Annotated in this window: 48 protein-coding genes and 1 pseudogene (2 of these 49 only partly in view); 28 read left to right on the top strand and 21 right to left on the bottom strand. The window is 37.6% G+C overall.

The genetic code is table 11. From position 1 onward, the window contains the following. On the top strand, nucleotides 1–1,461 hold the 3' portion of the coding sequence (locus tag ACZZZW_RS16890) for a glycoside hydrolase family 97 protein (RefSeq protein ID WP_463495138.1). The gene continues 489 nt to the left of window position 1, outside the view; the window shows 1,461 of its 1,950 coding nt (coding positions 490–1,950); its start codon lies beyond the left edge, outside the window; it ends in the stop codon at nucleotides 1,459–1,461. 228 nt (nucleotides 1,462–1,689) lie between these two features. Further along, the gene (locus ACZZZW_RS16885; protein WP_055913381.1) at nucleotides 1,690–2,289 is read left to right on the top strand and encodes an FMN-dependent NADH-azoreductase; all 600 of its coding nucleotides are present in this window, start codon (nucleotides 1,690–1,692) and stop codon (nucleotides 2,287–2,289) included. 93 nt (nucleotides 2,290–2,382) lie between these two features. On the opposite strand, the gene ACZZZW_RS16880 is transcribed toward ACZZZW_RS16885, so the two are convergent. After that, complete coding sequence (locus tag ACZZZW_RS16880) at nucleotides 2,383–2,745, bottom strand: response regulator transcription factor (protein WP_055913384.1); 363 nt, start codon at nucleotides 2,743–2,745, stop codon at nucleotides 2,383–2,385. 273 nt (nucleotides 2,746–3,018) lie between these two features. Here ACZZZW_RS16880 and ACZZZW_RS16875 point away from each other — a divergent pair, with 273 nt between their 5' ends. Further along, on the top strand, nucleotides 3,019–3,333 hold the full coding sequence (locus tag ACZZZW_RS16875; protein WP_055913387.1) for a hypothetical protein: 315 nt from the start codon (nucleotides 3,019–3,021) through the stop codon (nucleotides 3,331–3,333). A gap of 675 nt (nucleotides 3,334–4,008) precedes the next feature. On the opposite strand, the gene mnmA is transcribed toward ACZZZW_RS16875, so the two are convergent. Next, the gene (gene mnmA, locus ACZZZW_RS16870; protein ID WP_055913390.1) at nucleotides 4,009–5,100 is read right to left on the bottom strand and encodes a tRNA 2-thiouridine(34) synthase MnmA; all 1,092 of its coding nucleotides are present in this window, start codon (nucleotides 5,098–5,100) and stop codon (nucleotides 4,009–4,011) included. A 446-nt stretch (nucleotides 5,101–5,546) separates the two neighbouring features. Here mnmA and ACZZZW_RS16865 point away from each other — a divergent pair, with 446 nt between their 5' ends. The 5 genes from ACZZZW_RS16865 to arsB all read left to right on the top strand — a co-directional run bounded on the left by ACZZZW_RS16865 (nucleotide 5,547) and on the right by arsB (nucleotide 10,420). Then, a complete protein-coding gene (locus tag ACZZZW_RS16865; RefSeq protein ID WP_463495135.1) occupies nucleotides 5,547–7,832 on the top strand; it encodes a GH92 family glycosyl hydrolase in 2,286 nt (761 codons plus the stop codon). 148 nt (nucleotides 7,833–7,980) lie between these two features. Beyond that, nucleotides 7,981–8,310 (top strand): ArsR/SmtB family transcription factor, encoded by a 330-nt coding sequence (locus tag ACZZZW_RS16860; protein ID WP_055913393.1) that lies wholly within the window; start codon nucleotides 7,981–7,983, stop codon nucleotides 8,308–8,310. 37 nt (nucleotides 8,311–8,347) lie between these two features. Beyond that, nucleotides 8,348–8,914, top strand: coding sequence for a DUF6428 family protein (locus ACZZZW_RS16855; RefSeq protein ID WP_055913396.1), 567 nt, complete (start codon nucleotides 8,348–8,350; stop codon nucleotides 8,912–8,914). A 19-nt stretch (nucleotides 8,915–8,933) separates the two neighbouring features. After that, complete coding sequence (locus ACZZZW_RS16850) at nucleotides 8,934–9,353, top strand: arsenate reductase ArsC (protein ID WP_055913399.1); 420 nt, start codon at nucleotides 8,934–8,936, stop codon at nucleotides 9,351–9,353. 2 nt (nucleotides 9,354–9,355) lie between these two features. Continuing rightward, nucleotides 9,356–10,420 (top strand): ACR3 family arsenite efflux transporter, encoded by a 1,065-nt coding sequence (gene arsB, locus ACZZZW_RS16845; RefSeq protein WP_463495132.1) that lies wholly within the window; start codon nucleotides 9,356–9,358, stop codon nucleotides 10,418–10,420. 272 nt (nucleotides 10,421–10,692) lie between these two features. Here the strand turns inward: arsB and ACZZZW_RS16840 are convergent, their stop codons facing one another. From ACZZZW_RS16840 to ACZZZW_RS16830, 3 genes are all read right to left on the bottom strand, one after another. Beyond that, nucleotides 10,693–11,544: an SDR family NAD(P)-dependent oxidoreductase gene (locus ACZZZW_RS16840; RefSeq protein ID WP_055913405.1), complete on the bottom strand. Its 852-nt coding sequence runs from the start codon at nucleotides 11,542–11,544 to the stop codon at nucleotides 10,693–10,695. 98 nt (nucleotides 11,545–11,642) lie between these two features. Further along, nucleotides 11,643–12,476: an SDR family NAD(P)-dependent oxidoreductase gene (locus tag ACZZZW_RS16835; protein WP_369800208.1), complete on the bottom strand. Its 834-nt coding sequence runs from the start codon at nucleotides 12,474–12,476 to the stop codon at nucleotides 11,643–11,645. Nucleotides 12,477–12,565: 89 nt separating this feature from the next. Next, complete coding sequence (locus tag ACZZZW_RS16830) at nucleotides 12,566–13,477, bottom strand: helix-turn-helix domain-containing protein (protein WP_055913411.1); 912 nt, start codon at nucleotides 13,475–13,477, stop codon at nucleotides 12,566–12,568. Nucleotides 13,478–13,624: 147 nt separating this feature from the next. Here ACZZZW_RS16830 and ACZZZW_RS16825 point away from each other — a divergent pair, with 147 nt between their 5' ends. Genes ACZZZW_RS16825 through fabF form a run of 5 tightly spaced genes read left to right on the top strand, consistent with a single transcriptional unit; the run spans nucleotide 13,625 to nucleotide 17,012 of the window. Next, entirely contained in the window at nucleotides 13,625–14,212 is a 588-nt protein-coding gene (locus ACZZZW_RS16825; RefSeq protein WP_055913414.1) for a TetR/AcrR family transcriptional regulator, read from the top strand. Nucleotides 14,213–14,249: 37 nt separating this feature from the next. Next, nucleotides 14,250–14,735, top strand: coding sequence for a PaaI family thioesterase (locus ACZZZW_RS16820; protein ID WP_463495128.1), 486 nt, complete (start codon nucleotides 14,250–14,252; stop codon nucleotides 14,733–14,735). 12 nt (nucleotides 14,736–14,747) lie between these two features. Then, nucleotides 14,748–15,518, top strand: a complete 771-nt coding sequence (locus tag ACZZZW_RS16815; RefSeq protein WP_055913420.1) for an SDR family oxidoreductase — start codon at nucleotides 14,748–14,750, stop codon at nucleotides 15,516–15,518. Nucleotides 15,519–15,531: 13 nt separating this feature from the next. Then, the gene (locus tag ACZZZW_RS16810) at nucleotides 15,532–15,750 is read left to right on the top strand and encodes a DUF2798 domain-containing protein (protein WP_082458882.1); all 219 of its coding nucleotides are present in this window, start codon (nucleotides 15,532–15,534) and stop codon (nucleotides 15,748–15,750) included. Between the two features lie 11 nt (nucleotides 15,751–15,761). Next, the gene (gene fabF, locus ACZZZW_RS16805; protein ID WP_055913423.1) at nucleotides 15,762–17,012 is read left to right on the top strand and encodes a beta-ketoacyl-ACP synthase II; all 1,251 of its coding nucleotides are present in this window, start codon (nucleotides 15,762–15,764) and stop codon (nucleotides 17,010–17,012) included. 346 nt (nucleotides 17,013–17,358) lie between these two features. Here the strand turns inward: fabF and ACZZZW_RS16800 are convergent, their stop codons facing one another. Continuing rightward, nucleotides 17,359–18,009, bottom strand: coding sequence for a YceH family protein (locus tag ACZZZW_RS16800; RefSeq protein ID WP_463495125.1), 651 nt, complete (start codon nucleotides 18,007–18,009; stop codon nucleotides 17,359–17,361). 173 nt (nucleotides 18,010–18,182) lie between these two features. Between ACZZZW_RS16800 and ACZZZW_RS16795 the strand changes: the two genes are divergently transcribed. The 3 genes from ACZZZW_RS16795 to ACZZZW_RS16785 are packed head-to-tail and all read left to right on the top strand — an operon-like array spanning nucleotide 18,183 to nucleotide 21,912. Beyond that, nucleotides 18,183–18,806 carry a (2Fe-2S)-binding protein gene (locus tag ACZZZW_RS16795; RefSeq protein ID WP_055913429.1) on the top strand — a complete coding sequence of 208 codons (624 nt, stop codon included), beginning with the start codon at nucleotides 18,183–18,185 and terminating at the stop codon, nucleotides 18,804–18,806. Continuing rightward, nucleotides 18,803–19,786, top strand: coding sequence for an FAD binding domain-containing protein (locus tag ACZZZW_RS16790; RefSeq protein WP_463495123.1), 984 nt, complete (start codon nucleotides 18,803–18,805; stop codon nucleotides 19,784–19,786). The genes ACZZZW_RS16795 and ACZZZW_RS16790 overlap by 4 nt, the downstream gene beginning before the upstream one ends. A 2-nt stretch (nucleotides 19,787–19,788) precedes the next feature. After that, entirely contained in the window at nucleotides 19,789–21,912 is a 2,124-nt protein-coding gene (locus ACZZZW_RS16785; protein WP_463495121.1) for a xanthine dehydrogenase family protein molybdopterin-binding subunit, read from the top strand. A gap of 119 nt (nucleotides 21,913–22,031) precedes the next feature. Here the strand turns inward: ACZZZW_RS16785 and ACZZZW_RS16780 are convergent, their stop codons facing one another. Next, a complete protein-coding gene (locus tag ACZZZW_RS16780) occupies nucleotides 22,032–22,409 on the bottom strand; it encodes a hypothetical protein (RefSeq protein ID WP_463495119.1) in 378 nt (125 codons plus the stop codon). A gap of 79 nt (nucleotides 22,410–22,488) precedes the next feature. Here ACZZZW_RS16780 and ACZZZW_RS16775 point away from each other — a divergent pair, with 79 nt between their 5' ends. Next, entirely contained in the window at nucleotides 22,489–23,535 is a 1,047-nt protein-coding gene (locus ACZZZW_RS16775; RefSeq protein ID WP_463495118.1) for an NAD(P)-dependent alcohol dehydrogenase, read from the top strand. 834 nt (nucleotides 23,536–24,369) lie between these two features. Here the strand turns inward: ACZZZW_RS16775 and ACZZZW_RS16770 are convergent. From ACZZZW_RS16770 to ACZZZW_RS16755, 4 genes are all read right to left on the bottom strand, one after another. Then, nucleotides 24,370–25,983 carry a S8 family peptidase gene (locus ACZZZW_RS16770; RefSeq protein ID WP_463495116.1) on the bottom strand — a complete coding sequence of 538 codons (1,614 nt, stop codon included), beginning with the start codon at nucleotides 25,981–25,983 and terminating at the stop codon, nucleotides 24,370–24,372. A gap of 293 nt (nucleotides 25,984–26,276) precedes the next feature. Next, a complete protein-coding gene (locus tag ACZZZW_RS16765) occupies nucleotides 26,277–26,873 on the bottom strand; it encodes a DUF4142 domain-containing protein (protein ID WP_463495114.1) in 597 nt (198 codons plus the stop codon). A gap of 58 nt (nucleotides 26,874–26,931) precedes the next feature. Beyond that, nucleotides 26,932–27,378, bottom strand: coding sequence for a GNAT family N-acetyltransferase (locus ACZZZW_RS16760; RefSeq protein ID WP_463495112.1), 447 nt, complete (start codon nucleotides 27,376–27,378; stop codon nucleotides 26,932–26,934). A gap of 123 nt (nucleotides 27,379–27,501) precedes the next feature. Further along, the gene (locus ACZZZW_RS16755; protein WP_463495110.1) at nucleotides 27,502–27,993 is read right to left on the bottom strand and encodes a YajQ family cyclic di-GMP-binding protein; all 492 of its coding nucleotides are present in this window, start codon (nucleotides 27,991–27,993) and stop codon (nucleotides 27,502–27,504) included. A 76-nt stretch (nucleotides 27,994–28,069) separates the two neighbouring features. Here ACZZZW_RS16755 and ACZZZW_RS16750 point away from each other — a divergent pair, with 76 nt between their 5' ends. The 3 genes from ACZZZW_RS16750 (at nucleotide 28,070) to ACZZZW_RS16740 (ending at nucleotide 31,741) form a co-directional block, all read left to right on the top strand. After that, entirely contained in the window at nucleotides 28,070–28,699 is a 630-nt protein-coding gene (locus tag ACZZZW_RS16750; protein ID WP_463495108.1) for a hypothetical protein, read from the top strand. 100 nt (nucleotides 28,700–28,799) lie between these two features. Further along, on the top strand, nucleotides 28,800–30,860 hold the full coding sequence (ppk1, locus tag ACZZZW_RS16745) for a polyphosphate kinase 1 (protein ID WP_463495106.1): 2,061 nt from the start codon (nucleotides 28,800–28,802) through the stop codon (nucleotides 30,858–30,860). Next, the gene (locus tag ACZZZW_RS16740) at nucleotides 30,860–31,741 is read left to right on the top strand and encodes a Ppx/GppA phosphatase family protein (protein WP_463495104.1); all 882 of its coding nucleotides are present in this window, start codon (nucleotides 30,860–30,862) and stop codon (nucleotides 31,739–31,741) included. The genes ppk1 and ACZZZW_RS16740 overlap by 1 nt, the downstream gene beginning before the upstream one ends. 613 nt (nucleotides 31,742–32,354) lie before the next feature. Here the strand turns inward: ACZZZW_RS16740 and pgl are convergent. The 4 genes from pgl to ACZZZW_RS16720 form a co-directional block, all read right to left on the bottom strand. Then, complete coding sequence (gene pgl / locus ACZZZW_RS16735) at nucleotides 32,355–33,080, bottom strand: 6-phosphogluconolactonase (protein ID WP_463495102.1); 726 nt, start codon at nucleotides 33,078–33,080, stop codon at nucleotides 32,355–32,357. A gap of 65 nt (nucleotides 33,081–33,145) precedes the next feature. Further along, nucleotides 33,146–34,660, bottom strand: a complete 1,515-nt coding sequence (gene zwf, locus ACZZZW_RS16730) for a glucose-6-phosphate dehydrogenase (RefSeq protein WP_463495100.1) — start codon at nucleotides 34,658–34,660, stop codon at nucleotides 33,146–33,148. Between the two features lie 30 nt (nucleotides 34,661–34,690). Next, nucleotides 34,691–36,106 (bottom strand): NADP-dependent phosphogluconate dehydrogenase, encoded by a 1,416-nt coding sequence (gene gndA / locus ACZZZW_RS16725; RefSeq protein ID WP_055913471.1) that lies wholly within the window; start codon nucleotides 36,104–36,106, stop codon nucleotides 34,691–34,693. An 86-nt stretch (nucleotides 36,107–36,192) separates the two neighbouring features. Beyond that, entirely contained in the window at nucleotides 36,193–36,948 is a 756-nt protein-coding gene (locus ACZZZW_RS16720) for an ROK family protein (protein ID WP_055913474.1), read from the bottom strand. A 164-nt stretch (nucleotides 36,949–37,112) separates the two neighbouring features. On the opposite strand from ACZZZW_RS16720, the gene ACZZZW_RS16715 reads away from it, so the two are divergent. The 7 genes from ACZZZW_RS16715 to ACZZZW_RS16685 all read left to right on the top strand — a co-directional run bounded on the left by ACZZZW_RS16715 (nucleotide 37,113) and on the right by ACZZZW_RS16685 (nucleotide 48,421). Then, nucleotides 37,113–38,333 carry a sterol desaturase family protein gene (locus ACZZZW_RS16715; RefSeq protein ID WP_463495097.1) on the top strand — a complete coding sequence of 407 codons (1,221 nt, stop codon included), beginning with the start codon at nucleotides 37,113–37,115 and terminating at the stop codon, nucleotides 38,331–38,333. A 504-nt stretch (nucleotides 38,334–38,837) separates the two neighbouring features. Further along, on the top strand, nucleotides 38,838–42,155 hold the full coding sequence (locus ACZZZW_RS16710) for a SusC/RagA family TonB-linked outer membrane protein (RefSeq protein ID WP_463495095.1): 3,318 nt from the start codon (nucleotides 38,838–38,840) through the stop codon (nucleotides 42,153–42,155). A gap of 7 nt (nucleotides 42,156–42,162) precedes the next feature. Continuing rightward, entirely contained in the window at nucleotides 42,163–43,743 is a 1,581-nt protein-coding gene (locus ACZZZW_RS16705) for a SusD/RagB family nutrient-binding outer membrane lipoprotein (RefSeq protein WP_055913480.1), read from the top strand. 12 nt (nucleotides 43,744–43,755) lie between these two features. Further along, complete coding sequence (locus ACZZZW_RS16700) at nucleotides 43,756–45,291, top strand: DUF5689 domain-containing protein (RefSeq protein WP_463495093.1); 1,536 nt, start codon at nucleotides 43,756–43,758, stop codon at nucleotides 45,289–45,291. 80 nt (nucleotides 45,292–45,371) lie between these two features. After that, complete coding sequence (locus ACZZZW_RS16695; RefSeq protein WP_463495091.1) at nucleotides 45,372–46,781, top strand: calcineurin-like phosphoesterase C-terminal domain-containing protein; 1,410 nt, start codon at nucleotides 45,372–45,374, stop codon at nucleotides 46,779–46,781. A gap of 12 nt (nucleotides 46,782–46,793) precedes the next feature. Continuing rightward, nucleotides 46,794–47,693 (top strand): glycerophosphodiester phosphodiesterase family protein, encoded by a 900-nt coding sequence (locus ACZZZW_RS16690; protein ID WP_055913488.1) that lies wholly within the window; start codon nucleotides 46,794–46,796, stop codon nucleotides 47,691–47,693. 29 nt (nucleotides 47,694–47,722) lie between these two features. Further along, entirely contained in the window at nucleotides 47,723–48,421 is a 699-nt protein-coding gene (locus tag ACZZZW_RS16685) for a GDSL-type esterase/lipase family protein (RefSeq protein WP_055913490.1), read from the top strand. Nucleotides 48,422–48,468: 47 nt separating this feature from the next. On the opposite strand, the pseudogene bioD reads toward ACZZZW_RS16685, so the two are convergent. The 4 genes and pseudogenes from bioD to ACZZZW_RS16665 form a co-directional block, all read right to left on the bottom strand. Next, a pseudogene (gene bioD / locus ACZZZW_RS16680) lies at nucleotides 48,469–49,076 on the bottom strand (dethiobiotin synthase). Beyond that, the gene (locus ACZZZW_RS16675; RefSeq protein WP_463495088.1) at nucleotides 49,077–50,198 is read right to left on the bottom strand and encodes an aminotransferase class I/II-fold pyridoxal phosphate-dependent enzyme; all 1,122 of its coding nucleotides are present in this window, start codon (nucleotides 50,196–50,198) and stop codon (nucleotides 49,077–49,079) included. Between the two features lie 74 nt (nucleotides 50,199–50,272). After that, nucleotides 50,273–50,725, bottom strand: coding sequence for a hypothetical protein (locus ACZZZW_RS16670; protein WP_055913499.1), 453 nt, complete (start codon nucleotides 50,723–50,725; stop codon nucleotides 50,273–50,275). Between the two features lie 79 nt (nucleotides 50,726–50,804). Next, nucleotides 50,805–51,581, bottom strand: coding sequence for an XRE family transcriptional regulator (locus ACZZZW_RS16665; RefSeq protein ID WP_055913502.1), 777 nt, complete (start codon nucleotides 51,579–51,581; stop codon nucleotides 50,805–50,807). A gap of 133 nt (nucleotides 51,582–51,714) precedes the next feature. Here ACZZZW_RS16665 and ACZZZW_RS16660 point away from each other — a divergent pair, with 133 nt between their 5' ends. Beyond that, nucleotides 51,715–52,065, top strand: a complete 351-nt coding sequence (locus ACZZZW_RS16660; protein WP_463495085.1) for a GIY-YIG nuclease family protein — start codon at nucleotides 51,715–51,717, stop codon at nucleotides 52,063–52,065. Between the two features lie 196 nt (nucleotides 52,066–52,261). Here ACZZZW_RS16660 and ACZZZW_RS16655 read toward each other — a convergent pair whose 3' ends face one another. Together ACZZZW_RS16655 and ACZZZW_RS16650 are read right to left on the bottom strand one after the other, a co-directional pair. Beyond that, nucleotides 52,262–55,435 carry a TolB family protein gene (locus ACZZZW_RS16655; RefSeq protein ID WP_463495083.1) on the bottom strand — a complete coding sequence of 1,058 codons (3,174 nt, stop codon included), beginning with the start codon at nucleotides 55,433–55,435 and terminating at the stop codon, nucleotides 52,262–52,264. 176 nt (nucleotides 55,436–55,611) lie between these two features. Beyond that, nucleotides 55,612–57,671, bottom strand: the 3' portion of a protein-coding gene (locus ACZZZW_RS16650; RefSeq protein ID WP_463495081.1) for a transglycosylase domain-containing protein. It continues 391 nt past the right edge of the window; the window shows 2,060 of its 2,451 coding nt (coding positions 392–2,451); its start codon lies beyond the right edge, outside the window; its stop codon occupies nucleotides 55,612–55,614.

Here is a 57,671-nt window from a genome sequence, read left to right as displayed (position 1 = left end):
TACGAAATCCTTTACCGCCAAAACGAACTTGGTAAAGTAAATAAGGAAAAAATGAGTGTACTGCCGATCCTTTTTGATACCGGCAAGTATAAAGCATTGTTATCAGAAGCCGATTTATATGATTATCCATGCTTATTTGTTAAAGCTATTGATAATAAATCCATTGACGCAGTTTTTCCTAAAGTGCCACTTTCTTTTGGAGAAGATGGAGACAGAAGCAAGAAAATTTTAAAAGAGGCCGATTATATTGCAAAAACCTCAGGTAAAAGATCATTTCCGTGGCGTTTTTTAGTAATTACAGATAAAGATACCCAATTAGCAGCAAACCAGATGGTGTATAAACTCAGTACACCCAACCAGTTGAAGGATACAAAATGGATAAAACCCGGACAGGTAACTTGGGAGTGGTGGCACAATGCCTATGTTTATGGAGTAGATTTTAAATCAGGTTACAATCAGGATACGTATAAATATTACATCGATTTTGCCTCGAAATTTGGCATTCCATATATTATCATGGATGAAGGATGGGCAAAAACAACCTTAAATCCCTTTGAGCCAAATCCAACAATTAACCTACAGGAGCTGATTGCTTATGGTAAGCAAAAAAATGTAAAAATTGTACTTTGGTTTACCTGGCTGGCTGTAGAAAATAACTTTAACATTTTCGAAACTTTGGATAAATGGGGAATTGCAGGGGTAAAGATCGATTTTATGGATAGGAGCGATCAGTGGATGGTTAATTACTACACCAGGGTTGCAAAAGAAGCAGCAAAACACCATATTCTGGTCGATTTTCACGGCGCATTTAAACCGGCTGGTTTGGAAGTTGCCTATCCGAATGTACTTTCTTACGAAGGGGTTATTGGAATGGAGCAAAATATTGGCGGCGGATTAGCTACCCCAAATAATAACTTATTTCTTCCTTTTCTACGTAATGCAGTTGGCCCTATGGATTATACACCTGGAGCAATGCGTTCGGCGCACAAGCAAGATCATAAACCAAGTTGGGTAAATACCATGAGCATTGGTACAAGGGTACATCAGCTGGCCATGTATATTGTTTTTGAAAGCGGTTTTCAGATGCTTGCAGATAATCCGTTCAATTATTTAAGAGAGCCAGAAACCACTTCTTTTATTACCAGTGTTCCGGTAACCTGGGATGAAACTAAAATTTTGGATGCCAGTGTTGGCGAATACATTGTTACGGCAAAAAGAAAGGGCGAAAAATGGTTTATTGGTGCCATGGGTAACGATCAAAAACATGATTTAAAGGTTGATGCAAGTTTTTTAAAAGCAAATACAATTTATCAGATCACGCTGATTAAGGATGGTATCAATGCCGATTTCCAGGCGATGGATTTTAAGCGAATTGTTAAACCGATTAGAGCCGGAGAAACAATTGATATCAATATGGTTAAAGATGGTGGTTTTGTTGCTGTAATAGAAGCGTTGAAATAACATAATCGATATTTTCTTCTTGCCGTCGTTCTCGCGTATGCGTAAATCTTAATGTATGGAAGCTTTAAGATTGCCCATTTTGGAGAGTGACGGTTGTACATATTATCTCGATCAATTTTAAAAGATAAAAATTTCAACTATACCAAAGGATAGTGCTATCCTTTGGTATAGTAATAGCTTTTTGATATTTCCTATCCATAGTTTTGCCAGACAAAAAAAGGCAAAAAAATGAAAATATTACATCTTATATCGAGCCCAAGGGGCGGAGCATCTTTCAGTATTAAATTGGGAAATGCAATAGTCGAAAAATTACAGGCCGCAAATCCTGGCAGCACGGTAACCGTACATGATTTAACCAATACACCGTTTCCACATTTGGAAGAAGTGCACATCAATTCTTTTTTTACTCCGGTAGAGCACCATACACCAGAGTTTACACAAGCCATAAAACATTCTAATGAGGCCATTGCCGAACTTAAAGATGCTGATGTGATTGTTATCGGTGCGCCACTGTACAATTTTGGCATTCCATCTACTTTAAAATCATGGATCGATCACATTGCACGCGCTGGGCACACTTTCCGTTACTCAGAAAACGGACCAGAAGGCTTGGTGAAAAACAAAAAAGTATATCTGGCAATCTCTTCCGGTGGTGTATATTCAGAAGGACCAATGAAACCTTATGATTTTACAGAATCTTATCTTAAATCGGTATTGGGTTTTATGGGTATGACTGATATTACAACCTATAGGGCCGAGGGGGTAAGTATTCCAGACCTAAAAGATAAAGCTTTGGATAAAGCAATTGAAAGCATCTCATTTAATTAATTTTTAAGTTAAATTGTCATTAGTTCATCGGTAGTTGGTAAATCTTAAATGATTAGCCATAAATGAAGTGAACTAATGACTTTTATTCTTAAACTAAGCCGCTAGATATTTCTCTATCCGGCTCGCAAAATCATTAAGGTCAAATGGTTTATTGATGAAATCTTCTGCATCACATTTAGCTTTCACAGCATTTAAGTGGTTATTAGCCGACATCATCATAACAGGGATATCATGTGTTCTAATGTTCCGTTTCAAAGTATTGCAAATGTCAAGTCCATTTCCATCAGGTAGCATAATATCCAAAATCACCATGTCTGGTATCTGTTTATCCATCTGAAGCCAAAATTCATTTGTATTTGGACAGGTTCTTACTTCATAAAGTTCTTCAATTAGTAAGAATTCGATAATCTCCCTGATATTTGGATTATCTTCCACAACATAGATGCACTTTTTCATAAGCTCTACTTTTATATTAGGATAACTTATCTTACTATCAGATGTTTATAATATTTATGCACATATTTAAAGTTATCAACTTCCCTATAATTATTGTCACACTTATGGCATAGTTTAAATTTTACTAAAAAAATGCATTAAAAATTTTAATTACTAATATTTTTAGCATAAATTTGTTTGAAGAGCATGATACCTTAATAAAGAGTCGGCAGACATTTTTAGTTTAATAACAGATTAAATGCTTTTTAAACCGTTGCTTGCTAATATATTTTTATGACAGTTACCGTTTTACCTATATTCGAAACTGATTTTAGACCAGACGCATCTTTGGGCAAAATTATGAATGAGCGACTGAGGATTGCTGCGGCAGATCTTCAGGATATTCATTTGCAACATTTAAACGCCATAGGGCAGCGCAAAGATGATTTGGTTGTGTATATCAGTTATAATCCTAAGTATACCATAAGGTGGCGCGTGGTAAATGATGTGCCAGAAGAAATCGAGAATTTTGTAGCACAGATCTGTGGTAATTTAGGCTACCTCCAATGGAAAACAGCTTCAATTAATATATTTAAAGGGAGTGAATAATTTTTTTGTAGTTATCGTCACCCTGAATTTATTTCAGGGTCTGTGAGGTAGAGCCACAATTATAATCTGCCGATTATTTTAATTTTTACTTATCAAATAGAATCGGAAAAGATGCTGAAATAAATTCAGCAAGACGGTTCTTTATGTGATACTTTATTTTTCGCTCGTCACCCTGAATTTATTTCAGGGTCTGAGAGGTATAGCTACAGTTATAATCGACCGATTATTTCAATTTTAACTTATCAAACATGATCGAAAAAGATGCTGAAATAAATTCAGCAGGACGGTTCTTTATGAGATACTTAATTTTTCGCTCGTCACCCTAAATTTATTTCAGGGTCTGTAAGGTATAGCTACAATTATATTCGGCCGATTATTTTAATTTTTACTTATCAAACATGATCGAAAAAGATGCTGAAATAAATTCAGCAGGACGGTTTCTCTTGTGATACTATATTTTTCGCTCGTCACCCTGATTTTATTTTAGGGTCTGTTAGGTATAGTCACAACTGTACTCGACCGATTATTTTAATATTAACTTATCATATATAATCAAAAAAGATGCTGAAATGAATTCAGCAGGACGGTTTCTTTATGAGATACTTTATTTTTCGCTCGTCACCCTGAATTTAATTCAAAATCAATCTTCCTAGAATAACTCCTAATTAAAATTAATTAAACTAAGAAACCTCCGCCCAATAAATCATTTCCTTCATAAAATACAGCCGATTGACCAGGAGCAATTGCAGAAACGTTGTGATCAAACACAACCCGCATTTTATCTTTTTCCTGCACAATGGTACTTAGCATACCTGCATCTTTATAACGGATTTTAGTAATTACATCATTCATCGGTTCTTCAATACTTGCGTATTTTACGAGGTTTACATTACGAACCATTGCTTCCCTGCGTTCCAGCTCCTCAGCTTTACCTAATACTACCGTATTGCTTTCTGGCAAAATTTGAGTTACGAACATAGGCTCGCCAAAAGCAACGCCCAAACCTTTACGTTGGCCAATGGTATAAAAAGGATAACCTTTGTGTTGCCCAACAATCATCCCATTGCTTAAAATGAAATTTCCACCGGCAACCCTATCTTCAAGATCTTCTACTTTGTGTTTTAAAAAAGCTCTGTAATCATTATCCGGCACGAAACAGATTTCGTAACTCTCCGATTTTTTGGCCAGTTCTTCCTGACCCATATCTAAAGCCATTTGCCTGATGTCAGATTTAGCAAAACTGCCCAATGGGAATTTTGTGCGCGAAAGGTTTTCCTGAGAAACACCCCACAATACATAAGATTGATCCTTGTTTTCGTCTTTACCTTTCGAAATTACATAACGGCCACTATCTTGCTGGCGGATATTGGCATAATGCCCGGTTGCAATAAATTCGCAATCCAGTTTATTGGCACGTTTTAATAGAGCTTCCCATTTAATGTGGGTGTTGCATAATACGCAAGGATTTGGTGTTCTTCCCGCCAGGTATTCATCCACGAAATTATCAATCACGTAATCGCCAAACTCATCGCGAATATCCAGTATATAATGTGGAAAGCCATAGTTTACGGCAAGCGTACGGGCATCATTAATACTATCCAATGAGCAACAACCAGTTTCCTTGCTGCTACCACCAGAACTCGCATAATCCCAGGTTTTCATAGTTAATCCAATAACCTCATAACCCTGCTCATGCAACATTACAGCCGCTACCGAACTATCAACCCCGCCACTCATGGCAACCAGAATTCTACCGTGTTTACTCATCTTAAAATTATTGGTTGCAAAAATAAGGTTTATTTAGCTGAAATTATTTAAAGGAAGTCAGTTACTTGTAAAAAGCGGTAGCTAAATTGTATGAGCTTATCACTTAGATGTTTTAAGGTGACTTAGGTGGTCAATAATATTTGAAAATGATTGGTTCTGTGTTAATGGCTGCCCGTAGTTTTGCTATCACTGCAAGTCCTCACGCGATGAAAATCGGGTTGCGGGCTTTCCGTTTCATCAGATTTATTAACAAAGTCTGTCGTTTAAGCACATAAACCTCGCAGGTTTCGAAACCTGCGAGGTTTAAATCACAATAAATTGTATCTTCATGCTCCTATATTGTATTTTTTGTTTTACTTAAACGTTTTAGTCTCATATTTTATTGACATTTGGAGTTTAATTAATACCTTAGAATTTTCAAACAAAACAAGCTAATTTTTAAAAATATGTTTAAAAAAGTTATCCTGCCTTGTCTTTTGCTTTCATCCATAATGGCATCGGCACAGCAGAATTTGGTACAGTATGTAAAACCAATAATCGGTACATCAAAAATGGGGCATACTTATCCGGGTGCCACAGTTCCATTCGGTTCGGTACAGTTAAGTCCTGAAACAGATACCTTATCTTATGAAGTAAATGGAAAATACAATGGTGATGTTTATAAATACTGTGCTGGTTATAAATACGAAGATAAAACCATTACGGGCTTTAGCCATACACATTTCAGTGGCACCGGGCACTCAGATTTAGGCGATTTCCTAATTATGCCTACACAAGGCAAACTTCAGTTAAATCCGGGTACGGCTTCAGATCCTAAAGGTGGCTATCGCTCAGCATTTTCGCATGCCAATGAAGTTGCAGAGGCCGGTTACTATAAAGTAAAACTGGATGATGATAACATAACAGCAGAATTAACCTCAACCACGAGGGTAGGGATGCACCAATATACTTTTCCTAAATCAGATCAATCGCACATTATACTCGATCTGATGGCTGGCATTTACAATTATGAAGAAAAAACCGTGTGGACTTACGTTCGTGTGGTGAACGATACCTTGATTACAGGTTACCGCCAAACCAATGGTTGGGCCAGAACCAGAACCGTTTATTTTGCGATGAGTTTTTCTAAACCTTTTAAAAGCTACGGAAGAAAAAGCTATGATGCAAAACAAGCCTACAGAGGCTTTTGGGGTAAATTTAACCAGGAACAAAACTTCCCGGAAATTGCAGGCAAAAAGTTAAAAATGTTCTTCGATTTCGATACCCAGGAAGGGGAGAAGATTAAAATTAAATTTGCTTTATCTCCGGTTAGTCAGGAAAATGCTTTGCAGAACATGCGTGCAGAAATTTCGGGCTGGGATTTCGAAAAAGTAAAAGCTCAGGCGCAGGCTACCTGGAACAAAGAACTTAATAAAATTCAGGTAACTACATCAAACGATAATAAAGTAAATTTTTATACCGCTTTATATCATGCTTTCATTAACCCAACTACTTATACCGATATTAACGGAGAATATAAAGGTTTAGATCAGGGTGTACACAAAGCTGATGGTTTTACCAATTACACTACATTTTCACTTTGGGACACTTATAGGGCCTTACACCCATTTTTTAACATTGTACAACCTGGTCGTAGCAACGATATGGTAAAATCGATGTTAGCGCATTACGATCAAAGTAGTTTGCATATGTTGCCAATCTGGTCGCATTATGCCAACGATAACTGGTGTATGAGCGGTTACCACAGTGTTTCGGTAATTTCTGATGCCATTATAAAAGGTACTTACAACGGAGATGCAAATAAAGCGTTGGATGCCTGTGTTGCAACGGCTAAACACCGCGATTATGAAGGTATTGGTTATTACATGGATAAAGGTTATATCCCGGCAGAAAAATCGGGAATTTCAGTTTCCAATAACTTAGAATATTCGTACGATGACTGGTCTATTGCGCAATTGGCGAAAAAATTAAACCGTATGGACATTTACAACGAGTTTATCAAGCGTTCTAACAACTGGAAAAATAACTACGATAGTGCTTCCGGTTTTATGCGTCCGAAGTTGGCTGATGGAACTTTTAAAAAGGAATTTGATCCAAAAGATACAGAAGGACAGGGTTTTATTGAAGGTAATAGCTGGAATTATAGTTTTTTTGTGCCACAGGATCCTGCTTCGCTGATTGAAATGATGGGGGGTAAAAAGAAATTTGCAACACGATTAGATACCTTGTTTACCATGCATTTACCTGATGAGTTTTTTGCACATACAGAAGACATCACCCGCGAAGGTATTATTGGTGGCTATGTGCATGGCAACGAACCAGCACATCACATTGCATACCTTTACAACTGGACCGATCAGCCATGGAAAACACAAGCACAGATCCGCCATATATTAAATATGCAATATAAACCTACCGCTGATGGTTTGGGTGGAAATGATGATTGCGGACAAATGAGTGCCTGGTATATGTTTTCTTCATTAGGTTTTTATCCGGTATCACCTGGTTCTGATGTTTACTCTTTAGGCAGTCCGTTGGTTAATAACGCTATCATCAATTTAGAAAACGGAAAAACCTTTACGGTTGAAACGATTAAACAAAGCGATAAAAATGTTTACGTAGAAAAGGTTTTATTGAACGGCAAAGAAATTACCGATCATAAAATTAAACATTCAGACATTACCAACGGTGGAAAGCTTACCTTTTACATGAGCGCAAAACCAAAGAAATAATTTTCTTCATCCCTATATAAGTTGAACCGTTGACTAATTTTAGTTAACGGTTTTTTTTAGCTTTTGAGATTCCTCATTTGGCTATGATTTATGATTGAAATAAATTTTGATTTCTGATTCTTCTATCGTAATATTGCGATATAAAATTATGGGACTTACCAAAGCAGAAATCTTCACTGAAGAGCAGAACCAGATGGCAGCGTTGTTAAAAGCAATGGCTCATCCGGCGCGGATTGCGATTCTTCAACGCATCCTTAAATCAAATACCTGTATTTGTGGCGATTTGGTTGAGGAATTAGGTTTAGCTCAGGCCACCATTTCTCAGCATTTAAAAGAACTTAAAAATGCTGGTATAATTCAAGGCACTATAGAAGGTGTGAGTATTTGCTATTGTATAGCACCTAAAACCTGGAAGTTACTAGAAACACAGCTAGGCAATTTCTTTGCCTCATATAAAGGCGGGCAAAACTGCTGTTAAAATTTTTTACATAAATCAATCGTTAAATTGCAATATTATGATTAATACATTTTCTATTGAATGGAGCAGCTTTAAGGCTCACCTTCAACAACATCCCGAATTAACCTTACAGTTTCAATATGCTCCGGGTAAATGGGTAAATGCCAATTATCACATCACCGAAATTAAACAAGCGCCCATCGTTTCAGTAGATTGTGGAGGCGTGATGAACGCCTGGACGGAAATTATTGTACAATTATGGGAACCTGCCGAGGAAGAAAAGGATAGGGCTATGGAGGTGAAAAAAGCATTGTCCATTATCAATCTTGTAGAAAGTAAACTTCCACTAAACCCGAATGGAATTGTAAAAATTGAATTTGGTAATTCTGCGTTCGATACGAGACAAATGTTTCCGGGGGAATTTAATATTGAGGGAGAAAATCTGGTTATAGACCTAACACCCGATGCTACCCAATGTAAAGCCATTAACCGGGGCGGGAGTTGTGGTACCACCGAAACTGGCGAAGAATGCTGCACACCAGCCCAGCCAGAAAAGAAAGAAATAAAACTTGTTAACCTTACAGCAGGCCAAAATAGTTGTAGCCCTGGAAGTGGCTGCTGTTAATCATTAAAAATTTACAGTCATGAAGAATATATTGGTGCTTTGTACCGGAAATAGTTGCAGAAGTCAACTTGCAGAAGGTTATTTAAAATTTTTCACACAAAATAAAGCTAAAATTTACAGTGCTGGTATTGAAGTACACGGCGTAAACCCCAGGGCAATAAAAATAATGGCGGAAGATGGAATCGATATTTCCAGCCAAACATCAAACAATATTGAAGAATATTTTGATGTTCCTTTTGATTATGTGATTACGGTTTGCGATCATGCGAAAGAAAGTTGTCCGTATTTCCCAACTCAGGCCATAAAATTGCACCATAATTTTCCCGATCCGGCTAAAGCGGTAGGTACTGAGGCAGAAATTATGGCACAATTCAGAAGCACAAGAGACATGGTTAAAGCTTACATGGAGGATTTTGTAAACGAAAACTTAAAAGGATAAAGATGTCGGCAAATAATTGTGCGCCTGTAGTTAAACGAAAACAGCTCAGTTTTTTAGACCGGTATTTAACGATCTGGATTTTTTTTTCGATGCTTTTAGGCGTATCGCTAGGCTATTTATTTCCTTCTTCTGCGGTATTCATCAATTCATTTTCCAGTGGAAATACCAACATTCCCCTGGCAATTGGATTAATACTGATGATGTATCCGCCCTTGGCAAAAGTAAATTATGAAAACTTGGGGGAAGTATTTAAAAATACCAAGGTTTTGGGGGCTTCGCTGGTTTTAAATTGGATTGTTGGCCCATTTTTAATGTTTTTCCTGGCGATTATCTTTTTACATGGTTATCCTGAATACATGGTCGGTTTAATTATGATCGGTTTAGCCAGGTGTATTGCCATGGTGGTGGTGTGGAACGATCTTGCCGACGGAAACCGTGAATATGCTGCTGGTTTGATTGCCCTGAACAGTATTTTTCAGGTATTGCTTTACAGTGTGTTCGCCTATTTCTTTATTACCATTTTGCCACCTTTATTTGGTTTAAAAGGCTTGGTTGTATCCATTTCTATTGTAGAGATTGCTAAAAGTGTAGGGATTTACCTGGGCATTCCATTTTTAACGGGCATTTTAAGTCAAAAAATACTGATTAAATGGAAAGGCGAAAAGTGGTTTCGCACAATTTTCATCCCAATGATTTCTCCGATAACCTTAATCGCGCTGTTATTTACCATTGTGGTGATGTTCAGTTTAAAAGGAGAATTAATTGTGCAGATCCCAATGGATGTGCTGAGAGTTGCCTTACCATTGGTAATCTATTTTGTGGTAATGTTTGTGATCAGCTTCTTTGCCGGCAAATATTTTGGTGCAGATTACAGCAAAAGTACCGCTATTGCTTTTACCGCTACCGGCAACAACTTCGAATTGGCCATCGCAGTGGCCATTGGTGTATTCGGCATTCATTCGGGTCAGGCATTTGCTGGTGTAATCGGTCCGTTGGTAGAGGTACCAGCATTAATTGCGCTGGTTAGTTTGGCGAAATGGTTACGGAGGAGATATTTTGATGTGTAAGATCGAGTAGAAAAGTCGTCACTGCGATTCACAAAACAATCTTAAAGCGGATGCAAAAAAGCGATCGTTTAAGATTGCTTCGTCGGCTGAAAAAGCCTTCTCGCAATGACGATTCATTTTGACCGCCACTGCGATTCACGAAGCAATCTTAAAGCGGATGCAAAAAAGCGATCGTTTAAGATTGCTTCGTCGGCTGAAAAAAGCCTTCTCGCAATGAAGATTTATTTTTGTCAATTGATTTTAGATAATTCTATCCATAATTAAATTAAATACTAAGCACCAACCTCTTCAAAATTCGTGGCGGTTGCCAAAAACTTCCAATTGGCCATATCTCTTTGTACATCAGTAATTTTTGCATCAGCTACCTGATAAGCATCTGGGCCTAGGAACAAATGTAGTGGTGGGTTTTCACTTTTTGCAGCTTCAATAATTACTTCAACTGCTTTTGCAGGATCACCTGGTTGTTGGTTATTGATGTCGTTCTGGTGCGCTGCCTGCGAATCGCGTACTTCTTTATAAGCATCGATAGGAGAACTTGGAACAGCTAATGAGCCTTCTGTAAGAAATGCAGTTCTAAAATAACCAGGTTCTACAACAGTAGCCTTTATTCCTAGTGACTTTACTTCAGCTGCCAATGATTCGGTAAAGCCTACTACTGCAAATTTTGTAGCACAATAGATTCCAAAACCAGGGAAGTTGCCTGAAAAGCCACCAATAGAGGAAATATTAAAAATGTGACCAGATTGTTGTTTCCGCAATTGAGGAAGTACCTTTCTGATTACATTTAACGAACCGAAAACATTCACATCGAAATTTTGGCGTGATTCCTGATCGCTTAATTCTTCTAAAGCACCAAGCATTCCGTAACCTGCATTGTTTACCACTACATCTACTTGGCCGAATTTGCTAATTGTTTGACTTACCGCTGCTTCTACACTGCTCTCATCAATAAGATCAACTGTTAAGGGTAAGAAGTTTTCGTGTTCACCAACCGCTTTTATTAAATCATTTAGATTTCTTGAGGTGGCGGCAACGTTATTGCCATTGTTTAATAATGTTTTTACTAATGTTAATCCCAGACCTTTGGACGCGCCTGTTACAAACCAAACTTTTTGATTTTCCATGTTATTATTTTTATAAGTAAAATGATTGAATGGCAGGCAGTCGCGGATAATTTCCTGACTGCCGCCTTTTTTGATTGCTAATGTTAATATAGCATAGGTTAGTTGTCGAAATCTGTCGAAATCGTAATCGCTTTCCAGTCTTTAAATTGCTTTTGAAGTGCTTCCAGCTTACCATTAGCTCTTTGGAAAGCATCATTGCCAAGCAGGAGGTGAACTGGCGGATTTGGCATACTTGCCAAAGAGATCATAGCTGCAGCAGCTTTCTCAGGATCTCCAACCTGTTGTCCATCCATATTTAAATACTTTGCATGTATTGCCCTTACTTCTTCGTAATCTGCTATAGGGTTAGTTGCCAGTATCAGTGAATCAGCAGTTAAGAAACTGGTTCTGAATGCTCCTGGAGCAACCACAGTTACTTTTACGCCAAATTCTTTTAAATCTTCGGCCGATACTTCTGATAATGCGATTACTGCAGATTTAGTAGCTGCATACACTGCCCATCCTGTTGCCCCGGCGATACCGGCAATTGATGCAATATTGATGATGTGCCCCGCACGTTGTGCCCTTAAATAAGGTGTAGCTTTTCTGATTACATTTAATGTTCCGAAAACATTTACATCGAAACTGTTGCGTGTTTCTTCATCACTCAACTCTTCAATGCTACCTCCAATGCCGTAACCTGCATTATTGATCACAACATCAATTCTTTCAAATTTTGCAATGGTAGCTTTAATTGCTTCTTCAACACTTTTTTCATCGGCCAGGTTAACCGCCAGCGGAAGAAATTTTGCGGCTTCACCGGTTACTGCTTTCTTAAGTTCATCAATATTCCTTGAAGTAGCCGCAACATATTGACCAGCCTTAAGCAATTGATGAACTAAACTTAATCCTAAGCCTTTTGAAGCTCCGGTAATAAACCAAACTTTTTTCATGCCCATAGTTTTATCCTTTTTTGTTAAGACAAAATTACAGTAGAAATTACTTCAGCTTATTACGTTAATCAAACTGATGATTACGAAATTCAAACAATTCGATAAGAAGTAGGGGTATGTTTGGTTAGTTTTTTGAAAAAGTTGTTAAAATGAGTAGGCTCTTCAAATCCAAGGCAGTACCCAATTTCTGATATATTCCAATCCGTGTGTTTTAAAAGTGCTTTTGCCTCACTCAATAAACGTTCGGTAATATAATGTGTGGTGGTTTTGCCAGTTGTTTCTTTTATTGCGCGGTTTAAGTGGTTTACATGTACCGAGAGTTGTGTTGCGTAATCTTTAGCAGAGCGCATGGTAAACCTTTGCGTAGTGGTTTCTATAGGGAACTGGCGTTCCAATAACTCCGTAAAAACAGAGGTAATCCGAGCGTTGGCATCAGTATGTTTAAATAAATTTTCTGATGGTTCTGTTTTTAATGCGAAGTGAGTAATTTCTGTTATGTAATTGCGGAGCAAATCATATTTATAAATATAATCGGTATTAATTTCCTCAAACATTTTCGCGAAAATAGCTTCTATCTGTTTGTCTTGCTGAACATTAAGAATGTAAGCGGGTTTTCCACCTGGTGTAAACATAGGTAAATCGCCGATGTTGCCTCTAATTTTTTCTTTAAAAAAAGCCTCTGTAAAAATGCAGAAATAACCCGTTACCTCGCTTTGTTTGCCACTGGCAAGTTCCCAGGTGTATGGCACAAGCGGATTGAAAAAAATTAAGGCAGTTCCATCAATCTCAATACTTTTATCTGCATAATGATACACATTATGTCCGCGGGTTAAGCATATTTTATAATAATCCCTTCGGTTGTAACTCATTGGTTTGTGGTCATCCCTCAAGCAGTCTTCCAGCTTAAAAACATTAAAATGGCCTACGCCATTTTGAAGGTTGTCTGGTAAGAAACTAAATTTATTCTGATAAAAATCTTCAATGGTTTCTGGCTTGTTCATAAAGCAAAGTTACAAAATTCAAACTTAATTCAAATATTAGCTTTTTTAAGCATTATTCATGGTATCGCAAAAGGAGATTGCCATGATAAATAAATTTGTTTTTAATATACCGATTGGTATATATTTGCATCGTCAATTTAAAAGAACATGAGCAAAGCAGAAAAGACAAGAAATTTCATCGTAGAGAAAACAGCACCCATTTTTAATAAAAAAGGTTACGCAGGTACTTCTTTAAATGACATTACTGCCGCTACAGGTTTAACCAAAGGAAGCATTTATGGCAACTTTGCAAACAAAGATGAGGTGGCACTGGCCGCTTTTGATTATAACTTAAATAACGTTTCATCCATAATAGATGCTGAAATGAACCGGCAGGTAAGTGTTAAAGATAAGCTGCTGGTATATATTAATGTTTATCAAAAATTTATCGATGGTTCAGTTGCAGAAGGGGGTTGCCCTGTTTTAAATACTGCTGTTGATGCGGATGACACCCACCCTGAATTGCGTGGAAAAGTTTTGAAAGCGGTTATTGGATGGAAGAATAAAATTGCCAAACTGGTTGAAGATGGAATTGCAAATAAGGAGTTCCGCGCAGATAATAACCCTGAACAGATTGCTTTAACCGTTATTGCCATTGTTGAGGGAGGCATTATGATTTCCAAACTCACCGCTAATACCAATTATTGGAGCCTTATCATGGACTCCCTAAAAAAATATATAGATAGCCTAGGCTAAAAAATTTTAATTAAAAATATACCGATTGGTATTTTATATGAGCAGAACCAGAACAATAACCTGGCACGACCCGATGGAAGGTGCGAAGGAGGCCATGCAGATGGATGGCATCGATTATCTGCAGGCAATGAGCGATGAGAAGTTTTCAATGCCACCGCTTTTGCATACGCTTGATTTTACTGTAACCTTAATTGAAAAGGGAAATGTGGTTTTCGAGTTTGTGCCTCAGGAATTTCATTATAACCCAATTGGAACCGTTCATGGAGGCGTAATCAGTGCAATTTTAGATTCTGCTATGGGTTGCTCTGTGCATTCACTATTGCCTGCCGGAAAAGGCTATACCACTTTAGAACTGAAAGTCAATTTTTTGAAAGCGATTACCATTAAAACGGGAAAGCTAAAAACCATGGATAAGGTAATTAACCTGGGCGGGCGTACCGCTTTGGTAGAGGCTCAGCTCGTGGATGAAAATAATACCATTTATGCTCACGCGGTGAGCACTTGTTTAATCTTAAATTTTTAAAAAATAATATAAATGAAAACTTCAAAAAATACCGTTTTATTAATCGGTGGAACAGCTGGTATCGGCTTGGAAATTGCAAAACAATTAACTGCATTGGATAACCATGTAATTATAACCGGCAGAAATCAGGAAAGGTTAACTGCAGCAGCAGCTTCATTGCAAAATGTAACTACCATACTATCTGATGTAAGTAAAGCTGAAGATGTTGACCATTTGGTGAATACAATTAAAGAAGATTTTCCTCAACTGAATATCGTAATCAATAATGCTGGTAGAGCAATACTGTACGATTTAGCCGATCACAATCAGGATGCTTTTGCAAATGCAGAAGATGAAATGTTAACCAATTACCTGTCTATCATCAGAATAAATCAAAAGTTATTACCTATTTTAAAGAAACAGGCAGCATCGGCAATTGTAAATGTATCATCAGTTGTGGCTTATGTGCCAGGGGTTACTTTGCCAACTTATGCCGCTAGCAAAGCAGCACTACATTCATACAGCACTTCCTTAAGATTAAGTTTGTCAGAAACAGCGGTTAAAGTTTTCGAATTAATGCCTCCACTGGTAGATACCGAATTTTCGAAAGAAATTGGTGGACATAACGGCATCAAACCTGCTGTTGTTGCGGATGAATTTTTAGCTGCATTAGCCAACGATGAATTCGAAATCAGGGTGGGAGATACTGCAAAGATTTATGAATTATTCAGACAATCGCCTGATGATGCTTTAAACCTGTTGAACGCAAATAGACAGGCCTGGATCGATTCTGTAGAAAATTAATCACTTGGCAGGAATGAAAAAGAAGGTGGCATTTGCATTTATTATGGCGGTTTTTACTACAGGAATAGTTACTTTCGCGGCGATAAGTGTTAATCTTGGATTTACATCGGCTTTTATGAGGGTTTGGTTAAAATCGTGGGGCATTTCTTATATCGTGGCCATTCCTGCCATATTAATTATTTCCCCACGCGTACAATCATTGGTCGATTATTTATTCAGGAATGTTGACTAAAAATTATTAAAATGAATAGAGTAGTAGTAACAGGTTTGGGCGCTATAACCCCTTTAGGCAATAGTGTAGAAACGTTTTGGCAACAAATATTAGCCGGAAAAAGTGGCATTGGCCCGATTACAAAATTTGATTCGAGTAAGTTTAAAACGCAGTTTGCTGGTGAAGTGAAGGGTTTCGATCCTGAAAAATACCTGGAGAAAAAAGAAATCAAAAAGTACGATCTTTTTACGCAGTATGCAATTGGCTCAACCGATCAGGCGATTGCAGATGCAGGATTGGATTTTAGTACAATGAGTAATGATGAACTTGCTGAAGTTGGGGTAATTTGGGCCACTGGTAATGGTGGTATTGGTACTTTTGAGGCGCAATTGGAAGAGTTTCATGCAGGAGACGGAACGCCAAGGTTCAATCCATATTTTATTCCTAAAATGATTGTAGATATCGCAGCAGGGGCCATTTCTATCCGTCATAAGTTGCGTGGCCCTAATTATTGTACCGTATCTGCATGTGCATCATCAAATACAGCTATTATTAATGCTTTTGATACCATTCGATTAGGTAAAGCAAGTGTAATGATTGCCGGTGGCTCAGAAGCTGCATTAACGAAATCATCAGTAGGAGGTTTTAATGCAGCGCAGGCATTGTCTAAAAATAATGAAGATCCACAAGGTGCATCCAAACCTTTTGATAAGGATAGGGATGGTTTTGTGATGAGTGAAGGTGCAGGTGCCCTTATTTTAGAGGAGCTAGACCATGCATTGGCTCGTGGTGCGCACATTTATGCAGAGATTATTGGTGGTGGAATGGCTGCTGATGCTTATCATTTAACCGGCACACCTCCTGATGGAATAGGTGCTGCTTTAGGGATGACAAAAGCTTTAAAAGATGCAGGAATTACGGCTGATAAAATTGATTACATCAATGCACATGCTACTTCAACTGGTTTGGGTGATTTAAGTGAATTACAGGCAATTAATACAGTTTTTAATGGATTGCCAGTTGTAATTGGTGCAACAAAATCGATGACAGGTCACCTGCTTGGTGCGGCCGGAGCAGTGGAAAGTGTAATTAGTGTTTTATCCATTAGGGATAATGTTATTCCGCCAACAATTAATACCAAAAATTTAGATGAAAGTATCCCTAAAGGATTGAATATTGTGTTGGGAGAACCGATTGAAAAAGAAATAAATTATGTTTTGAACAACACATTCGGTTTCGGTGGACATACGGCCAGTACGATTTTTAAAAAGTACGAGGCTTAATTGATTTGTTGTTCCTAGTTGTTTAATTAGGGACTTATAAAGTGTTTGGTTAATCACCAAGCACTTTTTTTGTTTTAGATTTGTTTTGAGTCGATGCGTCATTTTCAACTTGATTGGGAATTGTAATGCAACAAGCTTTAAGATTACCACCTGCGTAAGAATGACGATCACTAAAAAATTTTATACTGTTCTCGGCGTCTCGCTAAGACGCTAATAATTTTCTTCCACGGAAACAAAGAAGCACTGAAATGTAATATAATAGCCTTCAACTACGCTCAGACTGATAATCGCTTAAGGTTATCCCAATGGGTTAAAAACAATGAACCATTGTTAGTGAACAAATGAACTACTTATCCATCAGTAAATTAACCAGTTCTTTTAATTCCTCTAATTCAAGTTCCAGCTTTTCTATCCTGTTTTCCAGTTCAGTTGAATCAAAGGTTGCGGGTGCAGTTACATCAGTTTCTGGCTCAGTAGTGGTTTCGGCCTGCTCACCCAATAGATGAATAAAACGGGCTTCCTTTTGTCCGGCTTTTTTAGCCAGTTGCTTTACAAAGGCAGGTTCCTCATCGGCTAATTTTTGAAGTTGTTCCAGAACTTCTTCAATGCTTTCAAATTCATACAACCTTCCTGAGTTGCTGTTAATTTCGCCTGGCGTTAGCGGTCCACGTAAAAGTAATAAACAGATAATGGCCAATTCGGAAGGCACTAAAGGATATGCTATTGCAAGATTATGCTTGTATTTAGTTGCCCTGCTCGAGCCGCCTGTAGCAGTGGATATTAAGCCTTTTATTTTAAGTTGGTTCAGGGTTAAGGAAATGGTTTCTTCATCGTAATTTACCACTGGATTTCGTGAGCTTTTTTGGTTACAGGCAGCCGTTAAACTATTTAAAGTCATTGGGTAATAGTCGGGCGTAGTTCTGCTTTTTTCTATTAACGCACCTAAAACACGTTGCTCTTCTGCTGATAAATCGGGTAGTGGTTTTACATTGTCCATTTTATAAAAGTATACATTGGTTGAAGATTTTAAAAATTATTTTGCTAATGGTTTACGCTTAATGAGTTATATGAAAATATTACTGAATAGAACAATTCTAAATTTCTGATTTACTAAAATTTGAGGTTTAGAATTGCGAACTTAGAAAAAATCCCTTATCTAAATATTAAATTATGAAATCTTCTGATCAGAAACCAAATCAGGGCGATAGCAGACGCGATTTCCTTAAGAAAAGCTCTGTGATCACTGCGATTGCTTTAACACCTGGCGTTGCAGTAAAGGCTGCAGAAAACAATGCTGATGAACGTTTTGCCGAGCTGTTTGAGAAAATTCCCCTAAACCTTACGGTTAATAATAAAGCCTATAAAACCTCGGTAGAGCCAAGGGTAACGCTTTTGGATTACCTGCGTGAAGAATTGCACCTCACGGGAACTAAAAAGGGCTGCGACCATGGGCAGTGCGGTGCTTGTACCGTTCATGTTGATGGGCAAAGGGTAAATTCGTGCCTCAGTTTGGCCGTAATGAATGAAGGCAAAAAGATTACTACAATAGAAGGTTTGGCAAATGGGGATACCTTGCATCCTATGCAGGCTGCCTTTATTAAACACGATGGTTTTCAATGCGGATACTGTACGCCGGGGCAAATTATGTCGGCGGTGGCCTGTGTACGCGAAGGGCATACCAATTCGAGAGCAGAAATAAGTGAATATATGAGTGGAAATATCTGTAGGTGTGGAGCTTACCCAAACATTGTTGATGCAATAGTTGAAGTTAAGGAAGGAGGAGCAACAGTATGATCAATTTTCAATACTTACGAACAACCACGGCAAAATCTGCAATTGCTTTATTGGGAAAGGATAAAAATGCAAAGTTCCTGGCCGGTGGTACAAACCTTATCGATTTAATGAAAAGAGGGGTTTCGGCACCCGAAAAGCTTATTGATATTAACCACGTTCCGCTGAAACAGATTGAACAGGTAGGAACTAAAATCCATATAGGTGCTTTGGCATCAAACACAGCCGTGGCAGATAGCGCATTGATTAAAGAAAAGCTTCCTTTACTTTCTTGGGCCTTACAGGCAGGTGCATCTGCACAATTGCGAAATGTAGCTACTGTTGGTGGTAACATGATGCAGCGTACCCGTTGCGGCTATTTTTATGATACTGAAATGCCTTGCAATAAACGCCAGCCAGGTACAGGTTGTGGAGCCATGGAAGGTTTTAATCGCATGCATGCAATTTTCGGAACTTCAGCACAGTGTATTGCCGTTCATCCTAGCGATATGTGCGTGGCTTTAATTGCTTTAGATGCCGAAGTTGTGCTGGCTAACAGTAAAGGAGAACGTAAAATTTTATTTAAAGATTTTCATCGCTTACCCGGAGATATGCCCCAGTTAGACAATAACTTAAAGGCAGATGAAATGATTATCAGATTGGAGATTCCGACAAATAATCTTGCTAAAAACTACCATTATCTTAAAGTCAGAGATCGTGCATCTTATGCCTTTGCACTGGTATCAGTAGCTGCAGCATTCGAAATTAACAATAATAAAATTACCGATGTACGCTTGGCTATGGGAGGTGTAGCACATAAACCCTGGCGCTTAACGGCATCCGAGAGTTTTTTAAAAGGAAAGGAAGCTACCCAATCCAATTTTGAACAGGCTGCTCAGTTGGCCATGAAAGATGCCAAAGGATTTGGCGGAAACGATTTCAAACTTAAACTTGCACCAAATACAATTATCGAGGCCTTAAATCTTGCAAAATCGAAAGCTTAGTTATGGAAAAGAGAATTTTAAAAGACGATAACGACCGTGTAGATGGCTTTTTAAAAGTTACCGGACAAGCTAAATATTTTGCCGAATATGAACTGCCCGGCCTAACATATGGTGTTTTGGTTACAAGTACCATAACCAAGGGTAAAATTACGGCATTGGATACCAAAGCAGCAGAAAAAGCCCCGGGTGTTATTTCCGTGGTTTCGCACCTTAACAAACCATCTGCAGCTGCTTACGAGCAGGAGGGCGGACCACAGATGAAGATTTTTTATACAGATAGAATCTTTTATAACGGCCAGCCGATTGCCATTGTAGTGGCCAATACCTTCGAAAGGGCAACTTATGCGGCTTCGCTGGTTAAAGCAACGTATGCAAAGGAAGAATTTAATACCGATTTCGAAAAGGCTTTAAAAGATCCGAAAGCGAAAAAATTTCAAGGTCAGGCTGATTACAAGCGCGGTATCGAAAACGCTTATAAAACGGCAGAAGTAAAGGTAGAAGAAAGATATTTTTTACCCATTGAAACACATAACCCAATGGAGCTCCATGGCATCATTGCCGATTGGCGGCCAAATAACCAATTAACCGTTTATGCTAAAACACAGGGGGTAAAAGCTACTCAGGGCACAATAGCCAATGTTTTTAAAATCCCGATGGAAAATATCCAGGTCAACTCAGAATTTGTGGGCGGTGGCTTTGGTATGGCATTGCGTACCTGGCCATTGGAAATTGCAACTGTAATGGCTTCGAAACACATTGGTAAGCCAGTAAAGCTTGTGGTTACAAGGATGCAGATGTTTACAATGGTTGGTAACCGGCCAGCTGCAATACAAACCATTGGTTTAGGTGCAAATAAAGATGGTAAACTAACCGGCATTACCCACAGGGCATATGGCGAAACATCCAGCTATGAGAATTTTACTGAAGGAGTGGTAAACATGGCCAAGTTTATGTACCAGTGTGATAATGTAAATACATCTTATGCCATTGTACCGGTTGATCTTGGTGTACCGATCTGGATGCGCGGACCGGGCGAAGCAACGGGGGCATTTGCTCTCGAAAGTGCAATTGATGAAATGGCACACGCTTTGGATATGGATCCATTGGATTTCAGAATAAAAAATGATCCGGAAACCGATCAGCAAAAAAACAAACCTTTTTCGAGTAAGAATATCAAAGAAGCTTATAAAATTGGTGCTGATAAAATAGGATGGAACAATAGAAAAAATAAGCCGGGAAGTTTAACTGAAGGGCCATGGCAAACGGGTTATGGAGTAAGTGTGGGTGTATTTAATGCGAATAGAGGTAAGGCCAGTGTTAAAGGGATTTTGAAAGCAGATGGCTCTTTACTGTTGCAAAGTGCAACAAGTGATATTGGGCCTGGTACAGGTACTGGTATGACTTTAATTGCAAATAAAGTGATGAACATCCCGGTAAATAAAATCACTTTCGAACTTGGCGACTCATCATTGCCGCCTGCACCAAGCCAGGGTGGTTCGGCAACACTTTCTACCGTTGGTTCGGCTGTAAACGATGTTTGCGTGGCTTTAAAATCAGCGGTTGCAGAGTTAGCAGCAAATTCAAATATGGATGCTACAGCTAATTTTGTTGATGTACTGAAAAAAAATAACCTTCCTCAGATAGAGGTAACCAAAGAAAGCCAGGGAGGAAAGGAGCGCGACAATTACTCAATGTATTCTTTTTCAATTCATTTTGTTCAGGTTAAAGTGCATTCGCTTACAGGTGTGGTTAAAGTAAGTAAAATTGTTTCAGTGGGCGATTCTGGTACAATCGTTAGTCCTAAAACGGCCCGCAGTCAAATGCTGGGTGGTGCTGTTGGGGGTATTGGAATGGCTTTAACTGAAGAATCGATTGTTGATCACCGCTATGGAAGATACATTAATAATAACTTCGCCGATTACCATGTTCCGGTAAATGCTGATGTGCCAGAAATCGATGTTAATTTTATCAATAAGCCCGATCCATACATCAACCCAATGGGTGCAAAAGGTATGGGCGAAATTGCTTTAATCGGCTTTTCTGCCGCAGTAGCAAATGCAGTTTTTAATGCAACAGGGAAAAGAATCAGAACTTTACCAATTACACCAGATAAGATATTAGCGTAGTTTATTTAGTTACCGGTATATTATTAAGAAGCAAATTTTTATTGCCTTACTATTGGTAATACCTGGAAAAGATTGCTCTTTGCCCCAGGAAATGATGTTTATGATGCTATTAAATTGATTTAATTAAAAGCAGGGGCGTGATTAGTGAATGCACAGGCGATAATATAAAAAGCAGGGGCGTTATTATTAAAAGCGGGGGCATCATTATAAAAAGCGGGGGCATCATTATAAAAAGCGGGGGCATCATTATAAAAAGCGGGGGCGTCATTATAAAAAGCGGGGGCGTCATTATAAAAAGCGGGGGCATCATTATAAAAAGCGGGGGCATCAATATAAAAAGCGGGGGCATCAATATAAAAAGCGGGGGCATCAATATAAAAAGCGGGGGCATCAATATAAAAAGCGGGGGCATCAATATAAAAAGCGGGGGCATTAATATAAAAAGCGGGGGCAGTAAAATAGAATCCATAGCGGTATTTATAGATTAATTGCAACAAAATGGCACCTGCTGAAATGAACCGGCTATGACGAAGCCTAAATGTTAATCTCCTAGATTTGGGCAAAATTTAAGATATTATGATAGCTGCAAAAGGATATGCTGTTCACAGCAAAACTGATAAATTGGCTCCATGGAATTTCGAAAGAAGGAATGTTGGGCCGAAAGATGTATTAATTGAGATTTTGTTTAGTGGCATTTGCCATTCCGATATTCATCAGGTGAGGAGCGAATGGGGACCTGCCCGTTATCCGATGGTTCCGGGACATGAAATTGTAGGCCGGATTACAGAAGTGGGATCTGCTGTTTCAAAATTTAAAGTTGGCGACCTTGCTGGTATTGGTTGCATGGTTGATAGCTGTAAAGAATGCCCAACCTGTAAAGGCGGCCAGCAACAGTTTTGTGAAAAAGGAGAAACCGTTTGGACGTATAATAGTGTTGAAAGAGATAAAACTACGCCAACATATGGTGGTTACTCAAATAAGATTGTTTGTACAGAAGAATTTGTGGTACACGTTGCCGATAACCTTCCACTAGCGGGTGTAGCACCATTGTTATGTGCTGGTATAACTACCTATTCGCCAATTAAAAGATGGGGAATTACCAAAGGCCATAAAGTTGCAGTATTGGGTTTAGGCGGTTTAGGCCATATGGCAGTTAAATTTGCTGTCGCTTTTGGTGCAGAAGTTACGGTATTAAGTACTTCGCCATCAAAAGAAGAAGATGCAAGAAAATTAGGCGCGCATAACTTTGTGATCACCAAAGATCCTGAACAGTTGAAGAAATACGCCAAACATTTCGATTTTATCATCGATTCAGTTTCTGCACCGCATGATTACGAAATGTATTTTAAGTTATTAAATGTTAACGGTGTACATATCTGTGTTGGCATACCTGCCGAGCCGATAAAATTTCCAGGTTCTGGTTTAATGCATGGCAACAGGGTTTTAACCGCTTCGAGTATTGGTGGGATTGAAGAAACACAGGAGATGCTTGATTTCTGTGCCGCACATGATATTGTTTCAGAAGTCGAAGTAATCAATATCAACTACGTTAACGAAGCCTATGAGCGGGTATTAAGCAGCGATGTAAAATACCGTTTTGTAATTGATATGGATACGGTATAAATAGAGAAGTCAAGTTTAATGGGCAATATGCCTATCAAAATGACTTCTCCGAATGTTATATAAAAAAGCGTCCTGATTTTACATCAGGACGCTTTTTTTGTTTTAGTAAATAATGGCTGGAAGATTCTTCGACTTGCTCAGAATGACAAATTGAGATAAAATACTCCGTGTTTCTGTGATTCCGTGGCAAAAAATAAACCTACTATTGACAGGTCGTCTTAGATAGTCCTCGTTTGTAACGAGGATTTTTGAGGTCCGCATTTGCAATGCGAAAATAATTCCTTTAAGAGCGATAAAATCGCTTTACTCGTACATCCTCGTTACAAACGATAACGATGTAGAAGATTGCTTCGTCGGCTGAAAAACTTTAATAGTCCTCGTTTGTAACGAGGATTTATGAGGCCCGCATTTGCAATGCGAAAATAATTCCTTTAAGAGCGATAAAATTACTTTACTCGTACATCCTCATTACAAACGATAACGATGTAGAAGATTGCTTCGTCGGCTGAAAAAGCCTCCTCGCAATGATGATAGTCAAAGGATACTCCGTGTTTCTGTGATTCCGTGGAAAAAAAAATCAACCTACTATTGATAGGTTGTCTTAGATAGTGCTCGTTTGTAACGAGGATTTTTGAGGCCCGCATTTGCAATGTGAAAATAATTCATTTAAGAGCGATAAAATCGCTTTACTCGTACATCCTCGTTACAAACGAGGACGATGTAGACTTCAGTAAAACTATCGTCATTGCTTCGTCGGCTGAAAAAGCCTTTCCCGCAATGACGATACTCATAGGATATTCAGTGTCTCTGTCATCCGTGGCAAAAAAAATCAACCTACTTTGCAGTTGCTTTACCAGTGTATGTTGCTGCTAATTTTAATGCATTATAAGTATTTACGATACCACCGCTAATACAAAGATCAGAGAAAGGAACCGAAACTTTTTCTGCTCCAGGCTCTTCACCTTTTGCGTACTCCACATTGTGGTTCACTTTAGTTACCGATTTAACAATGATTTCTTTAACCTGTGCTGCCGTTAATTTTGGATAATACGAACGGATTAAACCAGCTAAACCAGCTACAACAGGAGAGGCCATACTGGTTCCATCAAGATTTTTGTATTTAGAGCCTGGCACGGTAGAATAAATCTGAACACCAGGAGCGAAAACATCAACCTGTTGTTTGCCAAAGTTAGAGAAGCTTGCTTTAAGCGTTTCATCATCTTTCGGACCAGAAGCACCAACAGTGATCCATGAAGCAATGGTTTTTTCGTCTAAATCTTTATGGTTAGGAAAGTTGTTTTCTACATCAATATTTTTGTTTTCGTTACCAGCTGCCTGTACAATTAATACATCTTTAGAAGCTGCATATTTCATCGCTTCGTTTACAATTTCCTTGTTCCAGCTGTAAGCTTTACCAAAACTCATGTTGATCACTTTTGCACCATTATCTACCGCATAACGGATGGCATTAGCAACATCTTTATCCCTTTCATCACCATTTGGCGTACAACGCACACCCATAATGGCAACATTATCAGCCACACCTAAAATACCAAGTTTATTGGTTCTATCAGCAGCTATAATACCTGCTACATGCGTACCGTGCATGGCATCAGGTCCGGCTACATCATTATTGCCATAAAATTTCTCTTTTACATTGTTCGGGTCATCACCAACTATGGAACGAGGATCGTAATCAAGATTTAAGTTGTAATTGGCCTGGCGGGTATAGTAGTCTAAACCTTCAACAATCTGATCTTCATAAAAATCTTTAAAGCTGCCTTTTTCAAGCTGTTGGGTTAACACACCCTGAATTCTGTCTTCAATTTCTGTAGCTGGTTTAAAGTTTTTAAAGTCTTCGATAGTTGGGTTTTCCTTACCAATTTTCTTTACCACAGCATCTAAAGCGGTTTTAAAGCTAGTTATGCCAGCAAGATTCTCTTTAGCTTCAGCCAATTGTTTTTCTAAATCTGCTCGTTCCGCCTTAAAAACTTCCCAATCTTTTTTATCTTTTTCAGCAACATTTGCATCCGTAGTATTTGCAAATCGAGCCTGATCGCGACGTACTAAACGGGTTAACTCCAGTGTTTCGAAGTTTACGGATTCTTTTGGTCCACCAATAAAATTCCAACCGTTAATGTCGTCGATATAACCATTTTTATCATCGTCTTTTCCATTGCCCGCTATTTCTTTGGTATTAACCCACATAATCTTTTTCAGGTCTTCATGCGTAGCTTCAACACCACCATCATTAACTGCAACAATAACTTTTACTGATTTTTTACCTTTTAAAAGTTCTTTATAAGCTTTTTCGGTACTGATCCCAAAAGTGGTATCACTTTTAAGGTCAAGGTTTTGCCAGTTGGCTTTTTGCGCATTGGCTAAAGTTGGCAACGCACTTAAGAAGGCTGCACTTATAAGGGCGCTAAAAATTCTACTCTTATTCATTTATGTATTTTTGTATTAAACGTCGAAAGTTAATTTTAATTTTTTTATTGAAAGAAAATGTATTAAAAATAATGGTTTTGGCATGTTTTGTTGTTGATTCCGATTTTATTTTTCTTAAATGAGATCGTCATGTTCAATTTATTTAAGCGTCTTTTATGCAAAATATATCCGGAAATAAATCCGATAGCTATCGAATCAGGGTAATGCCTGCCTGCGCCTAAATGAAAGAAATTTGGGTTAAAAAAAAATCCTGAAACGTTTTTCAGGATTTTCATCTATATAAATACTACGATCTACTTCAAATTGACCACAATTTTTTTGGCCATTTCATCATGCGATTGTATTACAGTTAAAGTATTGGTTGCCCAGGTTTTTACTGCCTGATCGCGGTTTTCAGTTCCCTGTTTAAAAAGTGCAACGGTTTTATCATGGTCGGTAACCATCATATCCATATAATGTTTATCAAAGGCTGCTCCAGTCATTTTTTTCATTGCATCGATGTGGATCTGATCTTCGGCCGGAAGTGCATCAGGAGTAATGATCTTTTTATTTACAGCCAAAGCTTTCAACTCGGTATTTGCTTTGGTATGATCGGCCAGCATTTTAGCTGCAAAATCTTTCACTTCGGCACTTTTGGCATTTTTTTGAGCAATCTTTGCTGCTTCAACTTCCATAATACCGCCAACGGCTGCTTTTCTTAAAAAGGTTGCTCCAGCTTCGTCAACCCCAGTTTCTGTGGTTTCTGCACCAGCAACATGGTTTCCGTTTACCATGGTGGTATCGCCCGAAACACTGTCTTTTGTAGTTGCTGATTTTTTATCCGCAGTTTGGCAAGCCTGGAAAGAAATGGCCAAGGCAAAGGCTGTAGACAATAGAAATATCTTTTTCATGTTTTCTTTTATTTTGATGTGTATTGAAAACAAAAGAACTTAAAAAAGGTTTTTACCGTTAATCCTGCACTTGTTTATAGATGTTCGGATTGGCGATAGCCATTTGTCTTTCAGGATTTTGGATGTGTGAAAAACCAAACTGTTCATATAAACCATGCGCATCCAAAGTAGCCAGTTGATAACGTCTTAAACCCTGCAAATCGGGGTGGAAGATCATAAATGACATCAATTTTTTTGATAAACCCAAACCGCGGTAAGTTTCTTTGATATACACATCGCAAAGCCAGCCAAAAGTAGCCTTATCGGTTATCCACCTTGCAAAACCAACCTGCTCAGGGCCCTTGTAAATTCCAAAACACAATGAATTTTCTATAGAACGTTTTACCGTTGCAAGCGGGATGCCTTCTGCCCAATAAGATTCTTCACTCAAATATTGGTGTATGGCTTCAATATCCAAATGCGCTTTATTATCTGAAAATATGAATCCGTTTTCGCTGATTTCCATTTTGATGCTGATTGCCGTTTAATTGTAAAAGTTGATTATCGTAAATCAGTTTACTGGTTAATCATATGATAGGCTTATCGCATGGATAAGTAACCGATTTACCAGTTTACGCAATTAACCTTATTAGTTACGCATATTTATAAACTGCAGGGGTTGACCAAAATCTTCATTTCTGCAAAGATTGATTACAGCTTGCAAATCATCAATTTTCTTTGCTGTAACACGAACCTGATCATCCATAATTGATGGCTGCACTTTTAATCCGCTGGCTTTAATTTTTGCCACAACTTTTTTTGCGGCTTCTTTATCCAAGCCCTCTTTAATGCTGATTTCTTTTCTGATCATGTTGCCAGAAGCCTGGTGCTCATCACCAAAATCGAGACTTTTTGGATCTAAATTCTGTTTCATCATTCGCGAAATAATAGAACCTTCGATGGCTTTTAAACGCATATCATCTTCGGTTACGATGGTAACAACGTTTGTTTTTTTATCCAGATCGATGGTGCTTTTTGAGCCGTTGAAGTCGAATCGGTTTAAAATTTCCTTTTTAGCATTGTTAATCGCGTTGTCTAATGTTTGCGCGTCAACTTTACTTACTATATCAAAAGAAGGCATGGTTTTAGCTTTAAAGTAAAAAAATAAGTAGATTTAATAGAAATTAATCCATCCTCACAAAAAAACGAAAAATAATATGAAAACCACTAAGCCGAAGTCTCAAAAAAAAATCACCAAAAAAGAAGTTAAGAAACAATTGGAGCAATCTATTACAGATAAGTTTCTGGATGTGATTAAAAGCTTAGGTCATGATGTATCTGAAATTAGCACAGAGGTTGGGAAAGCAAGTAAGCGTGTGGCCAAAAAATTAACTAAAAAATTCACAATCGTTAAGGCCGATGTTGGTCAGAAAATTGATGATTTATTACATGCCTCGAAAGAAAAGGCAAAAGAGGCTAAAAAACCAGTTGTTAAGGCAACAACAAAGGCAGAGAAATCTGCAGCAAAAGTGGTAAAAAAGGCAGTTGCAAAAGCCAAACCTGTGGTACAGAGCATTAAGGTAGCTGCCATAGAAACAGAAGAAAAGGCAGAAAAAGTATTGGCAAAGCCAGTTGCAGCAGTAGAGGAAGCCGTAGCAGCATCGCCATCTGTAGCTAAAAAAGCAGTAACTACAGCAGCTAAAGCCCCGGCAAAAGCAGCAGCAACTGTTAAAAAAGCTGTAGCACCTGTGGCTACACCAGAAAAAGCAACTTCGGTTGTTAAAAAAACAGTAGCTAAAGCTGCGCCAGCGGTTAAGAAAGAAGTGAAAACACCAGTTAAAAAATAGATTTGTTAACATTAAAGCGTGGATGAATTAACATCGATTTAACAAATTAATGTGCAGTTTTGAACATCCCTGTTATGGCAGGGATTTTTTATTTTTTTAAATGAGCAATAAGAAGATCCCATTTTTTAACCGAGAGATAAGTTGGCTTTACTTTAACGATCGCGTATTGCAGGAAGCAGCCGATGAAACCGTGCCGCTCATCGAAAGGATTAAGTTTCTATCAATATTTTCTTCCAACTTAGAAGAGTTTTATCGGGTTCGTGTGGCTACAATGACCAGGTTAACGAATTTAAACGATAAAGCAAAAGCACTTTTGGGCTTTAATCCCAAGAAAATTCTTAATGAGATCAAAAACATTGTGGTAAAGCAGGAAAGAAAATTCGACCAGCTTTTTCAGGCCACTTTGATCAATGAACTTGCGCAAAACCGAATTTTTATTCTAAATGATACGCAACTCAACGTAAGCCGGGGGGAGTTTGTTAAAAACCACTTTAGAGATAAGATTTTATCCAATGTAGTGCCGATTATGCTGGATATGGAGAAGCCTTTTCCAGAACTTAAAGACAGGTACCTTTATTTCTTTGTTAAACTTTCGAAAAAAGATACAAAAATTAGAGAAAAGTATGCTTTAATTGAAATTCCACCGAATTTGCCAAGGTTTTTGGTGCTGCCAGAAACCAACGACCTGAAATTTATCATCCTTGCTGAAGACATTATCAGGTATTGTTTAGATGATATTTTTTATGTTTTTACCTACGATAATTTAGAGGCTTATTCGATTCAGTTAACACGTGATGCCGAACTGGATATTGATAAAAATATCAATGATAAATTTATTGAAGATTTAAAAAGCAGTTTGGAAAAGCGAAAAAAGGGGAAACCCATGCGTTTGCTTTATGATTCTGCTATGCCTTTAAATATGCTTACTGTTTTGGTAAATAAACTTAAACTCGAAGCCGAAAGTTTAATTCCAGGCAACCGTTACCATAAATTCGGCGATTTCATTGCTTTCCCTAATGTGGGTAAAAAGGAGCTGGAATATGCGCCAAACGTGCCGCTTAAGGTACACGATCTGCACCGCACACAAAGCATGTTTAATAAGGTGGCCCAACGGGATTACCTGGTTAATTTGCCCTATCAATCGTACGATTATATCATTCTGTTTCTGCGCGAAGCGGCCCTCGACCCGAAGGTAACCGAAATACAGATTACTTTGTACCGCCTCGCCGAAAATTCTAAGGTGATTAACGCACTGATTAATGCCGCTAAAAATGGCAAAGCTGTTTCGGTTTTACTAGAGTTAAAGGCACGTTTTGATGAGCAGGCGAATATTTATTGGACTACCCGTTTAATGGAAGAAGGGGTGAAAGTAAATTATGGTTTAACTGATTATAAAGTGCATTCTAAAATCTGTTTGGTAAAACGAATGGAGAAAGAAAAACCTGTTTATTATGCCAATTTGGCCACAGGTAATTTTAATGAGAAAACAGCAGGTTTATATTGCGACCACAGTATTTTTACCGCTAAAAAAGAAATTACAAACGATTTGGTGAAGCTTTTTGATGCCCTGAGCAAAAGAACAGTAACCAAAGGTTTTAAACATCTGATCGTTTCGCCTTTAGAAAGCCGTTCGAAACTGGTTAATTTTATCAACCGCGAAATAAGAAATGCCAAACAAGGAAAGTTGGCTTACATCTTGTTAAAAGTGAATAGTTTAGCTGATGAGGGCATTATTGCAAAACTGTACGATGCCAGCAATGCAGGGGTTAAAATTCAACTCATTATCCGTGGTATTTGTTGTTTAGTGCCTGGTGTGAAAGGATTTAGCGAAAACATTACAGCCATCAGTATTATCGATAAGTTTTTAGAGCATGCCCGTGTGTATATTTTTGGCAATAATGGAAAAAACGATATGTATTTATCGTCTGCCGATTTAATGAGCCGAAATTTTGAACACCGTGTAGAAGTGGGTTTTCCGGTTTTAGATCATGATGTGAAGCAGGAAATTCAGGATATTATCGATCTGCAATTGCAGGACAATACAAAATCGCGGCAGATAAACGCCTTAAATAACAATAAATACCATAAAAACAGGTTAAGCAAAAAAATAAGGGCGCAAGTAGACATTTATAACTATTTAAAAACCAAGCATCAATCATAATGTTAAGATACGCAGCTATAGATATCGGTTCGAATGCCGTGAGGTTACTCATTGCCGATATCAGTAAACAGGACGGAAAATATAAATACAAGAAAAATACTTTAATCCGTGTGCCTTTAAGATTGGGTGATGATGCATTTTTGGATCAGTACATTTCTGATAAGAAATCTGCAGATCTGGTGAAAACGATGACTGCATTTAAAAATCTGATGGATGTTTATCATGTTTCAGAATATCTGGCCTGTGCAACATCTGCCATGCGGGAGGCTAGCAATGGTCAGGATATTGTTAAGCTGATTAAAGAACAAACAGACGTTACTTTAGAGATTATTGAAGGGCAGCGCGAAGCAAATATTATATATGCCAATCATATTGAAGAAGAATTGGACGAAAATAAAACCTATTTGTATATTGATGTTGGTGGTGGCAGTACAGAGTTGTCGGTTTTTGTAAAAGGAACACCTGAGGCCTCACGCTCATTTAACATTGGTACAATCAGGATGCTTGATAACCAGGACAAAGAAGAAACCTGGGATGAGATGAGAGAATGGGTGAAAGAGCACACAAAGGCTTATAAGCACCTTGCAGGCATTGGTACTGGAGGTAACATTAATAAGCTATTCCGGATGTCTGACGAAAAGGAAAACGCGCCTTTATCTTTGCAGAAATTAAATTCGATGTATAACAAATTAACCAGTTATTCATTAAAAGAAAGGATTAACACATTAGGACTAAATCATGACCGTGCGGATGTGATTATCCCTGCCTGCGAAATTTATTTAACTTTAATGAAGTGGACAGGCATTAAGCAAATTTATGTGCCTAAAGTGGGGATGGCCGATGGGATTATTAAATTGCTGATTGAAGAGAAGCTGGATTAGATTGTAGTTATTGGATTGTCAATTCAAACGAAACGGAGGAACGAGAAGTTTTATTAGGTAAATCGTCCTCCTGAACTTGTTTCAGGATCATTACGGCTTAGTATATATCATGGATTATAGGCCCTGAAATAAATTCAGGGTGACGAGTGTATTAGGTAAATCGTCTTCCTGAACTTGTTTCAGGATCTTTTTGCTTTGAATGATTAATGGATTATAGGCCCTGAAATAAATTCAGGGTGACGCGTTTATTAGGTAAATCGTCTTCCTGAACTTGTTTCAGGATCTTTTTGCCACGAAATAAATTTAAAGATAATAGGCCCTGAAATAAATTCAGGGTGACGCATATTTTTCAGGGTTACGCGCGTGTTTTAGGGTGACGTATACTTTTGACGGTGACGCACGTATTAGATAAATCGTCCTCCTGAACTTGTTTCAGGATCTTTTTGCTACGAAATAAATTTATATGTAATTGGCCCTGAAATAAATTCAAATTCCACAGCGCTTCATTCGAAATAGTGAGTGCTGTCAGATGTATCTATCTGCTAGTAAATTTATTCTTACTAAGTTTCAGAAACATCCGACAGCACAAAATAGGAAAGATTTTTAAGCTTATTTAAGATTCTAAAAGCGACACGGCCTTATCATCAACAAACCAGGTTAATTTACCATCAATTGGGTTAATTAACTGAGAAGGGTAGGTATCTACATCTTTATGTTCATCGCCGATTACATGTTTCAATGCTTCAGCTTTGTTTTCGCCAAAAACTAAAAATGCCACATTATCAGCTTTATTAATTAAAGGTGCAGTAAAACTGATCCGGTAAGTATCCAATTTTTCTACATAAACAGAAGCGACATTTACTTCTTCATCTTTTACCAGTGTAGTATGAGGGAAGATAGAAGCGGTGTGTGCATCATCGCCCATGCCTAAAAGAATCAGATCGAAAACAATGTCTTCTCCGTTGAAATGCTTGTCAATCGCTTTTTTATATTCAATCGCTGCTTTTTCTGGAGCTAAAGTTGTATTTACATAAAAAATATTGTCTTCTTTAATTCCTAATGGATCTAAAATGGCTTTTTTTGCCATTAAACCATTATAATTATCATCATCTGCCTGAACATTGCGTTCATCTCCAAAGAAGAAATATACTTTTTCCCAATCAATTCTATGTTGACCTTCGGTAGCAAGTAAATGATAAAGTGCTTTAGGAGAACTACCGCCTGTTAAAACGAAATTAAAACGGTCGTTTTCTTCGATAGACATTTCTGCAATTTTAATTACATAATCCGCCAAATCCTGATTAAGTTCTTCTAACGTTTTATATATGAGTAGATTCATGTTGTAGTGATTAATAGTTAATAGTTCATGGCTAGAGAGTATCAGGCCATGAACCATCAACTTATTTATTCTTTATTCTTCAAAGGCAGGTTAAACCAATGGAAACCATCTCTTGCAATAAGTGCTTCTGCTTCTTCCGGTCCCCAGCTATCGGCAGGATAATTAGGGAAGTTGATTGATTTTTTGCTTTCCCAGGTATTTAAAATTGGCATTACCAACTCCCAGGCTGCTTCTACCTGATCGCCACGCATAAATAACGTTTGATCGCCCATCATCGCATCCAGTAACAAGGTTTCGTAAGCTTCAGGTGTATCACCTTCGTAAGTTCCTTTGTAATCGAAAACCATATCAACAGGATTTAGCACCATATCCAAACCTGGTCTTTTGGCCTGTACCTGCATACGGATACTCATTTCTGGCTGAATACTGATTACCAATCTGTTTTGCTGCCAGTTTTCGGTTACACCTGATGAGAAAATCTGATGTGGTACATCTCTAAACTGAATGGTAATTAATGATGAAGTTTGGTTTAAGCGTTTTCCTGTTCTCAAATAGAAAGGAATGCCCTGCCATCTCCAGTTATCGATATGAAATTTAACTGCTGCAAAAGTTTCGGTGTTGGAGTGAGGATCTACACCTTTTTCCTGGCGGTAGCCCGGAACTTCTTTGCCTTCTACCCAGCCTTTACTGTATTGGCCCCTAACGGTATGGAAACGGATATCTTCAGCAGAAAAAGGACGCATTGCTTTTAAAACCTCTACTTTACGGTTTCTGATTTCGTCGGCATCGAAGTTAATCGGAGCTTCCATTCCGATTAAACAGAGTAATTGCAACAGGTGATTCTGAATCATATCTCTTAACGCACCAGAACCCTCGTAATAGCCACCACGATCGCCTACGCCTAATTGTTCTGTTACCGAAATTTGAACGTGATCTATATACGATCTGTTCCATAAAGGCTCGAACAAGGCATTTGCAAAACGGAAAGCCATCATATTTTGAACGGTTTCTTTACCTAAATAATGATCGATACGGTAAATCTGTTTTTCAGTAAAAATGGTAGCCAATAAAGCATTAAGCTCTTTTGCCGATTCTAAATCATGGCCGAAAGGCTTTTCGATAACAATACGGCTGTTGTCTTCATCCTGGGTAAGTTTGTATTTTTGCAAGCATTCTGCAATAATAGGGAAGAAGTTAGGGGCAACTGCGAGGTAGAAAATTACCTGTGTACCTGCACCATATTCTTTTTGATATTTTTCTACAGCTGCTTTTAAATTTTCGAAGGTTTTTGGCTGCGCAAAATCAGTTGGGCAGTAATGCATTGTTTTTGTAAAATCGCCCCACTTATCTTTTTTTACTTTTCCACTGCGTGAAAACTGATTTACGGCATCTTCTAAGGCAGCTTTATAGCTATCGTCGGTAAATTCGGTTCTACCTGTACCAATAATGGCAAACTTATTTGGCATGTAACCCTCTATAAACAAATTATATAGGGCAGGTGCTAATTTTCTTTTGTTTAAATCACCTGTTCCACCAAATATTACAAAAATGGTAGGGTTTAATGCAGTTTTGCTTTTCATTTTATGTTGTTGTTCGTGAATCTATTAGGGTTATGATAATTTATTCCAGTCAGCATGGAAAACACCATCTTTATCAATACGCTCAAAAGTATGTGCGCCAAAGAAATCTCTTTGTGCCTGGATTAAATTAGAAGGCATGCGGCCTGTGGTAATGGTATCGAAATAGGTTAGGGTTGATGCAAATGCAGGAATACCTAAGCCAGAACTGATACAGGCACCGATTGTTTTGCGTGTGCCGCTTAATGTTCCTTTAATGATGTTTTGAATACCAGCATCACCGAATAAATGTTCTAATGAATTGTTTTTCTCGTAAGCCTGATAAATATCTTCTAAAAATTTGGCCCTGATGATACAGCCACCACGCCAGATTTTTGCAATTTCCTGTAACTGTAAATCGTATTTATATTCTTTTGAAGCCTGAACCAATAAGTGCATACCCTGCGCATAGGCACTGATCATAGCAAAGTAAAACGCATCTTCAAGTTCTTCAATGGTAACTGCTATCTGGGTATCTTTTTTGCCAAAAGCCTCTTCTAAAGAAACCCTTAATTGTTTAAACTTGGATAAATCGCGGTTTGAAACAGCCTCGTTAATGGTTGGAATTGGCAATTGAAGTTCCATTGAAACCTCTGAGGTCCATTTTCCGGTACCTTTTGAGCGGGCTTCATCTTTAATCTGATCTAAAAGATCATTTTGAGTTTCTGCATCTTTAAAAACAAAAATTTCAGCAGTAATTTCTAATAAGAAAGATTGCAACCTGCCTTCGTTCCATTTTTTAAATACTTTGTATATATCATCGTTGGAATAGCCTAAACCATTTTTCAGGATTCCATAAACCTCGGCAATGAGTTCCATAATGGCATATTCAATTCCATTATGTACCATTTTAACAAAGTGACCGGAAGCACCCGGGCCAATGTAGGTTACGCAAGGATCGGTTCCAACTTTTGCTGCTACCGCATCAAAAACATCTTTTACTACATTGTAAGCTTGTTTATCGCCACCTGGCATCATACTCGGACCAAAACGTGCGCCTTCTTCACCTCCAGAAATACCCATGCCGAAGAAATGCAAACCATCTTTCTCCAGTTCATCAACGCGGCGGTTGGTGTCGGTAAAATGAGAGTTACCGCTATCAATGATAATATCGCCTTTGCTTAACAATGGTTTTAATTCTGCAATAACACTATCAACAATTGGTCCGGCAGGCACCAGTAAAATCAGTGTACGTGGCGTTTGCAAGCTTGCAATAAAAGTTTCAATATCATCAAATCCTTCCAGATTGTGCGTTTTGCCTTCTTCTTCAAGTTTCGAGATCATTTTTCTGTCTTTATCGTAACCTGTTACAGAGAAGCCTTTATCAGCCATGTTTAACAATAAGTTTCGGCCCATTGTGCCTAAACCGATCATTCCCAATTTATATTTTTTTGAATCGTTACTTGCCATTTTTTATTTTTTAGGTTGCACCCAAAATTAGGGTTTACAAATTAATATTGCAGATATTGTTGTTAAAAGATTGTAATAAAGATCAATTATTTTTCAGGCTCAACAGTGAAGATGTTGTACTTATCGGCCAGTTTCCAAAGCTTGGCACCACCTTTAATTCCATCTCTGTTGGTTACAATTCTAATATTGCTTTCCAGTTTAAAATCTATCTGTTTAGAATTACCGCCACCTATATATAAGGTATCGTAATTAAAAACTGTTTTGTAGATTTCGATTACTTTTTTAAGCCTTTTATTCCAACGTTCTGAACCGATTTTTTCGAAAGCTTTATTGCCTATATAATCATCGTAATCTTCATCCTTATTAATTGGCAAGTGTGCCAGTTCTAAATGTGGCAACAATTCTCCATCAAACAACAATGCAGTACCAAAACCGGTACCCACTGTAAACACAATTTCAAAACCTTTACCTTCTACAACGCCCAAACCTTGCTGATCGGCATCATTTACCAGCCGTACCGATTTGCCCAGTTCGTTGGCCACGCGTTGGGCAAGGTCTACATCAGCCCATTTATTTTTAGCCAGGTTTGGAGCGGTTTTAACTATTCCGTTTTTTACATAGCCAGGAAAACCGATTGAAACACGGTTGTAGGTGTTCGGAAAGGGGGCAATTAGTTCAACAATACCAGAAACAATGTCTTTAGGTGTAGCTTCGGGCGGAGTTTTACTTTTTATATATTCGGTAAGCATGTTTCCGCTTTCATCCAAAAGAACCGTTTTAATGCTTGTGCCGCCAATATCGATTGATAATATATTGTTTTCAGCTTTTTTCTTTTCAGCCATAGTAGTGTATTTATAATTTCGAAGTTCTACAAATAAATTAAAACGACAAACATTAAATCACTATCGAAGTAATTTATGTGTAATAATATATTCTATAAAATCTATGTATTTAATAGAATATATTTAAGTTTGTTCCGTTAAACTAAAATTAGACCAAAGTTGTTATGACGGTAAATTACCTTGCATTCGCTATTCCGGCGTTTTTTATTTTTGTATTTATAGAGTTTAAAATAGCCCGGCATCAAAAAAGGGCAGAGGTATTTAAATATGAAAGTACGGTAGCAAATTTTAGTGTAGGGATTGCCGAGAGGTTGTTGAATTTATTTATTGCAGCCAGTTTTTATCAGATTTATAACTGGGTTTACACCAATTATGCCATTTTTGATATCAGCACCAAATGGTACGTATGGATATTGCTATTGTTGGCTACAGATTTGGTTTGGTATTGGTACCACAGGTTGGGGCATGAAATTAACTTTTTATGGGCAGCACATATTGTGCATCACCAAAGTGAGGAATTTAATTTATCGGCAGCAGCAAGAATCACCACTATCCAGGCTATTTTTCGGAATGTATTCTGGTGTATTCTTCCATTGATCGGCTTTCATCCGAATATGATTATTGCCATACTATTGGCACATGGAGCCTATTCTTTTTTTACCCATACCCAATTGATTGGGAAGCTGGGCTGGTTGGAAAACATACTGATTACACCTTCCTTACATGGCGTTCATCATGCTTCTGATGAGAAATACCTGGATAAAAATTATGGAGATGTTTTTGTGTTTTGGGATAAGCTTTTTGGTACTTTTCAAAAGGAAGAAGAAGCTCCGAAATATGGTTTAACACATCCCATTAAAAGTTATAGTTTTTTATGGCAGCATTTTCATTATTACCTCGAAATTGCAGAGGCTTACAAGCGTGCGAATGGTTTTAAAGCAAAATGGGATGCCGTTTTTGGTAGTCCGGCTTTGATGGATCAGAATATCCGGCCAATTTTAGAAGCGCGCTATTATCAGAACAAAAAGCAGGAAGTGGCCAAACCTAAATTTAAAATTTACTTAAATATCCAGCTGTTTATTGTGGTGGCCATGCTTACTACAGCAACTTTATTTTATGGCTTTTTAACACCAGTAAACAAGGTTGCGATCCTTATATTTATTTTGGTTACGCTTATAAATATAGGCGCACTGTTAGAGCAGCGCAAATGGATTTATTACCTGGAATGTTTCAGGCTGATCTTAATATTTGGCTTCTTTTTTTACACTTATAATCTACTTGGTTTTTTAATATTTCCCGTTATTATTTTAATTACACTTGAGCGGGCATTCTCTTTACGTAAACTTTACATGAAACATGTTTTTGAGTATGTAAAAGCCCGTTAGTGTTATTTCTTTAGCTTTCGATTTTAATTTATACATTATTGTTACAAGATGCTGTTTCGTTTTGTTGCATTATATAGATGCGTATTTATTTGATGTGTAATGAAATTATTACGCGTGTTGGTTAGCTTAACTTATATTGATGCATTGAGATCAAATTTATTGCTTTAAACACTCTTATTTGGCTGATTTCTATTTAATCCTTTTCAAAATATCTTTTCCGGATTTTCTTCAATCATCTTTAATTCTGTCTTTTTAATCATTCAGTTATTGAATGTTTGCTGTTCGTGTGTTTTATTGTTTTTTGTTTCGATTTGTTTTTATAATTTTATATAACGAAACTTATAATAAGTAAAATTAAACTAAACGCAACATTTTAGTGAGGCTTTTAATACATTAATATTTACTTAACATAGTTTTAACATAAACAGACTTACTTTGCCCGCAAATCCGGTCGAAATAAATCGAAATTATGAACCCTATTACTAACCGGATATATAAATAATTATGATTAAAAATTTTACTCAACAGATTTCGTGGTATCAGTGCGTTCTGCATGTAAAGAAAAGCAATCCCGATAGCTTTAAAACAATTACCCCTTTTTTTAAAGGTAGGCTAAAACGCTTTAGTATTTTAGTGTTTGCATTGGTATTACAATTGGTTTGCATAAACCAAGGTTTTGCACAAACGCCAACCCAAAAAATTGTTATTAAAGGTACTGTGTTAGATGATGCGGATGGACAGGTGTTAATTGGTACTACCATCACCGATAACAATAAGAAGTTTTTGGCAGTAACAAATGAGAAAGGAAATTACTCAATCAGTGTTGCTAAGGGAACAACCATTTTGTACAATATGGTGGGTTATAAAACTTTAGCTAAACTTTTTAATAACAACGATAATGATGCTGTGGTAAGGTTACAATCTTCTACAAGTGCTTTAAATGATGTTGTGGTTACGGCCCTTGGTATTAAACGTTCTGAACGGGCACTGGGTTACTCAGTTGCAGTTTTAGATAGTTCTGCATTTACCAATGCGGTTTCTACCAACTGGACTGATGCTTTATCGGGTAAAGTTGCAGGCTTAAACCTGGTTCGTAACAGCGGTTTGGCTGCATCCAATAAAATTATCCTTCGGGGAGAAAATAATTTAACCGGCGATAACGAAGCGCTCATTGTAATTGATGGTGTAGTTGCCAGTAGCAGTGCTAAACGTACAGCCGGAACAGGTGGAGGCGTTTATGGTACATCAGGAGATATTCTGCCTACAGATTTTGGAAGCGCGCTGAATGATTTAAGTCCAGACGATATTGAGAATGTAACCGTATTAAAAGGACCTGCGGCATCTGCACTATATGGCCAGCGTGGAGCAAATGGAGCCATTGTAATTACCACTAAATCTGCTGGCAGCAGCAAAAAAAAGTTTAACATTACGTTTACTTCCAATACAGCATTTGAGCAAATTAACAGAGGTCCGGATATTCAGCAAGAGTATGGAGCAGGCGTAAGTGGTGCAAGCTATTACAGTTTTGGAACCAATGCCGATGGTGCCGATACCCATGCAACTAGTTCTACCTACGGACCGAGGTTTGATGGCACGAGCATGTTTTTTCAATATGATCCAACTACACAAAAAGGGGGCACCACCCGTACACCTTGGGTGGCTTATCCAAATGCTTTGGATGCGTTTTTCAAAACAGGTGTCGAAACTACCAATTCTGTAACATTAGATGGAAACGCTGGAAAAGTAGGGTTACGTTTTACTGCAAACCATGGCAACAATGATTGGATTGTTCCCAATACAAATTTAGAGCGTACTTCCCTTGCGCTATCTGGAAATAGTAACATAACCAAAAAACTAAACATTGTTTTTAAAGCCAACTACAATAATAGGCATAGTGATAATTTACCAGCAACCGGTTATGGTAATCAATCGTTAATGTATTGGTTTATGTTTGCGCATCCAAACATGAATTTGGATTGGTTTAAGAACTATTGGGTAGCCGGACAGGAAGGTCGGAAATTTGTTGATTTAACATCCAGCTTTCCAGAAGGTCCTTATGCAATTTCTGAACAATATTTAAACGGACAGAGAAGAAATGGTATTTTGGGTAATATCCAGGCGACTTACAAGTTTACCAATGATTTAAGTTTACTTGTGCGTTCTTCTATTGATTATAATCATGATATCCGCGAAACTAAGCGTCCGTGGGATGCTGCAGGAGCGAAATTTGCTCAGGGATCTTTTCGTGTTCAGGATATAAATTCTTATGAAGTAAATGCCGACTTTTTATTAAGATACAATAAAGATTTATCTAAGGATTTAAAACTTTCTGCTTCAGTAGGTGGTAGCCAATTGAGAAATCGATACAACAAATCAGAATTGCGTGCTGATGGATTGGTTGTTCCGGGAGATTACAGGTTAGAAAACAATCAAAATCCACTGATTTCTGTTCCGGATACTGCCCGTTTTAACATTAACAGTTTGTACGGTACAATGTCGCTTTCACTAAAAAATTATTTGTTTTTGGATTTGACAGGCAGACAGGATTGGAACAGTACTTTGGCATCTCCGTTACGTACCGATAATGTGGGTTTCTTCTATCCATCTGCAAGTTTATCTTTCATTGCTTCCGATTTTTGGCAAATGCCTTCACAAATTAGCTATTTTAAACTTCGCGGATCAATTGCTCAGGTGGGTAGTGGAGGTACAACACCATACCGAACTGCATATAACTATACCCTTGCCGCAAACGGAATTTATCCTGGCGGTGCAATGACAAACCCAAGTGTACTCCCAAACAATAACTTAAAGCCATTATCTACCACAACAATTGAAGTGGGTGCGGAATTAAAATTGTTTAAAAACAGATTGAATTTTGATTTTGCCGCTTATACCGGAAATACAAAAAATCAGATATTAAGTCGCTCAATTGATCGTGCAACTGGTTATTCTATTGCCGTATTCAATGCAGGACGAGTAGATAACAAAGGTTTGGAAATGTCATTAAACGCAATACCATTGCAAACCAGATCATTTAAATGGACGGTTAACGGAACTTTTTCAGCAAACAGAAACACCATTAAAGAACTTGCAGATAGCTCAGTGATATTGCGTACCGGCCCAATTGGAGGTACTCAAATCGTAGCCAATGTAGGAGGTAGTTTAGGCGATATTTATGGTTTTGGCCTAAAGCGTTCACCTGATGGACAAGTAATATTCGACAATACGGGTAAAGCCATTCCAGATCAAACCCAGTTAAAATACCTGGGTAATACTATGCCTAAATTCAGATTTAGCTTTGGTACTGGTGTAACTTATAAAGGCTTTGCTGCCAATGTTTTATTTGATGCACAACTTGGTGCTTTTGCCCATTCTTTAACCTTTGCAAGAATGGCCGGCCTTGGTAAATTGAAATTAACCTTACCGGGAAGGTACGGCGGTTTAATCGGGGATGGTGTAATGTTAAATCCTGATGGTGTTACTTATAGTCCTAATACCACAGTTGCAACTGATGTGGGTGCATTTTATGAAGCCATGTACGGCTCAACCAATGCAGAAGGAAGTACATTTAGAACAGATTATTTAAAATTCAGAGAGGCTAATATTAATTATACATTCTCAAAAAGATTGGTTTCTAGCTTAGGCCTGAGCAGGATAACCATAGGCGTGTATGGCCGTAACCTGTACACCTGGTCGCCATGGCCTGCCTTCGATCCGGAGTTTGGTACACTGTCGGGCAACGATATTGTACAAGGTTTTGAGGTAGGACAACTGCCATCAACCAGAACTTTTGGTGCACGTTTAGTAGTGGGTATAAACTAATAAGAAAATGAAAAAGATTAAAAATATTACAGGTTATGCTTTCTTACTGGTGATGGGGACTTCATTTTTCTCCTGCAAGAAAGATTTCGATAAAATTAATACCGATCCAATAGGTGTGCCAGAAGTTACCGCAGATAAATTGCTGGCACCTACGTTAACCAATGTGTTGAGTGCAAACTTAATCCGCAACAGAACCATTAACAATGAACTGATGCAGGTTACGGTTTCTACATTGGATGAGGTACTGGAAGGTAGGATCTACCGCTATGATATCAGAAGACAATTATCTGACGCAATGTGGAATTCATGGTATTCTGAATTGACTAACATTAAAGATATCAATACAATTGCCAGTAAACCAGGTGCGATTAATACTTCCTATCAGGGAATTTCGAGAATTGCAGAAGCATGGACAATGCAATTGCTAACCGATACTTACGGAGATGTACCTTACACCCAGGCAAATCAAGGTAGAGATGGAGTGCTGGAGCCAGCATTCGATAAGCAAAAAGATATTTATGCATCACTATTAAGCAAACTGGAAGAAGCCAATACATTGCTAACAGCGGGGCAGAAAATTGAAGCAAGCAGTGATCCGGTATTTAACGGAGATATTAGTAAATGGCGCAGATTTGGAAATTCGCTGTACTTAAGGCTGCTGTTACGTATTTCTGGCAAGGCAGAAGCAAGTGCTCAGGCCATTGCAAAAATTAAAGAAATTGTTGATACCAACCCTGCCAAGTATCCAATAATGACTGACAATACACATACCGCTAAAATTCTTTGGAATGGTACAAATAGCAGTACTGCGGTTTATTCGTCTCCATTTATGGTAAACGTTAGGCCAGCGGATTTCAGGGGTTCGGCCATTGTTGATTTTTTTATGAATAACCTTACCAGTTGGAACGATCCAAGGATAGATCCAAATCTTGGAAAAAATGGGGTAAACAGGTGGAGCATAGCTGCTGGTCCGGCAGGATATATTGGTGTACAGAGTGCTTATCCAATAGGTAGCGGGGCACCGGCAAAACAAGCTTACTTTTATTCAGATGCACAGTCGGGTAACCCCACAAGTTTACAAACAGATGCATCAACAGGTGTGATAATGAACGTGGCTGAAGTTGATTTTATTTTAGCTGAAGCAGCTGCCAAAGGTTGGATTAATGGAACGGGTGAAAATTATTATTATAAAGGTGTAGCCGATGGAATTAATTATTGGTTGCCAACTTTATATGCAAACAGTAATGATGCAGCTGTAAGAAATTATGCTTTAAAAGGTGATTTTAGCTGGAATAATGCATTGCCATTGGATAGTAAAACAACAGGTGCAAACAGCAAACTCGAACAAATTCACTTACAAAAATATTATGCACTTTTTTTGGTTGATTTTCAGCAATGGTTCGAATATAGAAGAACAGGCCATCCGTTGCTTCCGAAAGGATCAAGTTTATTAAATGGAGGCAAAATGCCGGTTCGTTTATACTATCCTATACTTGCACAATCAACCAACCCTACCAACTATAAAAACGTTTTGGCCGCTCAAGGTCCGGATGATGTAAACACTTTAATGTGGTGGCAAAAACCTTAAATATTATTGACGATGAAAAATAAATTAAAATATTTTTTCTTGCTTGCAATTCTTGTAGTTGTTTACGCAAGTTGTAAAAGAGATGACGACTATAAATATAAATTTTCTGAAAGTGGTTTCATTTCTAACTTTGATTTAAGGAGATACTATAAAGGCTCGGATCTTTCACTTAATCCAGATGCTATAGGTGGTGCCACAAGCATAAGAGGTGTGGTGGTTTCTGATTTTAGATCGGGCAATTCGGTAACAGGATTAATTGCTTTGCAAAACAGCCGCATTAACGGTACTGCAGATTCGCTTAGAGGGATTTCATTCAATATCGGAAATGCTGCCTCAAATTATATCCCAGGTGATTCTTTGCACATTAAATTGGATGGAGGAGTATTAAAAAGGGTTGATGGAATTCTACAGATCACTGGTTTAACGGGTTCGGCGATAACCAAAGTGGCATCAGGAAGAACAATTAAATTACAGGCGGCAAATACGAGTGCTATCTTAGCCAATCCAGATCGTTATGAAAGTACGCTGGTTGCAATTAACAATGCGGTTTATGATCCGGAACCTGCAAGCGATGTGGTATATTCTGGAGATAAAATATTAAACGACGGTTTCGGCCTGGCAACATTGCGTACCAGTACCAATGCAACTTTCGCCAATGCAATTGTACAACCTTCAGGAAATTTTACAGGCATTGTTTACGTTACAGGAACAGGAACTTCGAAGAAGATCGAATACCGGATGCGAACTGTTGATGACTTCTTTTACGTTCCTATGCCTAAACTATCACCAGCAATTATTTCGGGCTTCGATGTAGATCCAAATGGTACGGATGGTAATTATGAATATATTCAGTTTTTAGCTACAAGGGATATTGATTTTGCAGTAACTCCATTCTCAGCGTATACGAGTAATAATGCCGGTGCAGCTTCTTTCCCTACGTTAGGATGGAATACAGGCGGCGTAAGAACCTACAAGTTTAACCTCATTTCCGGAACCGTAAAAAAAGGTGAGTTTTTCTATGTTGGAGGCGCAGGTCAACGTATTAATGGCTCAGCCTCAACAGTTATACCTGCTTCAAAATGGATAGCCAGTTTAGATTATAGCGTGTTAGCAGGTGCTAATGGTATTGGCGATAAAACAGGTAACCTGTTGGCCAATAGCGGTAATGTTGCCGGTATCGCATTATTTGAAGGTACAAATGTAACTCCAGCTTCAACACCTTTAGATGTTATCTTTTATGGAGGCGATAAAGGAAGTTTTTATACTGCCGGTCCGCCAGAGTATGGATTGAGGATTACCATTACCGATAAATTTGCCACCTATGCAGGAAAAGTTCCTCAGGAGTATTACGGAAAAGGAACCAATGATGTTTCTAAACGTTTTGCTGGTTTTCCAACAGCAACAAGTTTTGCAAAATTAGGAGGCGTTTACAAAGCCACCAAAGGCGGCTGGGAATCGGTTAGAACTATGACAAGCGTTCCTTTAACCAATACTTCTGTACTCAGTGCAATCGAAACAGGTGGCGTTACCACTTTAATAGATAAGTAAAAACAGTGAGAGGGCCAGCAAGTACTGGCCTTCTTTATATTATAGAATTTAATACGATGATTTAATATCCTTAAAAAATCATGAACAGAAGATCATTCATACAAAAATCTACTTTATTAACCTCAACAATCTTCATCAGCTTAAAATCTTTTCCATCATCCTTATTTTCTGTTGATGGATTGGTAAGCGGAACCGTAACCAGTAAAGGTAAAGCTGTAGCTGGTGTGGTAATTTCGGATGGCTATAGTGTAGTACAAACAGATAAAAGCGGCAATTATCAAATCCAATTGCATGAACTTGCCCGTTTTGTTTGGATCAGTACACCATCTGGTTACGAATTTAAAACAGAAAGCAGTATAGCACGTCATTATTATAAACCAGATACAGCTGGCAAATTAAACTTCGACCTTAAACCTTTAAAACAGAACGATAATAAACACAATTTTATCATTTGGGCAGATCCGCAGGTGAAGAACAAAAAAGATGTTCAGCAGATGATGGAAACTTCTGTTCCCGATACAAGAGAAGTGGTAAAAAGTATGGGTAAAACACCAGTCCATGGAATTGGTGTTGGCGATTTAGTTTGGGATAATTTCGACCTTTTTCCTGCATACGATGAAGCCATTGCTAATATCGGAATCCCGTTTTTCCAGGCATTGGGAAACCACGATCAGGATTACAGACAAGGGGGAGATGATACCTCAGATCGTACCTTTCAGGCGCATTACGGACCAACATATTATTCTTTCAATAGGGGGAAAGCCCATTACGTTGTTTTAGATGATGTTCGTTATTTGGGTGTAGAAAGAACTTACGATGGTTACATTACCCCAACGCAACTCGAATGGCTGGCGAAAGATCTTCAGTTGGTGCCAAAAGATTCATTATTGATCATTTGTCTGCACATTCCGGTGCACAATTCGGTTAAAAATAATGAAGATTTTTATGCAGTATTAAAAGATTTTAAAAACGTTCACATTATGTCGGGCCATACACATTTTAATAAAAATGTAATCAAAAACGGCATTTATGAACATAATCACGGAACTGTTTGTGGTGGCTGGTGGACAGGCCCAATTTGTGAGGATGGAACGCCTCGAGGTTATGGTGTTTATGAAGTAGACGGTACCAATTTAAAATGGTATTATAAATCAACAGGCAGAAACCGTAAAGAACAGCTTGATATTTATGTAGATACACTTACCAATCAGAAGAGATTAATTGCCAATGTTTGGAATTATGATCCCGAATGGAAAGTAGAATATTACTTGGATGGTAAAGCAATGGGTGTGTTGGCACAAACAGATGGGTATGATCCGTTAGCGGTTAAACTATATAAAGGAGATAAATTACCAAATCCACGGCCATTTGTAGAGCCCAGGTCTACTGATCATTTATTCATAGCACATTTCGAACCATCAGTAAAAAAAGTTAAAGTTGTGGCTACCGATCGCTTCGGAGAAAAATTTGAAGCTGAAATTAAAGCTTAATCCATTCTAAATATGAAACTTAAAACAACAACAATTTTTATCTTATTTTCTGCATTTGCAGCTAAATCATTTAGTCAGGAAGTTAAATTCCCTGCTTTTAGTGCAGAAGCGCACCGTGGAGGAAGAGGACTAATGCCCGAAAATACAATTTTGGCAATGTTAAATGCCATGAAAATTGATGGCATTACCACACTTGAAATGGATACTCATATTTCAAAAGATGGTAAAGTAGTGGTTACCCATGATGATTATTTAAGTCCTGCATTTATGCTAAGCCCTGATGGTAAAGATATCCCAACAACAGATGCGAAGAAATATCCCATTTTTGGAATGGACTATGCTGAAATTAAGAAATTCGATATCGGCACAAAGTATTATGATTTGTTTCCTCAGCAGAAAAAAGAAAAAACGCATCTTTCATTATTAGCTGATTTAATTGATGCCGTTCAGCAGGATATAAAAGCCAATAAAAGGAAGCAGTTCTTTTATAATATCGAAACCAAATGCAGCGAAAGCGGTGATGGAATTACCAACCCTAAACCTGAAGAATTTGTTAAGCTTTTAATGGAAGTAATAATTAAGAAAAAGGTAACTGATTTTGTTGTAATCCAATCTTTCGATAAAAGAACAATACAGATCATCCATGAAAAGTATCCAAAAATGAAAACATCTTTTTTGGTGGCCAATAAAAAAACATATGAAGAAAATATTGCTGATTTGGGTTATAAGCCATTTATTTTAAGCCCGTTATGGCAAATGGTAAATGAAGAATTGGTGAAAAAAGCACATGCTGATGGTGTAAAAATTATTCCCTGGACAGCAAATACTTTAGCTGATATTCAAAAATTAAAAGCTTTAAATGTTGATGGTATTATTTCTGACTATCCGGATATTTTAGTGCAGGCAAAATAGTATTTTAGTCCCTAATAACTAAATATAATATGAAAGCACACTTTAAAAGGCTATTACTAGCTGCCTGTACATTATTACTGCTTAATTTAACAGGATTACAAGCGCAGGAGGTTAAATGGGACAGTACTTACCGACCAGGGAAATATGTAGAACTGGTTGCAAAATTTAAAGCTGATCCTGCATCAAAGAAAGATTTCATCTTTTTAGGCAATAGCATTACAGCCGGTACCGATTGGGCCAAACTTTTGGATCTTCCGCAAGCAAAAAACAGGGGAATATCAGGCGACATTACTTTTGGCGTTTTAGAGCGCCTGCAAGATGTGATAGATGGTAAACCGGCAAAAGTTTTTATTTTAATTGGAATAAATGATGTTTCGAGGAATATTCCCGATAGTGTAATTTTAAGAAATTATAAAACCATCATTGCCCGGATTAGGAAAGGATCGAAAAAAACACACATTTATTTTAACACACTTTTACCTGTGAACAGTGCTTTCGAAAAATTTAAAAATCATTATGGTAAAGACGAACATATTCTTTGGTTAAATGATGAAATCAGAAAATTTGCGGCTAAAAATGTTACCGTTATTGATTTGTATCCAAATTTCACCGATCAGGACAAGCATTTAAGGGCAGAACTCACTAAAGATGGTTTGCACCTTATTCCGGCTGGATACCAGGTTTGGGCAGATTTTCTTAAAAAAACTGGTTATTTAACTGAGAAATAATATGATTTGGAAAGAAGTCAAGTTTCAAAAACTTGACTTCTTAGGAGTTAAATAGAAAGGTTTTGGCCAAGAAACTGCACTTTTTCTTTATCAATATTTTCTAAGCTAGGTACACCACCTAGCTTTTTTATTTTCGAATATTGCAATATGTATCTTTCTGTTTCTAAATTTTCATCGCCATTAAAAATAATGCCTTTAATAGGAATTTGATATTGTTTAAGCAGATTAATTGATAAAAGCGTATGGTTAATGCTGCCTAAATAATTTTGAGAAACCAATATCACTTCTACATTCAGTTTTTTAATTAGGTCAACAATCAATTCATGTTCATTTAACGGAACCATTAAACCTCCGGCACCTTCAATAATTAAATTATTATCGGTTTCAGGAATGTTGATGTTGTTGAGGTCGATTTCAATGCCATCCAATTTTGCTGATAAATGGGGGATAAAGGCTGGTTCAGTCTATAACTTTCTGGATGGATAACCGTTTTGCTGTTGCTGATTAAATTTTCGATAGTTAGACTGTCGCTTGTTTCTAAGTCTCCAGATTGGATCGGTTTCCAATAATCTGCTTTTAATTTTTCAGTTAAAATGGCGCTGATTAAAGTTTTTCCAATTCCTGTTCCTATTCCTGTTATAAAATATTTAGCCATTTAATTTAATGCTTTAAGGTGATTAACCAACGAAATAATTTCTTCATCGGTATTAAAAGTGTGCAGGCAAATCCTTAATCTTTCTTTTCCTACTGCCACGGTTGGGCTTAATATTGCCCTTACATCAAAACCCTGGTTTTGCAATGTAGTTGCAGCCATTTTTGTGGCTTCATTGGTTTCGAATAAAACCCCCTGGATAGTGCTTTCGCTGTCAAGGGTATTAATATTCAGTTCTCTTACGGTTTTCCTGAACAAGGCAATTTTTTGATGAACCAACTCATGATCAATTTTCGGTAATAACTGATAGGCAGATTTTATCGCTACAATATTATGAACAGGTGCTGCGGTAGTGTAAATAAATGATCTTGCGTAATTAATCAGGTATTGGCGCAAATTTTTACTCCCTAAAATAATTGCTCCGTGTGTACCCATGGCTTTTCCGAAAGTTACAATGCGTGCAAAAACCTGACCGGTCAAATTAAGCTGATTGATTAATCCGCTTCCGTTTTTACCGAATATACCTGTAGCATGAGCTTCATCCACAATCAGATTTGCATTGTAAAGCTTACAAAGATTCGATATTTCAATCAAAGGGGCAAAATCACCATCCATGGAATAAACACTTTCTACCACCACAAAAATATTTCCCCTGGCAAGTTTCAGTTTGCTTTCTAGATCATTTATATCGTTATGAAGAAATTTGTATCGTGTGGCATAACTTAATCTACAGCCATCTATAATACTTGCATGGATCAGCTCATCTGTAATAATAGTATCACCACGTTGTGGAACAGATGATAGGAGCCCCACATTTGCATCGTATCCCGAATTGAAAATCAATCCGCTTTCAGATTGATGAAAATCGGCAATAAATTGCTCAGTTTCTTCTATAAACTTGGTATTTCCGCTTAAAAGGCGCGAGCCACCTGCACCACTTAGGTAATTTGGTAGTTTACTTAATGTTAGATCGATCAAATCTTTTAATTCGACAGACCTGGCAAAACCGAGATAATCATTAGAACAAAAATCAAAAGGAGGGAAGTTCGTTGATAAATTTCTGATGGAAAAATTATCTTTTCGCTCCTGAAGTTTGCCATTAAGAAATTGCTCTATTTTGCTCATCGGTCAAAAGTAAAAAAAGCGTCCCGAATAATCGGAACGCTTTCAAAAATATAATTAATTACTGTTTACTCAATTTATCCTTGTGCAGGTGGATTTGAAACCACAGGGGCTTTATCTTTTCTGCCTCTTCCGCCCATTCCTTTTCTCATTTTTTCACCTTTTTCTTTGGCTTCTGCACGAAAAGCATCCAGCTTTGTTTTTTGATCGGCGGTTAAAACAGCATCAATTTTAGTTTTTTGCTCATCCATGGCTGCTTTACGCTCTTTCATCTTACCTTTAATATCACCTTGATCAGCAGTTCTCCAAGTCTCCATTTTTTTTGCATTCTCTAATTGAATGGCATAAATTTTGGTTTTCTGATCAGCTGTAAGGCTTAATTCTTTCTCCAGTTTGGCGGTTACTTTTTCAGCCCTTTGTTCTGCGGTCATTTTAGGCATTGCCCGTCTTGCACGCTTTGTAGTGTCTTGAGCAAATGCAGCGGTTAATCCCATTACTGCAATTGCTATTGTTAAAATTGCCTTTTTCATGTTCTGTTTTTTTATGTGTTTGTTAATTCAATAGATACATAAAAACGCAAACGGTTTAATCGGCTGTTGTTAAAAAGTGTTAATTTTTATTTAATTGCGAAATTGATTTCTGCATTTGGGCCATCATCTGTGTTAATGTTTCCATGGTTGGGTCTGGTGCAGGTTCTGGTAATGAGGTAGAGATATACGCTTTAGCTTTCCAGATTTCCAAAATATCTTCTGCAGCAATTGTATAGGCATCGTATACCTTATTATCAGATATTAATTTTAAATCTTTATTTTCTCTGAAACGGTTGCCAGCCCTTTTATAAACAACGCCTTCATTTTTACTGATTACGATATACGTTTCTCCGGTTTTTACTTCGTTCCAATTGTCTAAATACTCGCCAATAATTACGCTACCTGGCTGAACGGGTAACATACTATCGCCCATAATTTCAAATGCCCTAAATGTACCCTGCCTTAAGGCAGCAAGAGGAAGCTGAAATTTTGGAAGATCACTAATATATTGTGGGTCTGAAAAACCATTTAAATAACCAGCACTCGCTTTAACCGGAACCAATTCGATGTTCTCACGATCATTTTGATCTACAGAAATGCTAAGCACCCTTAGGTTAGATCCCTGGCTTTTCGGCTTCGGTTTCCAGCTGTCAGATATCTTCTCATTAATAAATTCATCGATGGTCAGGTCAAAGTATTCTGCTATTTTTTTTAGTAAATCATACTTCGGTTCTGCCCGGTCTTCCTCATAAGCGCCAATCAGCGATCTTTTGATTTCCATAATATCAGCGAAATTCTGCTGTGTATGGCCTTTTTTCTTCCTGAGGTACTTTAAATTATTTGAAATATTTGACATAAAAATAAATTTTAAAATAAATTTGGAATTACTAAAATAGTTAGTAATTTTATGCTCATAAAGTTAGTAATATTATTTTGATTTGCAAGAGGGTATACTAAATAGTTTAGTTTTAATTTTTAAACACAGGATCATGAAAAAGTTTGTTTATATCGTTACCGACAGAAATCGTACAAGTATGCACGTGGGCATGAGCTCAGATTTGATTAAGACGCTGGATTTCTACAAGCAGATGCCAAACTTATTTTTCGATAGCGGGCAGCAATTAACGCGGTTGGTTTATTTTGAAGAGTTTAAAACGGAAGCACAGGCATTAGGCCGATTCAAAACAATAAGCAGGTTTACCCGTATGCAAAAAGAGCGATTGGTTAGATCTTGTAATCCAGATTGGATTGATTTAACAATTGGTCTTGATTTTGAAAATATTCTTTTAGAAAGAAATATTACCAATCAGGTTAAACTCTCATTTTCCAGTTTATCTTAACCAGGTTTTAAGGTATAGATATTTAATAAAAATACGAATGAAATTTAGGCTTATAAAAAAAATGCTTGAATGATCAGAATAGTTTTCCAATCATTCAAGCAATCTTTAGCTTTATATTTGTTTTGTTATTTAATTATTCTCACATTAAATATTGAATAGATCTCTCATTCCATCATTCTCTATTTTAACCCGTAACCTACCATCCGGGTGCAAAAGTTAAACCAAATACCCCGGTTTTAACATCTTTACGCTGAAAAGGAATGGCATAATAAGGTTCCAGTACGAAATAACCGAAAACATTTACACGCAACGATATACCAACGCTCATTGCCGGCACACGCTCAGTTGTAGATTGATAGGTAACAGGCTTTTGCTTATCATCCAGCACAGGTGCCCCATTATTATCCAATAATGGTAAAGTGGTATAAGTTGGCTCACTTTTAAATTTAACCTTAGTATCATTTGTCCAGGCTAAACCCGCATCAAAGAATAGATTTAAATCAGAAAACAGAAATTTAGAAGGAATAGCGGCTAATTTTTTCGGACCTGTAAATGGTAAACGTACTTCAAAATTAAAAACTGCAATTTTACTTCCTGTTAACTGGTTAATATCAAAAGACTCCGAAGATTGAGCTGAAGTACTCTTGTAAATAGAATTGGATTCATAACCCCTTATTAAATAAGGATAACCAACATACAATGGATAGAGCCTGTCTGCATCTTTACCAATCCTTAAAGTATTGTAACTTCTAACCGCAAAAGTTACTGGCTTAGCGCGCCAATATTTGCGAAGGTCGGCAGTTACTCCGGCAAAATTATAGGTTCCGAAGTATTTTTCTCCGCTTACACGATACCTAAAACCATCAAGCGGACCTGTTAATCCGAAAATTGAGTTATCACCAACAAAACCAGCATTTAATTGATAAAGCGTGAAGGAATTAAATGGAATGCCATAATCCTGAGAAGCAACATCATTAGAGATTCTGGTTTTATCTTGTCCAATGAAATTTCCGGCTGAGTTATAATAATTGCTATATCTGTCAATGCGATAGCTGTAATGAGAAAACGATCCGCCCAATTCAAATCTATGTATTTTGCTGAATGGGTATGCGCCGAAAACCTGAACTTGATCTTCAAACGTTCTGATAATATCTGTTCTATCTGCTAAGGCTTTAATGGTAGAATTGTCGCTGGTAGGCAGATTTTCATATCCGTAAGACCTAAAACCAGACACATATGGAATGTGCGACACAGCAGCACCCCAGTTTATCCTACTTTTTTGGTTGATATAACCTACCAAACCACCAGCATCATAAATCTCGCCATTTACAGATATATTGGCAATAATCTGATTGGTACCTAATATATCGCTAAACATGCCCACAATACCACCAGAAACCCCTGTGCCAAAACGGCTAGTTGAAACACCTACACCACTATTTGCCAAATAATCTAACCTGAATTTAGGTTTGTAAGGTACCGTTCTCATCGAATCTGCCACAGTTTTTTCGAAACGGTCGAAATTATTTAGGTTGGAATTGATGATATTAACTCCAATATTTTCCATAGGAGGGAGGATAGCTGCATCAAAGTTTTCTTCTTGATTGCCAATTCGCTTTGCTTTAAAACTGCTCAATTTAGCATTGTACAAAGTATAACGCTGGTAGCGGTAGTAGCTGTATACAATTTCATCTGTGGTGGATACAGATATTGCAGGTGAAAATTCAGTAATTCCGCTTATCCCTGTAAAATAATCCGTTAACTGATCAACTGAATTGTCTTCAAAATTGTATTTATATAAATTTCTGAAACCATCTCTGTTAGATAGGAAATAAATATTTTGACTGTTAGCAGAAAATTGGGCATTAAGGTTATTGGCACCCGGAAAAACATTAAGGTTGCTTACCGTTTTGGAAGCAATATCGTAAACGGCCAAATTAATTGGCAAAACCGCATTTACAACATTTGCCTGAATGGCAGCTCTATCTGAAGAGAATACCAGTTTTTTGCCATCTGGAGAATAATTCGGTGCATAGTCCGAATATACATCATTGGTAATTTGTGTTACCACTTTGGTATCCAGGTTGTAAGAGAAGATATCACTTTGTCCCTCAACCATACCCGAAAAGGCAACATCTTTTCCATTTGGCGACCAGGTTAAATTACCAAACTGCTGCACCTGATCCATTGCTGTTTGCGAAACAGTAGAGCCGTTTGCAACATTAATAATCATCATCTGGTTTTTACCATGACTGAAAATACTAAATGCAAATTGTTTGCTGTCTGGCGACCAAGCTCCTGCTGATTCGATAAAGTTAAAATCGTCAATGTGACCATTGGAAATCTGACTACTTAACTTTCTGATAATCCGCCCGGTTTTTGCATCTGCCAAAAATAAATCTATGCCAAATAAATCTTTTTCAGACATAAAGGCCAAATATTTCCCATCAGGACTTAGCGCAGGGGCAACATTCATATTCCCAGCATTTTTATTATCGATAATTTTTGTACCTGTAATTTTAATCTGCGAACTATCGGCTTTCAACATTGGTTTATAGTGCGCATCTATTGAATTTTTCCAAAGTCCTGAAAGTGTTTTGTCATCATAACCAAAAGTATATCTGATCGCATTTTCGTAACCGTATTTTGCGGTGTTTTTAAATAGCGGTACAATGGTTGTATCTCCATATTGCGAACCTATATATGTCCAAAATGCTTGTCCGTAACGGTAAGGGAAATATTTGTTTGAATTGGTTAAGTCTTTTAATGAAGGAATATCGCGGTTTAACATGGCATCACGCATCCACATGGAAGTAAATGCATCTTTTTTTCCTATGGATAAATATTCGGCCATTCCTTCAACCATCCATAGCGGTGTTTGACCTACATTTTCAAGGCTAATAGAATCTTTTTCAAGCAGCAGATGGTATTGAAAAGCATGTACAAGCTCGTGACCTAAAACGTGTCTGGTTTGGCTGTTAAGTTCCATTACCGGCATAATAACCCTGTTTTTCAATGCTTCGGTAACCCCACCTGTTCCGATTCCTATTTCTCCGTTTAAAACAGTTGTTTGCTGAAAATCAGGATGGTTATTGTATAAAATAATAGGATTTTTCTTTAAAAAAGTATCTCTAAAAACTTCCTGATGCATTTTATACCAGGTTTCTGCATCCTGAGAGAAGCGTTTTAAAAGTTTTTCATTTTTGATGTAATAGTATATTTCAAAATGGGGAGTTTGCAAAACTTTAAAATCAAGTGTTTTGTATCTCACTTTATTTTGTCCGAAATATTGAGCTTTAACCGAAAAGGAAAGAATAAGCAGGAGTAATAGAGAAAAGTATCGCTTTAATAAAGTAGAGCCTATTTTCATATGTTTGGTTTTAGTATTGATGTTCAGTAATTTACGAAAATTAAATAGTGAAAGATTCAGAAACTAAAAATAGCAATAGTTTAAAATACTATTGAAATTTTAACACTTTTACAAAGTTTTCTATCATTAAACTCAGATATGCAATGGATCTGAGCCATTTATTCAGAAATAACGTCTTATTGTTGATTATTTTCGTTCTTTTTCTTTTCCTTTTCTTCCTGGCGCTGTTTTCTTCTCAATTCTCTTTCTTCTTTTCTGGTTAGCGGTACAGTAGTTGCGGGCGTGGTTTGTGCAGGATCTGTTTTCTTTTCATCCTTTTTAACTTCCGGCTCAACTGTTACAGGAACTTCTGTTGCAGGTACTTCCGGTACTGTGAATTCTGTAGAATCGACGACAGCACTATCTGTTGATGTAGTATCCCTTATAATTTGAGGACTAGGGCAATTGTAAGTTCTGGTGATATCAACAGTCGCTTTTGGAAAAGCACCATAAGTATAACCTGATTTGGGATCAAGATAAACCTTCTCCATAAATTTGGCAAAAATGGGCAATGCCGTTCTTGAACCTTCACCTTGTTCGCCATTTTTAAAGTGCGCTGTCCGCTCATCACAGCCCACCCAAACACCTGTAACAAGGTCTTTAGTTAATCCCATATACCAGGCATCAACATAATCAGAAGATGTACCTGTTTTACCGCCAATCTGGTTGTTTTTCTTAAATAGGTTTGGCCATTCCCACAAGGCTTGCGATGTTCCTCCGGGTTCTTCCATACCACCACGGAACATATATGTCATTAACCAGGCAATTTCTTCGGTTAAAACCCTTTTCGTTTTTGGCTTAAACTCATCAATTAATTTATTGTCTTGATCGGTAATTTTTTCCACCAAAATTGGATCTGTTTTAATGCCCTTATTCATGAAGGTGGCATAAGCTTTCACCATTTCGTATACCGTAACATCATTAGAACCTAAACTTACTGACGGAACAGACTCTAAATGACTGTCAATACCACATTCGTGTGCAGATTTTACCACATTATCCCAGCCTACTTTTTCGGTAACCTGAGCAGTAATGGTATTCACTGATTTTGCCATGGCCCAACGCAGGCTCATTTCACGGTATGAAACACTGTAATCAGCATTTTTAGGCTCCCAATATTTGGTTTCGCCTTTATCTTGATAGGCTATTTTCACAGGTTTATCTGTAAATTTATCACATGGGCTCATGCCTTGCTCTAGTGCTGTTAAATAAGCAAAAGGTTTAAATGTAGATCCGGCTTGGCGCTTAGATTGATTAACGTGATCATATTTGAAAAATTTATGGTCGATACCCCCCACCCAAACCTTAATTTTTCCACTCGCTGGTTCCATGGTCATCATCCCTGTATTCATGATTTTTCCGTAATAACGGATAGAATCTAGAGTAGAAAATGAGGTATCACGGTCACCTTTGTAGGTGAAAATCTGCATCCGTTTCTTTTTATTAAAATAGGCTTTAACAGAATCTGGATTATTTGGGAATTTCTTTTGTAAAAGGGCATAAATAGGTAGGTTTTTCATTGCTCTGTCCGGATAATCAACTTTCTGCTTTTCCGAATCGTACCATGGATCTTCATTGCCCCAAACACTATAAAACCTGCGTTGCAGAATTCTCATTTGATCTGCAACAGCTTCCTCTGCATACCCCTGAAGTCTGGAATCAATAGTGGTATAAATTTTAAGTCCATCTTCGTAAAGGTCATAACCATTATCCGTGCACCATTTTTCAAGATATTTGGCTACAGCAGCACGTAAATAGGAATCGCCATCACTACCGTCCTGTACTTTACCTTCTTTTAATTTAATCGGTTCTTTTGATAATTCAGTTAAACTATCTTTACTCAGGTACTTATATTTGTTCATTTGCGCAAGCACTACATTTCTTCTTTCTAATGCTTTAGCAGGATTTTTAGTCGGGTTATATAAGGTTGTGCCTTTAAGCATTCCTACAAGCATTGCAGCATCAGTAGTGGATAAATCTTTTGCTTCTTTATCAAAATAAATGCGACTTGCGGTTTTAATTCCATAGGTATTGTTACCAAAAGAAACGGTATTGAGGTACATCGTAATGATCTCATTTTTAGAATAGTTAGATTCTAACTTTACTGCCGTTTGCCATTCTTTTAATTTTACGATCAATGTTCTTACCAGAGGGATTTTAATTAATAAGCCCTGAGATTTATTATACCTTGTGCGGT

The organism is Pedobacter sp. AC379 (genome assembly GCF_979258145.1).
Note: the sequence above shows the minus strand (reverse complement) of the source record. Positions and strands in the feature narration are given on the sequence as shown.

What these genes read in the sequence shown, in the direction of transcription:
- ACZZZW_RS16885 (WP_055913381.1), top strand. Translation starts at nt 1,690, where the DNA reads ATGAAAATATTACATCTTATATCGAGCCCAAGGGGCGGAGCATCTTTC.
- ACZZZW_RS16880 (WP_055913384.1), bottom strand. Translation starts at nt 2,745, where the DNA reads ATGAAAAAGTGCATCTATGTTGTGGAAGATAATCCAAATATCAGGGAG.
- ACZZZW_RS16875 (WP_055913387.1), top strand. Translation starts at nt 3,019, where the DNA reads ATGACAGTTACCGTTTTACCTATATTCGAAACTGATTTTAGACCAGAC.
- mnmA (WP_055913390.1), bottom strand. Translation starts at nt 5,100, where the DNA reads ATGAGTAAACACGGTAGAATTCTGGTTGCCATGAGTGGCGGGGTTGAT.
- ACZZZW_RS16865 (WP_463495135.1), top strand. Translation starts at nt 5,547, where the DNA reads ATGTTTAAAAAAGTTATCCTGCCTTGTCTTTTGCTTTCATCCATAATG.
- ACZZZW_RS16860 (WP_055913393.1), top strand. Translation starts at nt 7,981, where the DNA reads ATGGGACTTACCAAAGCAGAAATCTTCACTGAAGAGCAGAACCAGATG.
- ACZZZW_RS16855 (WP_055913396.1), top strand. Translation starts at nt 8,348, where the DNA reads ATGATTAATACATTTTCTATTGAATGGAGCAGCTTTAAGGCTCACCTT.
- ACZZZW_RS16850 (WP_055913399.1), top strand. Translation starts at nt 8,934, where the DNA reads ATGAAGAATATATTGGTGCTTTGTACCGGAAATAGTTGCAGAAGTCAA.
- arsB (WP_463495132.1), top strand. Translation starts at nt 9,356, where the DNA reads ATGTCGGCAAATAATTGTGCGCCTGTAGTTAAACGAAAACAGCTCAGT.
- ACZZZW_RS16840 (WP_055913405.1), bottom strand. Translation starts at nt 11,544, where the DNA reads ATGGAAAATCAAAAAGTTTGGTTTGTAACAGGCGCGTCCAAAGGTCTG.
- ACZZZW_RS16835 (WP_369800208.1), bottom strand. Translation starts at nt 12,476, where the DNA reads ATGAAAAAAGTTTGGTTTATTACCGGAGCTTCAAAAGGCTTAGGATTA.
- ACZZZW_RS16830 (WP_055913411.1), bottom strand. Translation starts at nt 13,477, where the DNA reads ATGAACAAGCCAGAAACCATTGAAGATTTTTATCAGAATAAATTTAGT.
- ACZZZW_RS16825 (WP_055913414.1), top strand. Translation starts at nt 13,625, where the DNA reads ATGAGCAAAGCAGAAAAGACAAGAAATTTCATCGTAGAGAAAACAGCA.
- ACZZZW_RS16820 (WP_463495128.1), top strand. Translation starts at nt 14,250, where the DNA reads ATGAGCAGAACCAGAACAATAACCTGGCACGACCCGATGGAAGGTGCG.
- ACZZZW_RS16815 (WP_055913420.1), top strand. Translation starts at nt 14,748, where the DNA reads ATGAAAACTTCAAAAAATACCGTTTTATTAATCGGTGGAACAGCTGGT.
- ACZZZW_RS16810 (WP_082458882.1), top strand. Translation starts at nt 15,532, where the DNA reads ATGAAAAAGAAGGTGGCATTTGCATTTATTATGGCGGTTTTTACTACA.
- fabF (WP_055913423.1), top strand. Translation starts at nt 15,762, where the DNA reads ATGAATAGAGTAGTAGTAACAGGTTTGGGCGCTATAACCCCTTTAGGC.
- ACZZZW_RS16800 (WP_463495125.1), bottom strand. Translation starts at nt 18,009, where the DNA reads ATGGACAATGTAAAACCACTACCCGATTTATCAGCAGAAGAGCAACGT.
- ACZZZW_RS16795 (WP_055913429.1), top strand. Translation starts at nt 18,183, where the DNA reads ATGAAATCTTCTGATCAGAAACCAAATCAGGGCGATAGCAGACGCGAT.
- ACZZZW_RS16790 (WP_463495123.1), top strand. Translation starts at nt 18,803, where the DNA reads ATGATCAATTTTCAATACTTACGAACAACCACGGCAAAATCTGCAATT.
- ACZZZW_RS16785 (WP_463495121.1), top strand. Translation starts at nt 19,789, where the DNA reads ATGGAAAAGAGAATTTTAAAAGACGATAACGACCGTGTAGATGGCTTT.
- ACZZZW_RS16775 (WP_463495118.1), top strand. Translation starts at nt 22,489, where the DNA reads ATGATAGCTGCAAAAGGATATGCTGTTCACAGCAAAACTGATAAATTG.
- ACZZZW_RS16770 (WP_463495116.1), bottom strand. Translation starts at nt 25,983, where the DNA reads ATGAATAAGAGTAGAATTTTTAGCGCCCTTATAAGTGCAGCCTTCTTA.
- ACZZZW_RS16765 (WP_463495114.1), bottom strand. Translation starts at nt 26,873, where the DNA reads ATGAAAAAGATATTTCTATTGTCTACAGCCTTTGCCTTGGCCATTTCT.
- ACZZZW_RS16760 (WP_463495112.1), bottom strand. Translation starts at nt 27,378, where the DNA reads ATGGAAATCAGCGAAAACGGATTCATATTTTCAGATAATAAAGCGCAT.
- ACZZZW_RS16755 (WP_463495110.1), bottom strand. Translation starts at nt 27,993, where the DNA reads ATGCCTTCTTTTGATATAGTAAGTAAAGTTGACGCGCAAACATTAGAC.
- ACZZZW_RS16750 (WP_463495108.1), top strand. Translation starts at nt 28,070, where the DNA reads ATGAAAACCACTAAGCCGAAGTCTCAAAAAAAAATCACCAAAAAAGAA.
- ppk1 (WP_463495106.1), top strand. Translation starts at nt 28,800, where the DNA reads ATGAGCAATAAGAAGATCCCATTTTTTAACCGAGAGATAAGTTGGCTT.
- ACZZZW_RS16740 (WP_463495104.1), top strand. Translation starts at nt 30,860, where the DNA reads ATGTTAAGATACGCAGCTATAGATATCGGTTCGAATGCCGTGAGGTTA.
- pgl (WP_463495102.1), bottom strand. Translation starts at nt 33,080, where the DNA reads ATGAATCTACTCATATATAAAACGTTAGAAGAACTTAATCAGGATTTG.
- zwf (WP_463495100.1), bottom strand. Translation starts at nt 34,660, where the DNA reads ATGAAAAGCAAAACTGCATTAAACCCTACCATTTTTGTAATATTTGGT.
- gndA (WP_055913471.1), bottom strand. Translation starts at nt 36,106, where the DNA reads ATGGCAAGTAACGATTCAAAAAAATATAAATTGGGAATGATCGGTTTA.
- ACZZZW_RS16720 (WP_055913474.1), bottom strand. Translation starts at nt 36,948, where the DNA reads ATGGCTGAAAAGAAAAAAGCTGAAAACAATATATTATCAATCGATATT.
- ACZZZW_RS16715 (WP_463495097.1), top strand. Translation starts at nt 37,113, where the DNA reads ATGACGGTAAATTACCTTGCATTCGCTATTCCGGCGTTTTTTATTTTT.
- ACZZZW_RS16710 (WP_463495095.1), top strand. Translation starts at nt 38,838, where the DNA reads ATGATTAAAAATTTTACTCAACAGATTTCGTGGTATCAGTGCGTTCTG.
- ACZZZW_RS16705 (WP_055913480.1), top strand. Translation starts at nt 42,163, where the DNA reads ATGAAAAAGATTAAAAATATTACAGGTTATGCTTTCTTACTGGTGATG.
- ACZZZW_RS16700 (WP_463495093.1), top strand. Translation starts at nt 43,756, where the DNA reads ATGAAAAATAAATTAAAATATTTTTTCTTGCTTGCAATTCTTGTAGTT.
- ACZZZW_RS16695 (WP_463495091.1), top strand. Translation starts at nt 45,372, where the DNA reads ATGAACAGAAGATCATTCATACAAAAATCTACTTTATTAACCTCAACA.
- ACZZZW_RS16690 (WP_055913488.1), top strand. Translation starts at nt 46,794, where the DNA reads ATGAAACTTAAAACAACAACAATTTTTATCTTATTTTCTGCATTTGCA.
- ACZZZW_RS16685 (WP_055913490.1), top strand. Translation starts at nt 47,723, where the DNA reads ATGAAAGCACACTTTAAAAGGCTATTACTAGCTGCCTGTACATTATTA.
- ACZZZW_RS16675 (WP_463495088.1), bottom strand. Translation starts at nt 50,198, where the DNA reads ATGAGCAAAATAGAGCAATTTCTTAATGGCAAACTTCAGGAGCGAAAA.
- ACZZZW_RS16670 (WP_055913499.1), bottom strand. Translation starts at nt 50,725, where the DNA reads ATGAAAAAGGCAATTTTAACAATAGCAATTGCAGTAATGGGATTAACC.
- ACZZZW_RS16665 (WP_055913502.1), bottom strand. Translation starts at nt 51,581, where the DNA reads ATGTCAAATATTTCAAATAATTTAAAGTACCTCAGGAAGAAAAAAGGC.
- ACZZZW_RS16660 (WP_463495085.1), top strand. Translation starts at nt 51,715, where the DNA reads ATGAAAAAGTTTGTTTATATCGTTACCGACAGAAATCGTACAAGTATG.
- ACZZZW_RS16655 (WP_463495083.1), bottom strand. Translation starts at nt 55,435, where the DNA reads ATGAAAATAGGCTCTACTTTATTAAAGCGATACTTTTCTCTATTACTC.